Annotated in this window: 47 protein-coding genes and 1 tRNA gene (1 of these 48 cut by a window edge); 30 read left to right on the top strand and 18 right to left on the bottom strand. The window is 66.4% G+C overall.

What is annotated here, in order from left to right:
- Positions 1-12 precede the first annotated feature (12 nt).
- From flgE to ABWP84_RS03200, 9 genes are all read left to right on the top strand, one after another.
- Positions 13-1,428 carry a flagellar hook protein FlgE gene (gene flgE, locus ABWP84_RS03240; RefSeq protein ID WP_353210560.1) on the top strand — a complete coding sequence of 472 codons (1,416 nt, stop codon included), beginning with the start codon at positions 13-15 and terminating at the stop codon, positions 1,426-1,428.
- A 44-nt stretch (positions 1,429-1,472) separates the two neighbouring features.
- Entirely contained in the window at positions 1,473-3,005 is a 1,533-nt protein-coding gene (locus ABWP84_RS03235; RefSeq protein ID WP_353210557.1) for a FlgK family flagellar hook-associated protein, read from the top strand.
- A 13-nt stretch (positions 3,006-3,018) separates the two neighbouring features.
- Complete coding sequence (locus ABWP84_RS03230) at positions 3,019-4,077, top strand: flagellin (RefSeq protein WP_353210556.1); 1,059 nt, start codon at positions 3,019-3,021, stop codon at positions 4,075-4,077.
- Between the two features lie 178 nt (positions 4,078-4,255).
- Positions 4,256-4,693, top strand: a complete 438-nt coding sequence (locus ABWP84_RS03225; RefSeq protein WP_353210555.1) for a flagellar biosynthesis repressor FlbT — start codon at positions 4,256-4,258, stop codon at positions 4,691-4,693.
- A gap of 3 nt (positions 4,694-4,696) precedes the next feature.
- On the top strand, positions 4,697-5,449 hold the full coding sequence (locus ABWP84_RS03220) for a DUF1217 domain-containing protein (RefSeq protein ID WP_353210554.1): 753 nt from the start codon (positions 4,697-4,699) through the stop codon (positions 5,447-5,449).
- 55 nt (positions 5,450-5,504) lie between these two features.
- A complete protein-coding gene (locus ABWP84_RS03215) occupies positions 5,505-6,545 on the top strand; it encodes an AbrB family transcriptional regulator (protein ID WP_353210553.1) in 1,041 nt (346 codons plus the stop codon).
- A gap of 26 nt (positions 6,546-6,571) precedes the next feature.
- Positions 6,572-6,658, top strand: a tRNA-Leu gene (locus tag ABWP84_RS03210).
- A 54-nt stretch (positions 6,659-6,712) separates the two neighbouring features.
- Positions 6,713-7,588, top strand: coding sequence for an MBL fold metallo-hydrolase (locus ABWP84_RS03205; RefSeq protein WP_353210552.1), 876 nt, complete (start codon positions 6,713-6,715; stop codon positions 7,586-7,588).
- Between the two features lie 50 nt (positions 7,589-7,638).
- Positions 7,639-8,433 carry a class II aldolase/adducin family protein gene (locus ABWP84_RS03200; RefSeq protein ID WP_353210551.1) on the top strand — a complete coding sequence of 265 codons (795 nt, stop codon included), beginning with the start codon at positions 7,639-7,641 and terminating at the stop codon, positions 8,431-8,433.
- A 131-nt stretch (positions 8,434-8,564) separates the two neighbouring features.
- Here the strand turns inward: ABWP84_RS03200 and ABWP84_RS03195 are convergent, their stop codons facing one another.
- Positions 8,565-9,380, bottom strand: a complete 816-nt coding sequence (locus ABWP84_RS03195) for a TIGR00282 family metallophosphoesterase (RefSeq protein ID WP_353210550.1) — start codon at positions 9,378-9,380, stop codon at positions 8,565-8,567.
- 101 nt (positions 9,381-9,481) lie between these two features.
- Between ABWP84_RS03195 and ABWP84_RS03190 the strand changes: the two genes are divergently transcribed.
- Positions 9,482-10,435 (top strand): tripartite tricarboxylate transporter substrate-binding protein, encoded by a 954-nt coding sequence (locus tag ABWP84_RS03190; RefSeq protein ID WP_353210549.1) that lies wholly within the window; start codon positions 9,482-9,484, stop codon positions 10,433-10,435.
- On the opposite strand, the gene ABWP84_RS03185 is transcribed toward ABWP84_RS03190, so the two are convergent.
- From ABWP84_RS03185 to ABWP84_RS03125, 13 genes are all read right to left on the bottom strand, one after another.
- Positions 10,436-11,764: a TldD/PmbA family protein gene (locus ABWP84_RS03185; RefSeq protein WP_353210548.1), complete on the bottom strand. Its 1,329-nt coding sequence runs from the start codon at positions 11,762-11,764 to the stop codon at positions 10,436-10,438. It abuts the gene before it with no gap.
- Positions 11,761-13,029: a pitrilysin family protein gene (locus ABWP84_RS03180; RefSeq protein ID WP_353210547.1), complete on the bottom strand. Its 1,269-nt coding sequence runs from the start codon at positions 13,027-13,029 to the stop codon at positions 11,761-11,763. The genes ABWP84_RS03185 and ABWP84_RS03180 overlap by 4 nt, the downstream gene beginning before the upstream one ends.
- A gap of 81 nt (positions 13,030-13,110) precedes the next feature.
- Positions 13,111-13,815: a glycerophosphodiester phosphodiesterase family protein gene (locus tag ABWP84_RS03175; RefSeq protein ID WP_353210546.1), complete on the bottom strand. Its 705-nt coding sequence runs from the start codon at positions 13,813-13,815 to the stop codon at positions 13,111-13,113.
- The gene (gene thrC, locus ABWP84_RS03170; protein WP_353210545.1) at positions 13,812-15,212 is read right to left on the bottom strand and encodes a threonine synthase; all 1,401 of its coding nucleotides are present in this window, start codon (positions 15,210-15,212) and stop codon (positions 13,812-13,814) included. Before thrC ends, ABWP84_RS03175 begins: the two co-directional genes overlap by 4 nt.
- 25 nt (positions 15,213-15,237) lie before the next feature.
- Positions 15,238-16,722: a carboxypeptidase M32 gene (locus tag ABWP84_RS03165; RefSeq protein ID WP_353210544.1), complete on the bottom strand. Its 1,485-nt coding sequence runs from the start codon at positions 16,720-16,722 to the stop codon at positions 15,238-15,240.
- The gene (locus tag ABWP84_RS03160; RefSeq protein ID WP_353210543.1) at positions 16,719-17,444 is read right to left on the bottom strand and encodes an SURF1 family protein; all 726 of its coding nucleotides are present in this window, start codon (positions 17,442-17,444) and stop codon (positions 16,719-16,721) included. Before ABWP84_RS03160 ends, ABWP84_RS03165 begins: the two co-directional genes overlap by 4 nt.
- A gap of 18 nt (positions 17,445-17,462) precedes the next feature.
- Positions 17,463-18,326, bottom strand: coding sequence for a cytochrome c oxidase subunit 3 (locus tag ABWP84_RS03155; RefSeq protein ID WP_353210542.1), 864 nt, complete (start codon positions 18,324-18,326; stop codon positions 17,463-17,465).
- Positions 18,327-18,406: 80 nt separating this feature from the next.
- Positions 18,407-19,015 (bottom strand): cytochrome c oxidase assembly protein, encoded by a 609-nt coding sequence (locus tag ABWP84_RS03150; protein ID WP_353210541.1) that lies wholly within the window; start codon positions 19,013-19,015, stop codon positions 18,407-18,409.
- On the bottom strand, positions 19,008-19,145 hold the full coding sequence (locus tag ABWP84_RS03145) for a hypothetical protein (RefSeq protein ID WP_353210540.1): 138 nt from the start codon (positions 19,143-19,145) through the stop codon (positions 19,008-19,010). The genes ABWP84_RS03150 and ABWP84_RS03145 overlap by 8 nt, the downstream gene beginning before the upstream one ends.
- Positions 19,142-20,146, bottom strand: coding sequence for a heme o synthase (locus ABWP84_RS03140; protein ID WP_353210539.1), 1,005 nt, complete (start codon positions 20,144-20,146; stop codon positions 19,142-19,144). The genes ABWP84_RS03145 and ABWP84_RS03140 overlap by 4 nt, the downstream gene beginning before the upstream one ends.
- A 24-nt stretch (positions 20,147-20,170) precedes the next feature.
- A complete protein-coding gene (gene ctaD, locus ABWP84_RS03135; protein WP_353210538.1) occupies positions 20,171-21,760 on the bottom strand; it encodes a cytochrome c oxidase subunit I in 1,590 nt (529 codons plus the stop codon).
- 22 nt (positions 21,761-21,782) lie between these two features.
- Positions 21,783-22,610, bottom strand: coding sequence for a cytochrome c oxidase subunit II (gene coxB, locus ABWP84_RS03130; protein WP_353210537.1), 828 nt, complete (start codon positions 22,608-22,610; stop codon positions 21,783-21,785).
- Between the two features lie 195 nt (positions 22,611-22,805).
- Positions 22,806-23,144 (bottom strand): metalloregulator ArsR/SmtB family transcription factor, encoded by a 339-nt coding sequence (locus ABWP84_RS03125; RefSeq protein ID WP_353210536.1) that lies wholly within the window; start codon positions 23,142-23,144, stop codon positions 22,806-22,808.
- Positions 23,145-23,259: 115 nt separating this feature from the next.
- Between ABWP84_RS03125 and ABWP84_RS03120 the strand changes: the two genes are divergently transcribed.
- Genes ABWP84_RS03120 through ABWP84_RS03105 form a run of 4 tightly spaced genes read left to right on the top strand, consistent with a single transcriptional unit; the run spans position 23,260 to position 26,640 of the window.
- Complete coding sequence (locus ABWP84_RS03120; protein WP_353210535.1) at positions 23,260-24,204, top strand: metal ABC transporter solute-binding protein, Zn/Mn family; 945 nt, start codon at positions 23,260-23,262, stop codon at positions 24,202-24,204.
- Positions 24,204-24,914 (top strand): metal ABC transporter ATP-binding protein, encoded by a 711-nt coding sequence (locus ABWP84_RS03115; RefSeq protein ID WP_353210534.1) that lies wholly within the window; start codon positions 24,204-24,206, stop codon positions 24,912-24,914. The genes ABWP84_RS03120 and ABWP84_RS03115 overlap by 1 nt, the downstream gene beginning before the upstream one ends.
- Positions 24,911-25,741 carry a metal ABC transporter permease gene (locus tag ABWP84_RS03110; protein ID WP_353210533.1) on the top strand — a complete coding sequence of 277 codons (831 nt, stop codon included), beginning with the start codon at positions 24,911-24,913 and terminating at the stop codon, positions 25,739-25,741. The genes ABWP84_RS03115 and ABWP84_RS03110 overlap by 4 nt, the downstream gene beginning before the upstream one ends.
- The gene (locus ABWP84_RS03105) at positions 25,738-26,640 is read left to right on the top strand and encodes a metal ABC transporter permease (RefSeq protein ID WP_353210532.1); all 903 of its coding nucleotides are present in this window, start codon (positions 25,738-25,740) and stop codon (positions 26,638-26,640) included. Before ABWP84_RS03110 ends, ABWP84_RS03105 begins: the two co-directional genes overlap by 4 nt.
- A 222-nt stretch (positions 26,641-26,862) precedes the next feature.
- On the opposite strand, the gene ABWP84_RS03100 is transcribed toward ABWP84_RS03105, so the two are convergent.
- Together ABWP84_RS03100 and ABWP84_RS03095 are read right to left on the bottom strand one after the other, a co-directional pair.
- Complete coding sequence (locus tag ABWP84_RS03100) at positions 26,863-27,552, bottom strand: hypothetical protein (protein ID WP_353210531.1); 690 nt, start codon at positions 27,550-27,552, stop codon at positions 26,863-26,865.
- An 8-nt stretch (positions 27,553-27,560) separates the two neighbouring features.
- On the bottom strand, positions 27,561-28,190 hold the full coding sequence (locus tag ABWP84_RS03095) for an MSMEG_1061 family FMN-dependent PPOX-type flavoprotein (protein ID WP_353210530.1): 630 nt from the start codon (positions 28,188-28,190) through the stop codon (positions 27,561-27,563).
- A gap of 138 nt (positions 28,191-28,328) precedes the next feature.
- Here ABWP84_RS03095 and ABWP84_RS03090 point away from each other — a divergent pair, with 138 nt between their 5' ends.
- From ABWP84_RS03090 to tolB, 9 genes are all read left to right on the top strand, one after another.
- Complete coding sequence (locus tag ABWP84_RS03090; protein WP_353210529.1) at positions 28,329-29,072, top strand: YebC/PmpR family DNA-binding transcriptional regulator; 744 nt, start codon at positions 28,329-28,331, stop codon at positions 29,070-29,072.
- Positions 29,069-29,572: a crossover junction endodeoxyribonuclease RuvC gene (gene ruvC, locus ABWP84_RS03085; RefSeq protein WP_353210528.1), complete on the top strand. Its 504-nt coding sequence runs from the start codon at positions 29,069-29,071 to the stop codon at positions 29,570-29,572. Before ABWP84_RS03090 ends, ruvC begins: the two co-directional genes overlap by 4 nt.
- Complete coding sequence (ruvA, locus tag ABWP84_RS03080; protein ID WP_353210527.1) at positions 29,569-30,183, top strand: Holliday junction branch migration protein RuvA; 615 nt, start codon at positions 29,569-29,571, stop codon at positions 30,181-30,183. The genes ruvC and ruvA overlap by 4 nt, the downstream gene beginning before the upstream one ends.
- Positions 30,184-30,349: 166 nt before the next feature.
- The gene (gene ruvB / locus ABWP84_RS03075) at positions 30,350-31,369 is read left to right on the top strand and encodes a Holliday junction branch migration DNA helicase RuvB (RefSeq protein WP_353210526.1); all 1,020 of its coding nucleotides are present in this window, start codon (positions 30,350-30,352) and stop codon (positions 31,367-31,369) included.
- On the top strand, positions 31,362-31,811 hold the full coding sequence (locus ABWP84_RS03070) for a YbgC/FadM family acyl-CoA thioesterase (RefSeq protein ID WP_353210525.1): 450 nt from the start codon (positions 31,362-31,364) through the stop codon (positions 31,809-31,811). Before ruvB ends, ABWP84_RS03070 begins: the two co-directional genes overlap by 8 nt.
- Positions 31,799-32,542: a protein TolQ gene (gene tolQ, locus ABWP84_RS03065; protein ID WP_353210524.1), complete on the top strand. Its 744-nt coding sequence runs from the start codon at positions 31,799-31,801 to the stop codon at positions 32,540-32,542. Before ABWP84_RS03070 ends, tolQ begins: the two co-directional genes overlap by 13 nt.
- On the top strand, positions 32,543-33,076 hold the full coding sequence (gene tolR / locus ABWP84_RS03060) for a protein TolR (protein ID WP_353210523.1): 534 nt from the start codon (positions 32,543-32,545) through the stop codon (positions 33,074-33,076). It abuts the gene before it with no gap.
- A 21-nt stretch (positions 33,077-33,097) separates the two neighbouring features.
- Positions 33,098-34,225 (top strand): hypothetical protein, encoded by a 1,128-nt coding sequence (locus tag ABWP84_RS03055; RefSeq protein WP_353210522.1) that lies wholly within the window; start codon positions 33,098-33,100, stop codon positions 34,223-34,225.
- A gap of 408 nt (positions 34,226-34,633) precedes the next feature.
- Positions 34,634-35,956, top strand: coding sequence for a Tol-Pal system beta propeller repeat protein TolB (gene tolB / locus ABWP84_RS03050; protein WP_353210521.1), 1,323 nt, complete (start codon positions 34,634-34,636; stop codon positions 35,954-35,956).
- A 54-nt stretch (positions 35,957-36,010) separates the two neighbouring features.
- Here the strand turns inward: tolB and ABWP84_RS03045 are convergent, their stop codons facing one another.
- Positions 36,011-37,333, bottom strand: a complete 1,323-nt coding sequence (locus ABWP84_RS03045; protein ID WP_353210520.1) for an aspartate aminotransferase family protein — start codon at positions 37,331-37,333, stop codon at positions 36,011-36,013.
- A 59-nt stretch (positions 37,334-37,392) separates the two neighbouring features.
- Positions 37,393-38,613 (bottom strand): ABC transporter substrate-binding protein, encoded by a 1,221-nt coding sequence (locus ABWP84_RS03040; protein ID WP_353210519.1) that lies wholly within the window; start codon positions 38,611-38,613, stop codon positions 37,393-37,395.
- A gap of 63 nt (positions 38,614-38,676) precedes the next feature.
- Here ABWP84_RS03040 and ABWP84_RS03035 point away from each other — a divergent pair, with 63 nt between their 5' ends.
- From ABWP84_RS03035 to ABWP84_RS03005, 7 genes are all read left to right on the top strand, one after another.
- On the top strand, positions 38,677-40,098 hold the full coding sequence (locus ABWP84_RS03035; protein WP_353210518.1) for a LutB/LldF family L-lactate oxidation iron-sulfur protein: 1,422 nt from the start codon (positions 38,677-38,679) through the stop codon (positions 40,096-40,098).
- Entirely contained in the window at positions 40,095-40,784 is a 690-nt protein-coding gene (locus tag ABWP84_RS03030) for an LUD domain-containing protein (RefSeq protein ID WP_353210517.1), read from the top strand. The genes ABWP84_RS03035 and ABWP84_RS03030 overlap by 4 nt, the downstream gene beginning before the upstream one ends.
- Entirely contained in the window at positions 40,785-41,309 is a 525-nt protein-coding gene (locus tag ABWP84_RS03025; RefSeq protein WP_353210516.1) for a Smr/MutS family protein, read from the top strand.
- Positions 41,306-41,656 (top strand): helix-turn-helix transcriptional regulator, encoded by a 351-nt coding sequence (locus tag ABWP84_RS03020; RefSeq protein ID WP_353210515.1) that lies wholly within the window; start codon positions 41,306-41,308, stop codon positions 41,654-41,656. The genes ABWP84_RS03025 and ABWP84_RS03020 overlap by 4 nt, the downstream gene beginning before the upstream one ends.
- 63 nt (positions 41,657-41,719) lie before the next feature.
- On the top strand, positions 41,720-42,280 hold the full coding sequence (locus ABWP84_RS03015; protein ID WP_353210514.1) for a CvpA family protein: 561 nt from the start codon (positions 41,720-41,722) through the stop codon (positions 42,278-42,280).
- An 88-nt stretch (positions 42,281-42,368) separates the two neighbouring features.
- Positions 42,369-43,844: an amidophosphoribosyltransferase gene (purF, locus tag ABWP84_RS03010; protein ID WP_353210513.1), complete on the top strand. Its 1,476-nt coding sequence runs from the start codon at positions 42,369-42,371 to the stop codon at positions 43,842-43,844.
- Positions 43,841-43,935, top strand: the beginning of a protein-coding gene (locus tag ABWP84_RS03005) for an SDR family NAD(P)-dependent oxidoreductase (protein WP_353210512.1). Its footprint extends 613 nt past the window's final position; only the first 95 of its 708 coding nucleotides appear in the window; it begins with the start codon at positions 43,841-43,843; the stop codon falls past the right edge of the window. Before purF ends, ABWP84_RS03005 begins: the two co-directional genes overlap by 4 nt.

The following is a 43,935-nucleotide window of genomic DNA, read 5'->3' as shown; positions in this document are numbered from 1 at the left end:
TCCCGCCCTGGCATGAAAGCTGCGTGGCGGGGCACGGCCGCCCCCCAAAGGCGCTGCCGCCGCGCCGGGTTGCCGCCGCGGCGGCCTTCCAACCCGGTGACAGGACACGCCATGTCTCTTTTCGGTGCCATGACCACGGCTATCAGCGGCCTGAACGCCCAATCACGCGCGCTGACCAATGTCTCCAACAACCTCGCGAATAGCCAGACCGTGGGCTATAAGCGGGTGGACACCAGCTTCATCAACCTGGTGACGCAATCCTCGCGCAGCTCCAATTCATCAGACACAGTGCGGGCCCGGCCCGATTATACCAATTCGGTGCAGGGCACGGTCGAACAGTCGGATAGGCCGAGCTCCCTCGCCATCAGTGGCCAGGGTTTCTTTTCCGTCGCGGCATCGCAAGGTGAAAAGAATGGGGTGGCGGTCTTCGATGAGCGGCAATTCGTCACCCGCGCCGGCGATTTCCAGGTGAACACGAAAGGCTATCTGGTCAACAGCTCTGGCTACTATCTGCAGGGCTGGCCGCTGGGCGGCATCGGCGAGCCAGATCGCACCGCATTGGCCCCGTTGCAGATCAGCGGGCAATTGTTCAACCCGGTGGAAACCACGCTGATTGAACTGGCGGCCAATCTGCCTGCCGATGGGGTGACACCGGTGAATACCCAATTGCCGCTGTATGACGCGCTGGGCTCCTCGCATGTCGCGAACCTCACCTTCAAGCCGGTCACCACCCCCGGCCCGCCGCCGGCAGGGACGAGCCAATGGGACCTGGACATAACGCTGCCCGATGAGGCGGTGCCCACCACCCGCAGGGTGCGGTTGCATTTCGGTGCCACGGCCACACCGCCGGTGGATGCGGGCACGCTCGGCGGCTTCACCGCAGCCACCAACCTCACCGCGGGAACCACAGCGCTCGGCGATGGGGCGACGCTGGCCTTCTCCAGCGATCTGGGTGAAGGCCGACAGGATATCGTGCTCAATCTGGGCAAGATCGGATCGGCGGGCGGCCTGACGCAATTCGCCGCGCGGGAATTCTCGGTGCGCAATATCGCGCAAAACGGCGTGCCGCCAGGCTCCTATTCGGCGCTGCAGATCGCCGATAATGGCAATATCACGGTCAATTACGACAATGGCCAATCCCGTGTGGTGGGCCGCATCCCGCTCGTCACCTTCTCCGATCCCAATGCGCTGCAACGGCTCGACGGGCAGGCCTTCATGCGCACCGTTGAGAGTGGCGAGGCGCGGGTAACCGATGTGGCGACCGATGGCGCGGGGCAGTTGGTGGCGGGTTCGGTCGAGCGCAGCAATGTCGATATCGCCAGCGAATTCACCAAGCTGATCGTCGCCCAGCGCGCCTATACCGCCAACACCAAGGTGGTGACCACGACCGACGAGTTGCTGCAGGACACGATCAACATGAAGCGCTGAAGCGCTTGGCCACGATAACGCCACTGCCAGGATAACCCAACATCATGAGCCTCGACGCCGCCTTCAGCATCGCCCGATCGGGCCTGGCCGCAACCCAGCGCGCGCTCGCCCAGGCCTCGCAGAACATCGCCAATGCAGGCACCGAGGGCTACACGCGCAAAACGGTTTCGAACGTATCGGCCGATTATGCCGGCCAGCCGCTCGGCGTGCGCAGCGCCGAGGCGCGACGTGACGTGGATTTGGCGCTGCTGGCCGAGCGCGATGGCCGCGGTGCCGCCGCCGCAGCCGCCTCGGCGCGCGAGACCCTGCTGGCCGGCATTGAGGCGGTGCAGGGCCGGCCGGAGGATGCGACATCGCTGGGCAATGCCCTGGGCAGCCTGCGGGAAGCCTTCACCACCCTGCGCGCCAACCCAGCCGACCCAGAACTGGCCCGCGCGGCACTCAACGCGGCGCAGAGCGTGGCCAACCGCATGCAGGATGCCGGGCAGGCCATCCAAACCGCCCGGCAGCAGGCGCAGGATGGCATCGTCACCGAGGTGGGCCGCGCCAATGACGCGCTGCGCCAGATTGCTGAACTCACCCGCCTCATCAGCGCCAATCGCGGCGCGGGCCGCACCACGGCCGATCTGGAGGATAAGCGCGACCTTGCGATCAGCACCTTGTCTGAAACGCTGCCGGTGCGGCCACTGCGCCAGCCCGATGGCGGCCTGGTGCTGATGGGGCGCAATGGCCTGACGCTGCCGCTGCCCTCGGCGGGCGAGGACATCCTCGCCACCGATGCCGCGGTCGCGGGCCCGAGCAGCTATTATGGCACGGGTGGCAGCCTGCCCGGGGTGCGGATAGGCCCGCTCGATGTCACCCGCAGGATATTGGGCGGAAGGCTCGGCGAATATGTCGCCCTGCGCGACCAGGTGCTGCCCCGCATGCAGGCCGAGATCGACGTCTCGGCAGTCGAACTGGCGGGGCGCCTGGATGCGCAGGGGCTGCGGCTATTCACCGATGCCTCGGGCAATATACCCGACCGCACGCTCGGCTATGTCGGCGGCGGATATGCCGGTTTCGCCCAGGCCATCCGGGTGAACAGCGCGGTGGAGAACAACCCAGCAGCATTGCGCAACGGCACGCATGCGGTGGTGGCTGTGACGGGCGGCCCCAGCGCTTTTGCGCCCAATCCTGCGGGTGGTCCGGCCGGCTTCGTCACCCTGCTGGACCGGGTGCTGGACCATTCGCTGGGCAGCACGGCCGCCGATGGCAATCCCTGGCCGGGCTTTCCCAGTGCCGGGCTGGGGCCAGATGGCAGCCTGACCTCGGCCATCGCCAATGCGCGCAACCTGGAGGATTACGCCACCCAATTGGTGCGCGTGCACACCCAAGCCCGGGCCGAGGCGACGACCGCGAAGGACAACGCCACCTCGATGCAACAGGGCATCGCCGCCAGGATCAGCAAGCAATCCGGCGTGGATTCAGACGCCGAAATGGCGGCCATGGTGCAGTTGCAAAATGCCTATGCCGCCAATGCTAGGGTAATGAGCACCGCCCAGGCGATGTGGGATGCGCTGATGGGCGCGGTGCGTTGATGGAGATAAGCTGATGGATGCGCTCTCTCGCCTGAATGCCGATGCCGCGCTGCTGCGCGCAAGGATGGACATATTGAGCCGCCAGGCCTCCTCCGGCCGCAAGACGGACCGGCTGGGTGACCTGCCGCACGAGGCGCCGCAGCTGGTCAATCTGACCAATGACATGGCCCGCCGCGAGGTCTATGGCCGCGCCATCGACCAGGGCACCACCAGCATCACCGTCACCCAGGCCAGCCTGCAGCGGCTGAAGGACATCGCCAGCGCCTTCCGCAGCGAGGTGGCGATGCGCCTCGATGCGAAGGATCCGGCCGCGCTGGCCGTCTTTCAGGAACGGGCGCGGGTGGCCGCGGTGGAGGTGGGCAATCTGCTGAACACCCAGGTCTCGGGCGAATATCTGTTCGGCGGCAGCGACCTCACGCACCCGCCCGTGCCCAACCCGCAGGCCCTGATGAGCAGCGGCATGGCCACCAGCATCGCCACCGCCATCGGCGGGTTGAACAACAGCAATGCAAGCGCTGTGGCCGCGGCAACATTGACAGCCGCGCAGAATACAACGGCCGGCAACTCGCCCTTCTCCGCCTTTCTGGAAGACCCCGCCGGTGGCGCCAATGAGGCGCGGCGCAGCGTGCCGGCGGCGGATCACCAACTGGTGGCCTATGGCGTGCCCGCCAATCGCAACGCCGTGGCGCAGAGCATGGGCGAGACCACCGGCAGTTGGGCGCGCGACCTGCTGCGCGGGTTGTTCAGCGTGGCAGCGCTGGGCCCCGCCCAGGCGCAATTCGGCCAGGGCTTCGGCGATTTGGCGACCAGGCTCCGAGAAGGCTTCGCCTCGGCCGAGAGCGCGCTGTCGGAGGAGATGGGCGCGCTGGGCAATGTGGCGCGACACCTCGAGAGCACCAAAACCCGTCACCAGGACATCAGCGACATTTTGCAAAGGCAGATCACCGCCATCACCGATGTGGACATGGCCACGACCCTGACCCAGCTGCAGGGCACGCGTACGGCGCTGGAGGCGAGCTACCGCGTCACATCGAGCCTGGGCGAACTGACGCTGAGCAAATTTCTGCGCTGAGGCGATGGGTTTGCCGCGGGAATCGGGGCCGGCTTCATCGGCCGTTAACACCGCGCGGTGATGATGCACGAAGGCGGTTGCGGGCGTGATCTCATCCCGCAGCCGGCTGGTAAAAACGCCCATCATTGCGCCAGAACGGCACTTGGGGGGTTGGGCTGTCACAATGGAGGCAAAAACCTTGTCCACACTGGTCCTCGAACTCCGCCAAGGCGATTTGATGGTCGTCAATGGTGCGCCGATCCGCTTTCGCAACCGCACCCGTATTGAACTCGCCGCGCGGGCGCGTTTCCTCTTCGGCAAGCAGATCATGGCACCCGATGGCGCGAATACCCCGGCCCGGCGCATCTATTTCGCGCTGCAAACCGCCTATATCGGCGCCGATGAGGAACGCATCGCCGGGCTTACGGCGGCGCGCGGCCTGATCAGCGAATTCCAGGAGGCCACCACCTCCGCCCTCGCGCGTGACCTGCTGGCCCAGGCCCTGGCCGCCGCCAATACCGATGATGGCTATACGGCGCTGAAGCTGGCCCGCAGGGTGATGCGCCATGAGGAGGAGGTGCTCGGCATCGCCCCCCTGCCCGCGCCCCGGCGCGAGCAGCCCGGCCTGTCAGCCTGAGCCATGTCGGGCAGCGTCGGCAGCTTCGGCGCCAATCCTGTCCTGGCCTTCCGCCAGGCGAGCAAGGCTGCGCAGGAGGCGCGCGATCTTGCCCGCATCGCCAAGGAGCCTGACCTTTCCCGCACCATGGCCCAGTTCAAGCTGGCAGTGGACAAGGCGGGGGATATCAAAGCCGCCCTGCGCGACCCCCGGGTGCTGGCCGTGCTGGGCACAGCACTCGGCCTGCCAGAGGCTGCGGAGCAGGCGGGCCTCGCCCGGCAGGTCCTGCTGGCTGACCCGGCCAATACCGCAAGCCTGCCCCATCGGCTGAGCGATAAGCGCTGGCTGGCCATGGCGCAAACCCTGAACCTCGCCAAAAACGGTATTGAGGGCCTGCGTGACCCAAAGCTGCAGGCCAACCTGATGGAAGGCCTCAAGGCCGCCCGGCGGCGAGAGGAATTGGAGGCAAAGACCCCCGGCGTGGGTGATGCGCTGCTCTTCCAGCAAAAGGCCGCCGGGGCCACCAGCAACCTTGAAGTGCTGGGCAACCCGATTCTGCGCCGGGTCGTCACCCGGGCGCTGGGCATTCCACAGGAAATTGCCGTGCAATCGGTGGAGGCGCAGGTGCGCGCCCTCGATAACCGCTTCGATGTCGCCAAGCTGCAAAACCCCCGGGAGGTGCAGAAAATGGCTGAGCGCTACCTGACCAATCTCAGCCTCAGCACGGCCCCAGGCGGGGGCAGCGCCGGCCTGGCCCGCTATGGGCTCAAGGTATAGATGTTTCTTCCCCGGGGTTTGACGCCGGGCATATCGGGGCAGATGGTGCAGCGCAGTGCAGCCCACGATCACCACCCACCTCATCACGCTCATCACGGCCACCGCCGGCGGGGCGCTCTTCACCCTGGCCCATGTGCCGCTGGCCTGGATGATCGGCGCCCTCTTCGCCACCGCCGCCCTCGCCTGGTTCCGCCCCGTCGCCGTGCATGGGGTGGTGCGGCCGGTGGCGCTCATCATGCTCGGGCTGGGGCTGGGGCAAACCTTTTCCGGCCCGGTGATGGAGGCGGTGGCGGGCGCCATGCCGGTGCTGGTGCTCGCGGCCTTGCTCTCCATCCTCGCCGGCCTGGCCGTCGTGCCCTTCTTCACCCGGATGACCGGGATGGACAGCCGCACCGGCTATTTCGCCTCCGTCCCCGGCGGCGTGGTGGTGATGGCGGTGCTCGCCCAGCGCGAGGGTGTGGCCATGGCGCCAGTCACCCTCGCCCAGACGATTCGCGTGCTCGTCGTCGTGCTCACCTTTCCGCTGGTTCTGGGGTTTTTCGCCCATCACGCCGATGACGCGGCGTTTTCCACCGCCAGGCTGCCGGTGCAGCCGCTCTGGCTGGGGGTGATGATGCTGGGCGCGCTGGCGGCGGCACTGCTGATGCGCCGCACCGGGGTGGCCAATCCATGGATGTTGGGGCCCTTTGGCCTCACCATCGCGCTGGCCGCCACCGAAAACCTGCCCTCGGGCGTGCCCAACATCATGGTCAATATGGCGCAGATCGGCATGGGCACCGCGCTGGGGCAGCGGCTGACGCGCGATTTCCTGCTGCGCTCGCACCGGCTGGCCTGGGCCTCGGTGCTCTCCTCGCTGGCGCTATCGCTGCTCTGCTCGATTTTGGGCCTGGCGCTCGGATGGGCAACCGGCCTGCCGCAGGCCGCCGTGGTGCTGGGCATGGCGCCGGGCGGCATGCCGGAAATGGCACTCACCGCCAAAGCGCTCGACCTTGCCGTGCCGCTGGTGCTGGGCTTTCACCTGACACGGACGGTGCTGTGCAATTTCCTCGTCGGCCCCGTCTATCGCGCGGCAAAAGCTTTGCGGCTTCTCGCCTGAGCCCAGGCAGGCCATAAGGGCGATGTGCGGGCGTGCCGGAATGGTAGACGGATGAGACTTAAAATCTCCCGGCCCCTGGGGCCGTGCGGGTTCGAGTCCCGCCGCCCGCACCACCTTGCGCGTCTCGGTGTCAGGATTAGGCTGGGCCTCCACGCGGAGGAACAGCCATGAATCGCCTTAAAGTCGGTGACGTCACCATTTCCAGCATCATCGAGCGCGACGGGCCCTGGCGCGTGGCGGAAACCATGTTCCCCTCCGCCCCCCCCGGCGCCGCCCATGCCCTGCTGCGCGAGATGGACCCGCGCACCTATGAGGCAGCGACCAATAAGATGGTCATCACCTACCAAAGCTTCGTCATCCGCACGCCGCACCATGTCATCCTGGTGGATACCTGCACTGGCGAGGATAAGGGCTATCCGGCGCCGATGGATTTCCCAAAGCAGCCCTGGCTGGATGGGCTGGCGGCGGAGGGGCTGACGGTCGATGATGTCGATTACGTTTTCTGCACCCATCTGCATATCGACCATTGCGGCTGGAACACCGTGCTGCGCGACGGGCGCTGGGTGCCCACCTTCCCGCGCGCCAAATACATCTTCCACAAGACCGAATATGCCTTCTGGGAGGCAGCGGCCAAGCAGGGCCCGGTGGGCAACCACAAGCCCGATGTCTTCCTGATGAATTGCCTGCCGATCATGGAGGCCGGCCAGGCCGTGCTGGTCGATGATGATTTCAGCCCCGATGACTGCATCACCATCATCCCCACCCCCGGCCATTCACCCTGCCATTGCTGCGTGAATATTTCTTCCAAGGGCGAGCGCGCGGTCATCACCGGCGATCTGATGCACCATCAGCTGCAGGTGAACCAACCCAGCTGGTCCACCATCTTCTGCGCCGACCCCGAGGCCGCCACCCAATCGCGGCTGAAAATCTTCGAAACCACCGCCAATACCCCCGCCATGCTGCTGCCGGTGCATTTCCCCAGCCCCACCGCGGGGCGGCTGAAACACACCGCCGATGGTTACCGTTGGATCTTTGTGGATTGAACCGCGGCGCCAGGCCGCACCAAGCTTTTGCCAATAGAGGGAATTGAAACATGCTCGACCAGCCCAAACAGACGCTGCGCATCGAATCCATGCGCGACAAAGTCTCGCCCGCCGAATGGCAGGCGCGGGTGGATACCGCCGCCTGCTACCGCCTCGTCGCGCTCTACGGCATGGATGATATCGGCGCCAACCACATCTCCATGCGGGTGCCGGGGGAGGATAACAACTTCCTCATCAACCCCTATGGCATGATGTATGACGAGATCACCGCCTCCTCGCTCATCAAGATCGATATCGAGGGCAATGTCGTCGGCAAGACCAGCTATGGCGATTTCGATTTCGGCATCAACCGCGCCGGCTTCGTCATCCATGCCGCCGTGCATAAGCATCGCCATGACGCCAATTGCGTCATCCACACCCATACCTGGCCGGGCATGGCCATCTCCTCGCTGGAATGCGGCCTGATGCCGCTGACCCAGACGGCGATGCGCTTCACCCATATTTCCTACCATGACTACAATGGCGTGGTGCTGAACGAGTCTGAGCAAGACCGTCTGGTGCGCGATTTGGGCGCCAACAACGCCATGATCCTGCGCAATCACGGGCTGCTGACCACCGGCAATACCATCGGCGAGGCGTTCAACACGCTGCACCGGCTGGAAAAAAGCTGCATGGCGCAGCTGGCGGCCATGGCCTGCAACACCCCCTTCGCCAAGGTACCGCAGGCGGTGCTGGATGAGACCTATATGAATTATCAGCCGGGCACCCGTAGGCCCTATGGGTTGATGGAATGGCCGGCCATGCTGCGGCAATTGGACCGGCGCAACCCTGGTTATGACGTCTGATCAAAGGCCTGGGGCGGCTTAGAGCGGTTTCACCGAAAGCGAAGCCGGTGAATCCGCTCTAGCTTCTGCCGTTACGCATTTCCCGAGTCGCCTTGCGAAGCCGCAAGGCTTGAAAATGCTGTAATGCCGCCTCAAAACCCCGGCATCAGCTGCGACAGGCGCCCACCCACCCGCAACGCGCCCACCTGCTTGGCCAGGCCCGTCGCGTCATCGGTTTCAACGAATACCCCGCACAGCGTGGCCTCGCCCTCGGCGGGGGCGAGTTTTTCGCCCGGCACTTTCTTCCAAAACCGCAGCGCCGCCGCACCCTTCTGCATGCCGATAATGCTGTCGTAATCGCCGCACATCCCCGCATCCGTCATATAGGCGGTGCCGCCGGCCAGAATCTGATGGTCAGCCGTGGGCGCATGGGTATGGGTGCCCACAATCAGCGATGCCAGCCCGTCAAAACTATGGCCCATCGCCTGTTTCTCGCTGCTCGCCTCGGCATGCACATCCACCACCGCCGCCTGCACCGCCCGGCCCAGCGGGTGTTTTTGCAACTCCGCCTGCACGGCGCGGAAGGGGTCATCCAGCGCATCCATGAACAACCGCCCCATCACATTGATGACCAGCGCCTTGCGGCCATCATCGAGCACCGCCACAAAGGACCCGCGCCCTGGGGTGCCAGGCGGGAAATTGATCGGCCGCACTACCCGATGCTCGACCTCCAGATAGGGGATGATCTCCTTACGGTCCCAGGCATGGTTGCCCAGGGTGATCACATCGGTGCCGGCCAGGAAGAAGGCGCGCGCCATCTCCGGCGCCAAGCCAAAGCCATGGCTGGCATTCTCGCCATTGACCACCACGAGATCGGCGCGAAGGGCGGCGCGAAGGCCAGGGAGCTTGTCGGTCAGGGCATCGCGGCCGCTGCGGCCCACGATATCGCCCAGGAAGAGGATGCGCATGCCCCGCCATAGCGCCCCCGCGCCCGGCGGCAAAGCCAGCCTATGCTTGACGCTGCCCCGCGCCCCCCGCAGCCTTGCGGCAAAACAGGAAATGCCCGCCCATGCGCCTCACCCGCCGCGCCAGTATTCTCGCCACCCTCGCCACACCGGCCCTGGCGCAAACCTATCCCGAGCGCGCTATCCGGCTGATCATTCCCTATAGCGCCGGCGGCGTGGCGGATACCATCGCCCGCACCATCCAGCCGAAAATGGCCGAGCATCTGGGCCAATCCCTGGTGGTGGAAAACCGCACCGGCGCCTCGGGCGCCATCGCCGCCGCCGCCCTCGCCCAATCCGCCCCGGATGGCCACACCTTCATGCTGGAGGGCGCGACCTTCGCCACCCTGCCCCTGGTCAGCCGCCCACTCCCGGTGGATTACGAAACCGCCTTCACCCCAGTCGCCCAGGTCACCTCCCAGCCCTATTATCTGGCCGTGCATCAGAATTTCCCGGCCGAGGATTTTCAGGGATTTCTCGCCGCCGCCCGCGCCCGGCCAGGGCAGATCACCTATGGCACGCCCGGCCACGCCCATATCGGCCATTTCATGGGGGAATTGATTCAACTCCGCGCCGGCGTGCGGCTGGAACACATCCCCTATCGCGGTGGCGCCGATGCGTCGCGCGAGGTGGGCACGGGGCGGATCGATGCCGCCATCATCAGCCATTCCAGCCTCATCCCGGCCCTACAGGCCAATCGCGCCCGGCTCATCGCCGTCACCAGCGCCGAGCGACGGCCCCTCACCCCGCAAACCCCGGCGATCAGCGAAATTCTCCCCGGCTATGATCTGGTCTCCTGGACTGGGTTTTTCGCCCCCAGCGGCAGCCCGCCCGCAGCATTGGCGCGCTTCACCCAGGCCCTGCACCACGCAATCCAGGACCCCGCCACGCGCGAGCGGCTTATCGCCGGCGGCAATGACCCCATCCTCTCCGATGGCCCCGCCTATGCCGCGCTCATCAACCGGGACCGCGCGGTGGCACGCGACATCCTGGCCAATGCGCCCGGCCTGCGCGGCTGATCAGGCCCCGGCCAGGGTCATCCCTTCCACCCGCAGCGTCGGCGCATCCGTGCCGCGCTTGAAAATGAGGTCCGAGGCCGGACACATGTTCAGGAACATCTCCTGCAATTTGCCCGCAACGGTCATCTCGCTCACCGCCTCGGCCAATTGGCCATTGCGGATCATGAAACCCGAGGCGCCACGGCTGTAATCGCCGGTCACCGCATTCACGCTCATGCCGATCATCTCGGTGATGTAGAGGCCCTCGCGGATATCGGCGATCAGCTCAGCCGGCGTGGCGCTGCCCGGGGCGAGCCAAAGATTGGTCGCCGAAGGCGAAGGCGGGCCGCCCGTGCCACGGCTGGCATGGCCGGTGCTGGTCAGATTGAGCTGCCGGGCGCTGCGCCCATCCAGCAGCCAGCTCAGCAGCACGCCATCCTCCACCAAGGCGAGCGGCGCGCAGGGCGTGCCCTCGGCATCGAAGGGGCGTGAGCGGGCCCCGCGCGGCCGGGTGGGGTCATCCATCACCCGCAACCCGGCAGCCAGCACCCGCTTTCCCATGCTGTCCTTGAGGAAGGAGGTGCCGCGCGCCACGGCGGCGCCATTGATCGCACTCGACAAATGCCCAATCAGGCTGCCCGAGACCCGCGGCGCATAAACCACGGGCAAGCGCGCCGTGGCCGGCCGGCGCGGGTTGAGGCGGCTGACCGCCTGCTCCCCAGCCCGGCGGCCAATCAGCCCCGCATCCTCCAAATCGGCCAAATGCACGGCGGAGGAATAATCATAATCCCGCTCCATCGCCGTGCCGCTGCCGGCCAGCGCGGTGGCCGAGATGGAATGGCCGGTGCGGGCATATTCGCCGGCAAAACCGGCCGAGGTGACCATGGCGATGCGCAGCCGGCTCCAACCCGCCTCCGCCCCCTCGCTATTGGTCACGCCAGCCACGGCCAGCGCCGCCTCCTCGGCGATGGCCGCGCGTTCGATCAGCGCCTCGGCGCTGGGCTCGCTCGGGTCATGCAGGTCGAGCGGCGTGGCATCGGGTGCCGCACGGGGCTCCAGCAGGCCACAAAACGGGTCCGCCGGCACCACCCGGGCCATGGCCACCGCCTGTTCGGCCAGGCGGGCGAAGCCTGCAGGGTCGGTATCACTGCTGCTGATGATGGCCTGGCGGAGGCCAATGAAAACCCGCAGGCCAATATCCAGCCCCTCGGCGCGCTCCAGATGCTCGAGCTTGCCCAGGCGGCGCTGCACCGAGAGGCTGGCATTTTCCACCAGCAGCGCATCGGCGGAATCGGCCCCGGCCTGGCGCGCGGCGGTGATGAGGGCGGCAAGCCGGTCCAGGCGATTCATGCCGAGAGGCTTTCGCTGATCTGCGCCAGCCCCGGCACTTTCCCCGCCGGGCCCAGCGCTGCCAGGGTGGGTTTGCCGCGAAAAATCTTCGCCGCCACCGCCTGAATATCGGCCACCGTCACGGCGGCAATTTTCTGTTTGGTTTCCTCGGTTGGGATGATGCGGCCATGCACCTGCCATTGCCGGGCGAGTTGCTCGCAGCGGCTGCCGGTGCTCTCCAGGCTCATCAGCAGCGAGGCGCGAAGCTGTGCCTTGGCGCGGTTCAACTCATCCTCGGTCACATCATGCTGCACCCGGCGCAATTCCTCGAGGGTGACGGGGATAAGCTCCGCCGCCTCCTTCTCGCCAGTACCGGCATAGATGGCGAAAAGCCCGCTATCATCGAAGGGCTGAGTATAGCTGTAAATGGAATAGACCAGTCCGCGCTTCTCGCGGATTTCCTGGAATAGCCGCGAGGACATGCCACCGCCCAATAGGGTGGAAAGCAGCATGGCGGCATGGCTCTCCTGGGCGCGATAGGCCAGGCTCTCGAAGCCGAGAACGACATGCACCTGGTCGAGATCACGCTCCTCGCGGAATTCGCCGCCGGTGTAGCGGGCGGCCTCGGCAGCCGGTGCGGGCTGCTGCGGCAGGCCGGCGAAATGGCTGCGCGCAAGGTCGAGCACGGCAGCGTGTTCCACCGCCCCGGCCGCGGCCACCACCATGTTTTTCGGGCCGTAATGCGCCTGCATATAGCCGGTCAGCGCGCCGCGCTGCATCTGCTTGATGATAGCCTCATCGCCCAAGGTGGGGCGGCCCATCGCCTGGTCGGCATAGGCGGTGTTTTGGAAATGGTCGAAGATGATGTCGTCCGGCGTGTCATTCGCCTGGCCGATCTCTTGCAGAATCACGCCGCGCTCGCGCTCCAACTCCTCAGGCACAAAGGCGGAATTGGTCAGGATATCGCCAATGATATCAGCGGCGAGCGCCACATCCTCCTTCAACACCTTGCAGTAATAGGCGGTGTTTTCGCGGGCGGTATAGGCGTTGATTTGGCCCCCGACATTCTCAATCTCACGCGCAATGGCCGCCGCATCCCGGCGCGCAGTGCCCTTGAAGGCCATGTGTTCGAGGAAATGCGAGGCGCCATTCACCGCCGCATCCTCATGGCGGGTGCCGGCGGCGACATAGGCGCCGAAGGAGACGGTCTCCACCCGCGGCATGGTCTCGGTGACGATGGTGAGGCCGCTGGGCAGGGTGGTGACCTGGATGGCATCGCTGGGCAAGGTTGGGTTCCTGAGGGAATATTTGCTGGGTATTTTGGCGGCAAAACCGCCCCCACGCCATATGGGGGCCAGTGCAGGGATTCAGCCGCCGCGCAGCGCCAGCGCCCGCACCGGGTCATCGGTGGTGATGGAATGCGGCGCCAGAGCGAAAGCCTGCGCCAAAGCCTCGGCCGTATCGGCCCGCCAGATATTGGTGGTGCCGGTGATGCCGGGCAGAACCCGCGGCAATTCAGCGGTTTCAAAGCCAAAGCCCAGGCCATTGCAGCCCAAACCCGCCGCATAGGCATTGAGCGAGGCCGCGCTGTGCCAGGCCATATCCGAGGGGCGGATCAGCAAATCCATATCGGCCATCGCCGCCTCGGCCAGACAGGCGGGAAGGAAGGACATCAGCCGGATGCGGGCGGGAATGCGGGCCAGATCAACCCGCACCGCCGCCAACAGGGCGGGAACATGGTGGTTCTGATGATCCGCCTTGATTTCCAGCCGCAGCAATTTGCCGCTGGCCGCCACCAATTCGAGCAAGTCGGCCAGGCGTGGCAGCCCTTCATTCAGCCCGCGCAGCCGCGTTGCCGACAATTCGGCGGCCGTCCGATGCGCCACAGGCCCCGAACCCTCGGTGGTACGCTCCAGCGTCGCATCATGATGCACCATGGCCACGCCATCGGCCGAGAGATGGACATCGCATTCCACCTCCTCAATCGGCAGTGCGAGGGCGTGGCGAAAGGCGGTGAGCGAGTTTTCCGGCCAAAGCAGCGCGCCGCCGCGATGGGCGCAAATGCTGCTCATGCGTTGCGCCGGGCATGGGCCCGCACAAAATTCTCAAGCCCCTCCAGCGCATTGGGCAGCACGGTGAAGCGCTCCTCCCGCTCATAAAGATCCGCCAGATGCGGCGGCAGCGCCGGCGCCTCGCCCAGTGCCGCGCGCACGGCATCGGGGAATTTCGCCGGATGGGCGGTGGCGGCGATGATCACCGGCACATCCGCAGGGCCCGGATGGGCGCGCGCCGCAGCCGTCCCCACCGCCGTATGCGGGTCGGCCACATAGCCACTCTCACGCTTCAACCGGCGCATTTCTTCGAGCGTTCCGGCGTCATCCAGCGCAAAGCCATGGAAGCGGGCGGTCGCGGCCCGCCAAGCGGCATCGGGCACCGGCATCCGCCCCTCGGCGCGGAAGCGCGTCATTTGCTCGGCCGTGGCGGCAGCATCGCGCCCCAGCAATTCGAACAGCAACCGCTCGAAATTCGACGAGACCTGAATATCCATGCTCGGCGAGAGGCTGGGCTCCACCGGCCGCGCCGACATGTCATTGCCGGCGAGAAACCGCGCCAGAATATCATTGCGATTGGAACCGATAATGAAGCGCTCAATCGGCAGCCCCATGCGCATGGCGGCATAGGCGGCCATCACATTGCCGAAATTGCCAGTGGGCACGCAAACCGTCACCGGCCGATCCGGCGCGCCCAGCGCCAACGCCGCAGCGGCGTAATATGGAATTTGCGCCGCAATCCGCGCCCAATTGATGCTGTTCACCGCCGCGAGTTTCATCTCGGTGCGGAAGGGCGCGTCATTGAACATTGCCTTCACCGCATCCTGGCAATCATCAAAGCTGCCCTGCACCGCGATATTGGCCACATTGGGAGAGAGCACACTGGTCATCTGCCGCCGCTGCACCTCGGAGGTGCGGTTCTCCGGGTGGAGGATGACAATATCAATTGCCGCACGGTCCCGGCAGGCCTCGATGGCGGCCGAACCGGTATCGCCGCTGGTGGCGCCCACAATGGTGATGCGCTCGCCACGCCGCGCCAGAACATGGTCAAACAGCCGGCCCAGCAATTGCAGCGCCACATCCTTGAAGGCCAGGGTGGGGCCATGGAACAATTCCAGCGCGAAATGCCGCTCATCCAGCTGCACCAGCGGCACCACCGCAGCATGGGCGAAGCTGCCATAGGATTCCTGGCACATCCGCCGCAAATCAGCCTCGGCAATCGCCTCGCCCATAAAGGGCAGCAGCAGCCGGGTGGCCAATTCGGCATAGGGCAGGCCGCGCAGCGCGCGCCATTCATCGGGCGAGAGGCTCGGCCAGGTCTGCGGCATGAACAGCCCGCCATCCTCGGCGAGACCGGCCAGCAGAACACCTTCAAAGCCGCGGGGCGCGGCCTGGCCGCGGGTGGAAATATAGCGCATGGCCGGGCTTATAACCCGGCTGCGGTCAATCAGTCAGGTAGCGCCGGGTCAAATGCGCGGTGAAATCGGCAGGGTCGAGCGCTTTGCCGGTGGCAGAGCGCAGCAAATCCTGAAACCCCAGCCGGCTGCCCTGGGCATGCAGATTGACCCGCAGCCAACCCAACAGCGGGCTAGCGTCACCCTGCGCCAAGGCGGCATCCAGCCCCGGCGTGGCGGCCCGCGCCGCCCCCATCAACTGGGCGGCGGCCATGGCACCCAAGGTATAGCTGGGGAAATAGCCAAAGGCGCCATCATGCCAATGGATATCCTGCAGGCAGCCCTGCGCGTCATCCGGCGGCGTGATGCCGAGCAGTTGCTGCAGCCCCTCCCCCCAGGCCTGCGGCAGATCAGCCACCGCCAGATCGCCCGAAATCAGCGCCCGCTCCAGCCGGAACCGCAAAATGACATGCGCCGGATAGGTGATTTCATCGGCATCAACGCGAATGAAACCCGGCCGCACATGGCGCCAGAGCTTGGCCAGATTCGCCCCATCATAAGCCGCCGCATCGCCGCCATAAGCCGCCTGCAACTCCCGGCCGAGAAAGCCCAAAAACGCATCGCCACGGCAGGCCTGCATTTCAATGATGAGCGACTGGCTCTCATGCGCCGCCATGCCGGCCGCCTCGCCCACCGGCTGGCGGCGATAGGCCTCGGGCAATCCGCGCTCATACAGCGCATGGCCGGTTTCATGCAGCACCCCCAGCAGCGCCTGGGCGACATCGCCCTCATGGTATCGCGTGGTGATGCGCACATCGCTCGGCGTGCCGCCACAGAATGGATGGGTGCTCTCATCCAGCCTGGCATGGCTGTATTCGAGGCCCATGCGCGCGCTCATCGCCTGCGCCATCGCCTTCTGCGTGGCGACGGGAAATGGCCCCTGAAGCGGGATGGCCGGCCCCCGCCTCGCCTGAATCTCGAGGGCACGCGGCAGCGCCTCGGCCAAAAAACCCTCATAGGTGGCGAAGATCGGCTCGACCTCGGCAGCGGTCACACCGCGCTGAAAACCATCCATCAGCGCGTCATAAGGGCTGAGATTAAGCGCAGCGGCGAGCGCCTGGGCGGTCTGACGCTGCAGGCGCACCACCTCCTCCAAAGCCGGGCGAACCAGGGCGAAATCGGCGCTCTTGCGCGCCTCACGCCAGATTTTCTCGCAGCGGCTATTGGCCAGCGAGACGGCCTCCACCAGCGCGGTGTCCAAGGCGGTGGCGCGGATATGGCCGTGGCGCATCAGCGCCAGATTGGCCTCTTCCCATTCGCCCTTGGCCTCGGCTGCGGCGAGATCCTCGGCCACCTCCGGGGCAATGGCCAATTCATGCATCATGCCGGCCAGCAAGGCGAGTTGGTCGCCACGCGCCGCGCCGCCGCCCTGGGGCATCATCGCCGAGGCATCCCAACCCAGCATCGCCGAGGCCTCGCCCAGGGTGGCGATGCGGGCATGGCGGGTTTTCAGGCGTTGATAGGCGGCATTCATGGCGTGCTGATCCGTCTGCTGGCCCAGAGGGCGAAAATCGCGGTCCAGGCCAGGGCCAGGCCGAACCAGGTGATGGCATAGCCCAAATGCGGGTTGCTGGGTGCCGGGAACCCCGTGGCCGGGCTGGGCACGCCGCCCTGATTGGGTGCCGGCGTGCTGCCCAGCCCACCATCCGGCCGGGCGCGGCCAGGCACCACAACCGCCAGGCCAAAAGACGCCACCGGCAGGCCAATCGCCGCACCCATCGCCGGAATGTCGAAATTATGAAAGCGCCGGGCGGCGGGGCTATCAGCGGCCGAGAGCAGCCCAGGCCGCTCGGCGGGCCGCATATAGCCTTGCACCGTCACCACCCCTTCAGGCCGGCTCACGCCGGCACGGTCCAGCGGCACCCAGCCGCGCTCCACCAGCAGGGCGGGCGCGCCGTCACGCTCGAGCGGGGTGATCAGGGCAGCGCCGAGGGTGGTGCCGCGCACCTCACTGCCCAGCAGCAATTCCAGATCATGCCGAAACCGGCCACTTGCCATGATATGAGCAAAAGGCGCCGGATTGGCCGCACTCACCGGCGGCCCGGCCTGGGCCGCGGCCAGCTCCTGCAACAGGGCGGATTTCCACCCCATCCGCTGCACCTGCCAAATGCCCAGGGCCAACATGGCCGCCAGCATCGGCAAGGCCAAAAAACTCGGCAGCACAATGCGCTGCCAGCGCAATGGGGGCTGAGACACCCCGCCCCCGCTCACCGGTTAATGACCAGAGCTACCGGCACCGAGCACATAGATTGCCACAAAGAGGAAGAGCCACACCACGTCCACGAAATGCCAGTACCAGGCCGCAGCCTCAAAGCCGAAATGCCGCTCAGCGGTGAATTGCCCGGCCATGGCGCGGAACAGGCACACGGCGAGGAAGATTGTGCCCACCATCACGTGGAAACCGTGGAAGCCAGTGGCGAGGAAGAAGGTCGAGGAGTAAATGCCGCCGCCAGCAAAGGCGAAGGGTGCCTCCATATATTCCAGCACCTGCAGGCCAGTGAAGCTCAGCCCCAACAGCACAGTCAGCGCCAAGCCCTGGATCAGCGCCTTGCGGTCATTATGGATCACGCCGTGATGCGCCCAGGTCACCGTGCAGCCCGAGAGCAGCAAAATCATGGTGTTGAGCAGCGGCAGATGGAACGGATCGAAGGTCTTAATACCAGCCGGGGGCCAGACCGCATGCTCGGCACCCAGCACATTCTCGGGGAAGATGGCGTAGTGGAAATAGGCCCAGAAGAAGGCCACGAAGAACATCACCTCGGAAGCGATGAACAGCATCATGCCGTAACGCAGGCCCAGACGCACGATAGGGGTATGCACGCCAGGTTGGCGGCTTTCCTTCAGCACATCGCGCCACCACATGAACATGGTGAAGAGCAGGCCGGCGAGGCCGGCGAGAAACATCCAGCGATTGCCCTCATGCGAATTCAGCACAATGCCAAACAGCATGGCGCCGCCCGAAAAGGCGCCAACCAGCGGCCAGGGTGAGGGATCGACCAGGTGATAGGGGTGCTTATGCGGCGGTGCGGGCTCCTGGCCGGCGGCAGTGGCGGGAGCGGCGTGGGCGGAACTGGCCATTCTCAATCCTGATTCCCGGGCTTCGAGAGCCCTTTGTTCTGCGCCGCAACATCGCGGCAAATGCGGCTTTGATCAACCCGTCAGCGGGTGGTTCCAGCGCCGATATGCACCCCCGCACTGGCCAGGGCGCCGGCGCGCTCGGCATCGGCCAGGCTGCGGAAGAAAGTGTAGCTGACGGTGATGTTGCGCACGGCCCGCGCCTGCGCGTCGTCAAGGATTTTCGGGTCCACCCAAAAGGCGAGCGGCATATCCACGCTTTGCCCCGGCTGCAGGGTCTGCTCGGTGAAGCAAAAACAGGCGGTCTTGTGGAAATACCGGCCGACAATGTCGGGGGTGACATTATAGGTGGAAATGCCGGTCACCGGCGCGGCACTGTCATTGCGGGCGGTGTAGAAGGCCACCCCCTCCTCACCCAATGCGAGAGGCATCGAAACCTGCTGCGGCACGAAATGCCAGGGCAGCCCAGGGCTGGTGGAGGCGACAAAGCGGATATTGATGGTGGTATTGGCCATGGCACCCGGCGCGGCGCTGCCCAGCATGGGCGTGCCGCCGTAACCCGTGGCGCGGCAAAACAGGTCATAAAGCGGCACGGCGGCAAAGGAGACGCCGACCATAAAGGCCACAAACCCCATGGCGCCGAACAGCGTCCGCCGGTTGCGCCGCGCGAGGGTTGCCGCTGCCTCAGCCACGCAGCAACCGCGCCACGGAGATGAAGTAGAACAGCACCACAAGCCCGATCAGCGCCCCCAGAATGGCCCAGTTGCGCTGGCGCCGGCGGCGGTGGAACTCCGCCGCCTCCTTGTCGAAATCAGCGGTCATGTCAGCACCAGATGATCCACCACCAGCATACCCAACAGGATGAAGAGGTAGCTGATGGAGTATTTGAAGCATTTTTTCGCCGGCAGGTCATTGGTCAGGCTGCGCCCGGCCTCATCCTGTTCGTCGGTCCATACCGCCCAGGCATGCTTGAGGAACCAAAGCCCCAGGAGCAATGCCGAAGCGCCATAAATCCAGCCGGAAAACCCCATGATCCAGGGCGAAAGCGCCACCGGCAGCAGCGCCACCGTATAGACCAGCACCTGCTTGCGGGTCTCCCGCGCGCCCGCCACCACCGGCAGCATGGGCACGCCGGCCCGGGCGTAATCGGCATGGGCGAAAAGCGACAGCGCCCAAAAATGCGGCGGCGTCCAAAAGAAGATGATGGCAAAAAGCAGCAGCGGCTCGGCGCTGATCGAACCCGTCATCGCCACCCAGCCAATGAGCGGCGGAAAGGCGCCGGCCGCACCGCCGATGACGATGTTCTGCGGCGTGCGGCGCTTGAGCCACACGGTATAGATGAAGACGTAGAAGAGAATGGACGCAGCCAGCACAATGGCCGCCAGCCAATTGGTGGCCAGCCCCATCAGCGCCACCGAAAATACCGCCAGCCCCACGCCATAGGCCAGCGCCGAATCGGGCGCGATTCGCCCAGCCGGAATCGGCCGGTTCACCGTGCGGCGCATCACCGCATCAATGTCGCGGTCATACCACATATTGATGGCGCCCGCCGCACCGGCGGCGATGGTGATGCACAATATGGCGGTGATGGCGAGGATGGGATGCATATGCCCCGGCGCCACCAGCAGCCCCGCCACGCCGGAATAGACCACGAGCGAGAGCACCCGCGGCTTGAGCAGGGTGATCCAGTCCCGCACCTCGGAACCGGCCGCGAGGTCCGATCGCGACTGGCCAGTTCCGGCCAGCGCGTGAATCGGCCCGGACAATGCATCAAGGGGGGCCGAAGCCCCCCCCACGCGGTCATTGATGGCCGTATCGCTCATCGTATTGTTACCCCAGGCAGCGCATTAGCGAATGCGCGGCAGTTCCTCAAAGGTGTGGAAGGCGGGCGGGCTGGGCACTTGCCACTCCAGCGTGGTCGCACCTTCACCCCAGGGATTGGCGGCCGCCACCGCACCGCGGCGGAAGGTCACCCACATCACGAAGAAGAAGAAGACGAAGCTGGCGATGGAGAGATAAGCACCCAGCGAGGCGATCAAATTCCAACCGGCATGCGCATCGGCATAATCCGGGTAGCGGCGCGGCATGCCCTGATTGCCCAGGAAGTGCATCGGGAAGAAGGTCAGGTTCACGCCGATGAAGGTCATCCAGAAATGAATCTTGCCGAGCATTTCCGGATATTGCCGGCCGCTCATCTTGCCGATCCAGTAATAGATGCCGCAGTAAATCCCGAACACCGCACCCAGCGATAGCACATAGTGGAAATGCGCCACCACATAATAGGTGTTGTGCAGGATCTGGGTGATCGAGGCATTGGCCAGCACCACGCCGGTCACGCCACCCACGGTGAAGAGGAAGATGAAGCCGATGGCGAAGAGCATCGGCGTGTCATAGCGCATGGAACCGCCCCACATGGTGGCGATCCAGGAGAAGATTTTTACGCCTGTGGGAACGGCGATCACCATGGTCGCGGCCATGAAATAGGCCCGCGTGTCCACATCCATGCCCGACTGATACATATGGTGGGCCCAGACCACGAAGCCGACCACGCCGATGGCCACCATCGCATAAGCCATGCCGAGATAGCCGAACACCGGCTTCTTCGAGAAGGTCGAGACCACATGGCTGACAATGCCGAAGGCCGGCAGGATCATGATGTACACTTCAGGATGGCCGAAGAACCAGAACAGATGCTGGAACAGCACCGGATCACCACCGCCCTCGGGGCGGAAGAAGGCCGTGCCGAAATTGCGGTCGGTGATCAACATGGTGATAGCACCACCCAGCACCGGCACCGCCAGCAGCAGCAGGAAGGCGGTGACCAGCATCGACCAGACAAAGAGTGGCATCTTGTGCAGCGTCATGCCCGGGGCGCGCATATTCAGGATGGTGGTGATGAAATTCGCCGCACCCAGGATGGAGGAGGCACCGGCCAGGTGCAGCGCGAACAGCGCCATATCCATCGACATGCCCGGCTGATACTGGCTATCCGACAGCGGCGGATAAATCGTCCAGCCCGCGCCCGCGCCCTGGCCGACAAACATCGAGCCACCCAGCAGCAGGAAGGCCGGCACCAGCAGCCAGAAGGAGATGTTGTTCAACCGCGGAAACGCCATATCCGGCGCGCCGATCATGATCGGCACAAACCAATTGCCAAAGCCGCCAATCAGCGCCGGCATGATCACGAAGAACACCATGATCAGGCCATGCGCCGAGACCATGGCATTCCAGGACTGGCCATCGGCGAAGATCTGCATGCCAGGCTGCTGCAGCTCAATGCGCATCAGCAGCGAAATGCCAATGCCGATGATCCCCGCGAAGAGCGAGAACAGGATATACAGCGTGCCAATGTCTTTATGATTGGTGCTGTACAACCAGCGCGACACAAAGCCAGGGGCGTGGTCGTGATGGTCGTCATGCGCGTGGGCGGTCGCCATGGGTCTTGCCTCTTCGTTCTGATTAGCGCGCAAGCGGTGCGGCTATGGCCGCCAGGGAGATGGGTGCTTCAGCCACGGCTGCAACTGCCGGCGTGGCAGAAGCCGGCATGGTCGCCGCGAAGCGGGTCCGGGCCGAGGCCACCCAGGCGTCAAATTCGGCGGCCGGAATGGCGCGCACCTCAATGGGCATGAACCAATGATTCGTGCCGCAAATCTGATTGCACTGGCCAAAATAGGAGCCGGGGCTATCGGCGCGGAACCATGTCTCGATCGAGCGGCCCGGAATGGAATAGCGCTGCACCCCCAGCGAGGGCACGAAGAAGGAATGGATCACATCCACGCCCGTGCTGATCACGCGGATATTGCGCCCCGCCGGCACCACCAGCGGCTCATCCACCGCCAGGTTGCGCAGCTGGCCCGGCTTCAGGTCTTCCGTCGGAATCGGCCGGCTGTCGAAGTTGAAGCCACCATGATCAGGATAGGCGTAGTTCCAATACCACTGCCGGCCCTGGACGTTGATCGTCATATCGGCCTCCTGCGTCCGGTCCTGATAATAGATCAGGCGGAAGGAGGGGATGGCGATCACAATCAGGATCAGCACCGGAATCACCGTCCAGGCGATTTCGAGGCCCGTGTGGTGGCTGGTCTGGCTCGCCACCGGGTTGCGCTTCGCCGAGTAGCGAAACATCACCCAGGCCAGCAGCACGCCCACAAAAATCGTGATGGCGACGATGATCCAGAAGACCATCTCGTTGAAATCATGGATGGCGGTCTTGATCGGCCCACCAGAGGCCTGCAGCCCCGTGCCCCATGGCACCGGCACGCCCAGCGTCGTGGTCTCCGAAGCCATACCGGCCCCCATGATCGCCCACGTCATCGCAAGGGCGGCCAGCGCCCCAAGCCCGTTTTTCACAAGGCGCATGCCCATTCGCATCCCAGCTGTGCTTCCCAACAATGGTGACGCTTTTCATATGCGCCACCCTTTGATCCAGTTCGGCCGGACCATAATCGCAGTGCAGCATAGGGACAAGACAGGCGGAGGCGGTTAACCGCCGCCGCCAGGGTCGGTTTCCACCTCGGCATCACCCTCGGCCACATGATCCACCATGTCGGAGAGCATGGAGCGGATATGCGGGTCACCCACCACATAAAACACCTGCCGGCCGCGCCTATCCGCCTGCAAAAGCCGCGCCGCGCGCAGCAGCCGCAGATGATGCGACACCAGGCTGGCCGAGATCGCCAGCCTATCCGCCATCTCCCCCACCGCCGCCGGGTCATCGAGGCAAGCCAGGATGATCTTCAACCGAGTCGGGTCGCTCATCAGGCGGAACATCTCCGCCAATTCGACAACTTGATCCTCAGGAATGCGTGGGCGTAGGGCCATGCGCGCCAGCATTGCGGCTGGATGAAAGCGGCGCAAGGGCCCAGGGCTTGCCATCTCTGCCCCTCAGGGCCACATAAGCCATGCAACACTCTGAAATCTCTGAATCATTGAAGACGTGAATAGCTGTTCAAGCATCCCCCGGCGCTCCCTGCCCGCGCTCCTGCTCCCAGCACCAGCGCTGGCACAGGCCCGGCTGCCCGCCATCATCACCACCACCGCCATGCTGGCGGATGCCGTACGCGCCCTGGCCGGCCCCGCCGCGCGGGTGGAAAGCCTGATGGGTGAGGGGGTGGACCCCCACCTCTTCCGCCCCACCCGGGCCGATACCGCCAAACTCCTCGCCGCAGATCTGGTGGTGCTGAACGGCCATCGGCTGGAAGGGCGCATGGAAGAGGTGCTGGCCCGCCTCGCCGCTGCCGGCCGCCGCGTTCTGGCCATGGCCGAGGCCCTGCCCCGCGCCGAACTCCGCACCCACCCCGAATACCCCGATGCCGCCGACCCGCATATCTGGATGGACCCGCTGCTCTGGGCCGAGGCCGCCGGCACCCTGCCCGAGGCGCTCGCCCCCCTGCTGCCCCGCGCGAAGCTGGCCGAAAACCTGGCCGCCTACCGCGCCCGCCTCCGCCGCCTGCATGACTATGCCGCCGCAGCGCTGGGCGGCATCCCCAACCCCCAGCGCGTGCTGGTCACCGCGCATGACGCCTTCGGCTATTTCGCCCGGCGTTACGACCTGGCCATCGACAGCATTCAGGGCCTCTCGACCGAGGCCGAGGCCTCGCTCATCCGCATCGAGGCCATTGTCGCCATGCTGGTCACCCGCCGCGTCCCCGCCGTCTTCGCCGAGACCTCGGTGCCCGACCGCGCGGTGCGCGCGCTGATCGAGGGCGCGGCCGCCCGCGGCCATGTCGTGCGCCTGGGCGGCAATCTGTTTTCCGATTCGATGGGCCGGGCCGGCACCTATACCGGCACGCTGGAGGGCATGCTGGACCATAATATCACCACCATCGCCCGCGCCTTGGGCGGCACAGCGCCCGCCGCCGGGCTGAATGGCCGGCTGTGATGGCGCCGCTCAGCATCAACCATCTCAATGTCTTCTATGGCGAGACCCCGGCGCTTGCCGATATTTGCTGGGATGTGGCCCCGGGGCTCACCGCCATTATCGGCCCCAATGGCGCCGGCAAATCCACCCTGCTCAAGGCCGCACTCGGCCTCATCCCCAGCACCGGCGCGGTGCGCTTCTTCGGCACTACCCTCGATGCCGCCCGCGCCCGCATCGGCTACCTGCCGCAGCGCGCCAGCGTGGATTGGGATTTCCCCGCCTCGGCCCTCGATGTGGTGGCCATGGCCCGCACGCCCCGCACCCGCTGGTGGGGCGCCCTGCCCCGGCGCGAGCGCGAGGCCGCCCGCGCCGCCCTCGCCGAGGTCGGCATGGCAGCCCTGGCCGAACGTCCCATCGGCCAGCTTTCCGGCGGCCAGCAGCAGCGCGTCTTCCTCGCCCGCTGCCTGGCGCAGGAGGCGGATCTGCTGCTGATGGACGAGCCCCTCGCCGCAGTCGATGCCGCCACCGAGCGGGACATCATCAAAACCCTGCAAAAACTCGCCACCACCGGCCGCAGCGTGGTGGCGGTGCATCATGATCTCGCCTCGGTGCCGGATATTTTCGAACATGCGCTGATGCTCAATGGCCGCGTGGTGGCGGCGGGCCGGGTGGCCGATGTGTTCACCCCGGCCATGATCACCACCACCTATGGCGCGGGTCTGGCGGCGTGATCACCCATAACACCTTGGTGGTGGTGCTGGGCTGCGCCGCACTCGGCGTGGCGGCGGGGGCGGTGGGCTGCTTTGCCCTGCTGCGCGGCCGCGCCCTGCTGGCCGATGCCATGGGCCATGCCGCCCTGCCCGGCGTGGTGGCCGCAGCCCTGCTCGGCGCCTGGTGGGGCACCGACCCGCGCGCCCTGCCGCCCTTGCTGATCGGCGGCGCAATCGCCGGCGCACTGGGCCTATGGGCAGTGCAGGCGCTCTCCGCCACCGGCCGCATCCGGCAAGACGCCGCCATCGCCGTGGTGCTGGCCAGTTTTTATGCGCTCGGCGTGGTCGGCCTCTCCGTGGTGCAAGCCATGCCGGCGGGGGCGCAGGCCGGGCTGTCGCATTTCATCCTGGGCCAGGCGGCGACGATGCGCGCCGAGGATGCCTGGGCGGCGGGGCTGCTCGCACTGTTCTGCCTGGCCAGCACGGTGGCGCTCTTCCCCCGCCTGCGCGCGCTGTGCTTTGACGCCGAATTCGCCGCCCTGCAGGGCCTCAACATCCGCCGCACCGATGCGGCACTCATGGGCCTCATCCTGCTGGTCTGCATCGCCGGCCTGCCGGCGGTGGGGCTGGTGCTGGTGGTGGCGTTGCTGGTGCTGCCGGCGGCCACGGCCCGCATGCTCAACCAGCGCCTGCCCGGCATGTTCATGGCCAGCGCGGCTTTGGGCGGTATCTCCGGCGTGCTGGGGGCGCTGCTCTCCGCCGGCCATGCTGGCTGGCCCACCGGGGCGGCGGTGGTGCTGGTGGGCACGGCGTTTTTTGTCGCCTCCCTCATGCTGCGCCGCGCATGACAGCGTTTCTGCAACTCGATTTCGCCCCGCTGCTTGCCGCCATGCTGGCCGGCGCCACCTGCGGGCTGCTGGGCAGTTTTCTGGTGCTGCGGCGCGAATCGCTGCTGGGTGACGCCATCACCCATGCCGTGCTGCCAGGCATTGTGCTGGGGTTTTTCGTCACCGGCGCGCGCAGCGGGTTGCCGGTGCTGCTGGGCGCAGCAGTGGCGGCGCTGCTCGCGGCGGCGGCCATCACCCATTTACGCCGAATGACCCGGCTGGAGGGCGGTGCTGCCACCGGCATTGTCTTCACCGGGTTTTTCGCCGCGGGGCTGGTGCTGCTCGATGTCACCGGCGCGCACAGCGTGGATCTCGACGTGGATTGCGTGCTGTTCGGCCAAATGGAAACCCTGCTCTGGCCACAGGCCGAGGGTCTGGCCTCGCTCTTCGACGCCACCGCCCTGGCCAGCCTGCCACACGCGGTCTTCATGCTGGCGGGCGTGGGCCTGGCCGTGGCGGCAGCGGTGGCAGCACTCTGGCGCCCCCTGAAATTACTATGTTTTGACGCCGCCTATGCCCAAAGCATTGGCCTGCCAGTGCGGCTATTGGACATCGCACTGAATCTCATGCTGGCCGCCGCCGCCGTGGCCGCCTTCGAGGCCGTGGGCTCCATTCTGGTGGTGGCGCTGCTGGTCGCACCGGCGGCGGCCATGCGGCTGATCACCAACCGCTATAACAGCCAATTGCTCGGCGGTGCGGGGCTGGGCGCGGGCGTGGCCGCACTGGGCTACGCCCTGGCCGGGCCGCTGCCAGCGGCACTCGGCAGCGCCCATGCGGTCAATGCCGCGGGGGCCATCGGCGTGCTGGCGGGGCTCATGGTCGCCGCCGCCGCCCTGGCCGGGCGCTGGCGGCGCGCCTGACGGGCTGGTGAAAAAAGAGCGAAAGGGCTTTGCCCTAGCGCGCTCACCCACCAGGGTCGACATGTATGTGGACGATTTTCCTCGACCTTTGATTAATAAGAAAATCAATAACCTAACGAAGGTGCAGGAAACTCGTCGACATACATGTCGACCCTGCTGGGGTGCTCGAGGGGCAAAGCCCCTCGATCTTATTGTCGCTCGCCCTCCGTTTTCCCCCACCAGCTAACGCCCCAGCGCCTCCCGTGCGCTGGCAATATGCGGCAGGGTTTCGCCGTCACTCACCGTCAAAACCTCAAAGCCGCGGCGCAGATGGGCGATGGACCAGCGCAGCCGGCGCAGTTCTTCGTCCATCTCGTCACCCCGGCGCAGTTCCAGCCATTCCAGTGCCACAGCCTGGATTTCCAGTTGTTGGCGGAGCTGCCAGCCATGGCTCGCCATCTCATAGGCCAGGGCAGGGCGCAGCCCCACCGGCCCATCCATGGTCCGAACCGGCTCCAGGAAAGCCGCCGCGATGGGGATTTCGGACTGCAGGCTTTCGCCCAGGGCAATGGCCTGTCCGCGCGCGGCCGCCAGCGCCTCCATGGCTGGGCTGGCGTCAAAGCGCGTGCCCAGAATGGCCAGGGCCGCGGCATATTCCGCCAGGGCCTGGGCATGGCGGCTGAGAAGGGTGGTCACGGCCATGCGCCGCTCCACCGCGCAGCGCGCGCGCTGGCCGGGCGCGAGTTCGGCCATGTTCCGGCAATCGGGCGCGGCCACCGCCGCATCAGGGCGGGCCGGCCATGGCAGCAGGCGCACCCGCTCAGCCTCCCGCGCCACGCCTGCCGCATGCGCGGCCATGCCGCCGGCAAAGGCGTCATATCGCGCGGGTGGGGTGGCGCAGGCCGTCAGGGCCAGGGCGGCCCCGAAACACATCAGGAATTTCAATACATCGTGCTCCGCATCCGCTCGGCATAGCCGCCATCCACCACCGCCGCCTCCACCCGCCCGGGCGCCTGGCTCGCCAGCAATTCGCCCATGCTGGGCAGCCCCTCCGGACGGCCACGGCCATCCCATAGCCGCGAGCGCATCAGCGCCTTGGCGCATTGCGTGAACAATTCCCGCACCGTGACCACCAGAAGCGACACCGGCTCCTTGCCCTGGGCCACATGCCGCGCGCGCAGCGCAGGGTCGGTGGTGATGCGGGCATGGCCATGCACGCGCAGGGTTTCGCCCGCGCCTGGCACCAGAAACAGCAGCGAAACCCTGTCATCCTCCAGAATATCCTGCAAGGCATCCAGCCGATTATTGCCCCGCCGGTCCGGCAAAATCAGGGTATTTTCGTCCAGCACCTCGACAAAGCCAGGCGCATCGCCGCGCGGCGTGATATGAATGCCCCGCGCGCCGGAGGTCCCCAGCAGCAAAAAGGGCGAGGCGGCAATAAAGCGCTGCGTCGCCGCATCCATCCGCTGCGTCGCCTTGTTTTTCACCAATTCCGAAGGTGCGTCATACAGCGCGCGCAGCGCCTCCAGACTGGTGACGGCGAAAGGGTCGGCGGGTGAGGGGAGGTCCATGGCCGCCAATCTGCCCAGCAAAATAAAATGTGACCAGATGTATCGAAGACACTCAGCCCCCAGAAGGATGGTGGCGAAGCGGCGAATAGCGGGCTATATCCAACGGCATTCAACCAGAATCTGAGGTTCGGGACGGTCATGGCCGGCCATTCGCAATTCAAGAATATCATGCACCGCAAGGGCGGGCAGGACGCCAAGCGCGCCCGCGCCTTCGCCAAAATCGGCCGCGAGATCACGGTGGCGGTGAAGCTCGGCTCACCCGACCCGGCGCATAACCCCCGGCTGCGCTCGGCCATGATCGCCGCCCGCCTGGCCAATATGACCAAGGATGTCGTTGATCGCGCCATCAAAAAGGGCCAGGGCGTGGGTGCGGGCGATGATTATGCCGAGGTGCGCTACGAAGGCCGTGGCCCGGCATGCGTTTCCATCATCGTCGAGGCGCTGACGGATAACCGCAACCGCACCTCATCGGATTTGCGCAGCATGTTCTCCAAACATGGCGGCGCCTTTGGTGAGACGGTGGCCTTTCAGTTCGACCGCTTGGGCGTGGTGCGCTACCCCCCCGCCGCCACCGATGCCGATACCATGCTCGAAGCCGCCATCGAGGCCGGCGCCGATGACGTGGCAAGCAGCGATGCCGGCCACGAGATCATCACCGCCGCCGATGCCCTCGGCGCCGTGCAGGCCGCGCTGGAAACCCGCTTCGGCGAGGCTGAATCCGCCAAGCTGGAATGGCGCCCCAATATGACCGTGCCGCTCGATGAGGATGGCGCCCGCGCCGTGCTCAAACTGATCGACCTGCTGGACGATCATGATGATGTGCAAACCGTCACCGCCAATTTCGAGGTGGATGAGGCGGTGCTGGAAAAGCTCTCGGCTTGACCAGAATTCTCGGCATCGACCCCGGGCTGACCCATACCGGCTGGGGCCTGATCGAGAGTGCGGGCTCGCGCCTGGTGCATATCGCCGACGGCGCGATCTCCACCAAGGCCGATACCCCTCTGCCCGAGCGGCTGGCCTTCATCTTCCGTGGCCTGGGCGCGCTGCTGCGCGAATGGCAGCCGGCCGAAGCCGCCATCGAACACACCTATGTCAACAAAAACCCCGCCGCAGCGCTGAAACTCGGCCAGGCGCGCGGCGTGGCACTCCTCGCGCCCGCCATGGCCGGCATTCTGGTCGCCGAATACCAGGCCATGGAGGTCAAACGCGCCGTGGTCGGCACCGGCCATGCCGATAAAATCCAGGTCGCCGACATGGTCCGCCGCCTGCTCCCAGGCGCCCGCCTCGCCCGCGCCGATGCCGCCGATGCCCTGGCCATTGCCATCTGCCACGCCCATCACCGCGGCACCCGGGCCATGCTGGCCCGCATGGTGGTGGCATGATCGGCTCCCTCAAAGGCTTCGTGGAAAGCCTGCACGAGACCGGCTGCGTGCTGGATGTGAACGGCGTGGGCTACCTCATCTCCTGCTCGCGCAAGACGCTGGACCGGCTGACCGCCCGCGAGGGCGTGCAAAAACTGCTGATCGAAACCCGGGTGAGCCAGGATGCCATCACCCTTTTCGGATTTTTCGACGCCCCCGAGCGCGAGGCATTCCGCGCCCTCATCGAGGTCAAAACCGTCGGCCCGCAAAAGGCCCTACTGGTGCTGGGCGGCCTAGACCCCAATGGCCTGGCCCGGGCCATCGCCGCCAAGGAGCGCAAACGCCTTGCCGAGGTCAAAGGCCTCGGCGCCGCCACAGCCAACCGCATCATCGACGAACCGGCCATGCAAAAATGGGCCGTCGGCCGCGCCACGCCCGAGGAGGACGGCCTGGGCGCCGCCGCCCCCCTGCCCGCAGGCAGCATCGAAAGCGACGCCGTCTCCGCCCTGGTCAATCTCGGCATCAAATGCCCCGAGGCCCAGGGCGCCATCTCCCGCGCCGCCAAACGCCTCGGCGATGCCGCCACGCTGGACGCGCTGATCCGCGACGGCTTGCGGGAGTTCGCCCGGTGATTGCGCGCATGAACCAGGGAAGGCTCTGCCTTCCCCGGCCCCCATCCGCCAGGCCCGAGCCGGGCCTGGACCGTCATCTGTGGGTTCCTCCAACAGAACACGGTCCAGGGGCGGGTCGCCCCTGGCGGAGGGGTCCGGGGAGGCAGAGCCTCCCCGGTAACACCCCATGAGCATCACCGACCCCACCCGCCAAGAGGACGACACCGGCGAAGGCGCCCTCCGCCCGCAAACCCTCGCCGATTTCACCGGCCAGCGCGCGCTGTGCGAAAACCTCTCCATCTTCATCCAGGCCGCCGGTGCGCGCGGCGAGGCGCTGGACCATGTCCTCCTCCACGGCCCCCCCGGCCTGGGCAAAACCACCCTGGCCCAGATCGTCGCCCGCGAAATGGGTGTGGGCTTCCGCGCCACCTCCGGCCCCGTCCTGCAACGCGCCGGTGACCTCGCGGCCATCCTCACCAATCTGCAGCCGCGCGACGTGCTCTTCGTCGACGAAATCCACCGCCTGCAGCCCGCCATCGAGGAAACCCTCTACCCCGCGATGGAGGATTTCCAACTCGACCTCATCATCGGCGAGGGCCCGGCCGCGCGCACCGTGCGCATCGACCTCCCCCCCTTCACCCTGGTCGGTGCCACCACCCGCTCCGGCCTTTTGGCGCAGCCCCTGCGCGACCGTTTCGGCATCCCGCTCCGCCTCGTCCTCTACACACCGGAGGAACTCTTCGGCATCGTCCGCCGCGGCGCGATGAAACTCGGCTTCGCGCTCGCCGATGAGGGCGCGCTGGAAATCGCCAAACGCTCCCGCGGCACGCCCCGAATCGCCGGCCGCCTGTTGCGCCGCATTCGCGACTTCGCCCTGGTCGCCGGCAAACTCGCCGACCGCGCCATGGTCGATGCCTCCCTCGCCCGGCTGGAGGTCGATGCAAAGGGCCTCGACGCCATGGACCGCCGCTATCTCCGCCGCATCGCCGAGCACCATAATGGCGGGCCGGTCGGCGTCGAAACCCTCGCCGCCGCACTCGCCGAGTCGCGCGATACGCTCGAAGACGTGATCGAGCCCTTCCTCATCCAGGAAGGCTTCGTGCTCCGCACCCAGCGCGGCCGCATGCTGGGCGAGCCTGGCTGGCGCCATCTGGGCCTGACACCCCCCGCCGGTTTCGCCATCCAGCCGGACCTGCTCGATGGTTGAGCCGCACCGCTTCCCCATCCGGGTCTATTACGAGGACACCGATGCCGGCGGCATCGCCTATCACGCCACCTATCTGCGCTGGGCCGAGCGCGCCCGCACCGAAGCCCTGCGCGATATGGGCCTGCCCCATGCCGATATGGCATCCCGCCACGGTGCCTTCCTGGTGGTGAAGCGCATCGAGGTGGAGTATTCGAGCCCCGCCCGGCTCGATGATCTGGTCACCATTCGCACCCAGATTCGCCGTGTGAGCGCCATATTGGACCTCGATCAGGATGTGATGCTGGGTGATGAGATCTTGGCCGCCCTCAAAGTGCGGCTGGTATGTGTGGGCGAGCAGGGGCTGCGGCCCCGCGCCGTGCCCGAACCCTGGCGCTCCGCGCTGCGTGCGCGCATCGCCACTGTTGAGAATACCCTTTCGGAGAAGACCGCATGGACCGCGTGACCAGTTCCCCACTTGCCGCCGCCGCGCATGACCTGTCGCTCTGGGGCCTGTTCATGCAGGCCGATTGGGTGGTGAAGGGCGTGATGGTCGCCCTCATCCTGGCCTCCATCTATGTCTGGGCCATTGTGTTCGAGAAGCTCTCGGCGCTCAGCCGCGCAAGGCGCGAGGCCGATGCGCTGGAAGATGCATTCTGGTCCGGCGGCAGCCTTGATGAATTATACCGCAAACAGGGCGATGTGCCGCGCCACCCGCTGGCCGCCATCTTCGTCTCCGGCATGCGCGAATGGCGCCGCAGCACCGAGGGGGCGACCAATTCCTTCATCATCGCCGGCACCAAGGAGCGGGTGGAGCGCGCCATGGCGGTCACCATCCAGCGCGAGATGGAGCGGCTGGAAAAGCGGATGACCTTCCTGGCCAATACCGGCTCGGCCGCGCCCTTTATCGGCCTTTTCGGCACGGTTTGGGGCATCATGAACTCCTTTGCCGCCATCGCCGGCATGCAGAACACCTCCCTCGCCGTGGTGGCGCCAGGCATTGCCGAGGCGCTTTTCGCCACCGCCATCGGCCTGGTGGCCGCCATCCCTGCCGTGCTGGCCTATAACACCCTGGCCTCGCAGCTGGCGAAATTCGCCTCCCGGCTGGAGGGCTTCGCCGCCGAATTCAGCGCCATCCTCTCGCGCCAGACCGAAGCCGCCGCAGGCCAGCCCCGCGCCTCCTCCGAGGCGCTGTAAATGGCCGGCCCCCTGATGAGCCGCGGTGGCGGCGGCCGCCGCTACAAGGCGATGAGCGAGATCAACGTCACCCCCTTCGTGGATGTGATGCTGGTGCTGCTCATCATCTTCATGGTGGCAGCCCCCATGATGACCTCCGGCGTGCCGGTGGATTTGCCCCGCACCAATGCCACGCCGCTCAATCAGGAGCAGGAGCCCATCACCATCAGCGTCAACCCGGAGGGAAAAATCTTTATCCAGGAGACTGAGGTGCAGATGGAAGAGCTGGTCCCCCGTCTGCGCGCCATCGCCGAGGCGCAAACCCAGGCCCCGGGCGAGCCGCAGCGCCGCATTTTCGTCCGCGGTGACCGCGCCATCACCTATGGCCGCGTCATGGAGGTGATGGGCAATATCGCGGCCGGCGGCTTCTCCCGCGTGGCCCTGCTGGCCGAACAACCCCCAGGCCGCGCCCCCGCGCCGGTCTCCGCCCCCGCCGCCCCCCTCTCCGGGCCACGCGCCCAACCCCAAGCCCCCCGACAAAACGCACCGAGGTAGTCCATGTCGGCCTTTCGGGGCATGCGGTTCTGGGTGGGGCTTTCGGTGGCGCTGCATCTCGCGGCGCTGCTCTTCCTCATCCTCGACTTTCTGCCCAGGCGAATTCCCGAACCCGAGGAAATCGCCATCCCTGTCGAGCTGATCGCCCCCGTGCCGCCGCAGCAGGCGCAGGGTGACGTGGCGGCCCCGCGCCCAGCGCCCAGCCAGGTGCCGGCACCGCCCACCCCCGATCAGGCCTCAGAGCCGCAGCGCCCGCAGCCGGTGGCCCCGCCGCCGCCGCCTCCCCCGCCGCCGCCCGCCCCGACCCAGGCGGCCGCACCGCCGCAACCGCAAAGCCCCACGCCGCCCGCCGCCACGCCGGCCGCGCCGAGCCTGCCCTTGCCCACCCCGCCCACGCCACCTGCCGCGCAAACCCCGCCCCCGCCGGTGACCACGCCGCCCGCGCCGAGCCAGGCGGCCCTGCCGCCGCCACCGCCGCCGCGCCCCACACCGCCCACCCCCACGCCGCCCACGCCCCCGCAGACGGCAACCCCGCCCAAGCCGGCCGCGCCGCAGGTGGCGCAGGCCCCGCCCGCGCCCACCCCCAGCCCGCCGCGCCCCAGCCCAGCACCGCCGCTGCCCCTGCCGCCCAGCCCCACCCCGCCACCGCCTGAGCCGCGGCAGGAGCCCGGCACCGGCCAAACGCCCGCAGTGCAACGCCCGCAGGAGCGCAGCCAAAGCGTGCTGAACACGCTCGAGCGCCTGCGTGCCGCCCAGCAGCAGCAACAGCCGCCCACCGCCCGGGCCAACCCCGCCGGCGCGCCCGCCCAGGGCGGCGGCGCGCCACAAGGCACGGACAATCTCACCGCGGCCGAGCGCAGCGGCCTCGCCGAGCGCATCGGCGAATGCTGGTCGATCGATGCCGGTGCGCCCGGGGTGCAGAACATCGTGGTGGAATTGCGGGTGGAGGTGGATGCCGGCGGCACCGTGCGCGCGGTGCGGCCCAATGGCGCGGTGCCCACCGAACCGCGCGCCCGCATGGTCTATGAAGCCGCACGGCGCGCCCTGCTCAGCCCGCGCTGCAACCCGCTGCCGCTGCCGCCCGCCCGGCTCGCGGCGCTGCGTGATACGGTGTTCCGCTTCAACCCGCGCGATCTGGGGCTGCGGTGAAACAATGCCGAGCCCCGGGCGTGGATTTAGGTTTATTATCCTTGACTTTCTCCCCCCGATGCGGCTACCCCTATGGCTTTACCCAACCGGAAGGCTGGCCTCTCCCCCAACCAGGGCAGGCGCCGGCCATGACACCTCGCGCGCGGTCCCGGCCGCGCCTGGCGGCCGATCAACATCCTGTGCCCCACCCCCGCCGCCACACCAGCCATGGTATTTGTCCGAATACGATATTTTCCGGCGCATCGAACCCGCAAAACAACATTTTGTGCTCAAAAACCACCCGCACACCATATGTGGTATTTGTCCGTAAACATCACTTTTCATCGCCCACCTAGGCACCATCCGCCCTTGCATTGACCACGCAGCCTGCGGCACCAAGCCACCCATCACGCCCGGGAGTTCTCGCCCATGACCATCATCACCCGCCGCACCGCGCTCCTCGCCCCCTTTGCGGCAACTCAGGCCCTCGCCCAAGGCAGCGTGGTGGACATCACCCGCGCCCGCACCGAGCCAGTGCCCATCGCCGTGCCCGACATGGCCGGCACCACGCCGGACGGCCAGCGCCTGGGCCGCGACATGGCCCGCGTCATCCTCAACAATCTGCGCAATTCCGGCCTGTTCCGACCGGTGGACCGCGCCGCCTTCATCCAAACCCCTGAGGCCGCTGCCGCCACGCCGCGCTTCCAGGATTGGCGGGTGATCGGCACCACCTTCCTCACCACCGGCCGCGTCTCCACCTCGGGCGACCAGTTGCGGGTGGAATTCCGCCTCTGGGACGTGCTGCCCGAGCAACAGGCACTCGGCACCGCCTATAACGCCGCCATCTCCAACTGGCGGCAGATCGCCCACATCATCTCCGACGATATCTACCAGCGCGCCCTGGGCGAGCAGGGCTATTTCAACACCCGCGTCGCCTTCATCGCCGAAAATGGCCCGCGTGACCGCCGCTCCCGCCGCCTGGCCATCATGGACCAGGATGGCGAGAATTTTCGCTACCTCACCGATGGCGCCGTGCAGGCCCTCACGCCGCGCTTTCACCCCAACGCCCAACAAATCGCCTTCATGAGCTACGCCAATAACCAGCCGCGCGTCTTCCTGTTCAACGTGCAAACGGGGCGGCAGGAGGTTCTGGGCAATTTCGGCGGCATGACCCTCAGCCCGCGCTTCTCGCCCGATGGCCGCTCGGTGGTGCTCTCAGCGGTGCGCGGCGGCGATGCCAATATCTACGTTATCGATGTCGGCTCGCGGCGGGAGCGGCAATTGACCTCGGGCGGCGGGCTCGATGTCTCCCCCTGCTTCTCGCCCGATGGTTCGCAAATTGTCTTCAACTCCGATCGCGGCGGCGACCAGCAGCTTTACGTGATGGCTTCGGGCGGCGGCGGGCCGCGGCGGATTTCCTTCGGCCAGGGCCGCTACGCCACCCCCGTATGGTCGCCGCGCGGTGACCTCATCGCCTTCACCCGCATCGGGCGCGGCGGCTTCGCCATCGGCGTGATGCGCCCCGATGGCTCGGGCGAGCGCATCCTCTCCGAAGGCTGGGGCATGGAAGGACCAACCTTCGCCCCCAATGGGCGGGTGCTGATGTTCTACCGCGAAAGCCCGGCGCGGGATGCGCGCGGCAATGGGTATTCGGCGCGGATTTCCAGCATTGATATTGCTGGGTTCAATGAGCGGCAGATTGTGACGCCGACGGATGCTTCGGATCCGTCTTGGAGTGCGCTGCTCAGCTAACAAGCGCCGGGGGAAGGAATTCCCCCGGGCCCCCTTCTTTTGTTTTTCTCGGTTTTAGGCGGCTTCGGCGCGGATGGCTTCGCCCAGCGTGTTGAAGATGCGGTCTACGTGGTTTTTCTCGATGATCAGGGGGGGGGAGAGGGCTATGATGTCGCCCGTCACCCGGATCAGCAGGCCGTCATCGAAGCAGCGGCGGAAGATATCCATGGCGCGCTGCGTCGGCTTGCCGGGCCTCGGCGCCAATTCAATCCCGGCAATCATGCCGAAATTGCGGATATCGATCACATTGGGCAGGCCACGCAGGCTATGCGCGCCATCGGCAAAGTAATCCTCGATGGCGAGTGCGCGGCCCGGCAGATCCTCATTGCGATGGATATTCATGCTGGCAATCGCCGCCGCTGCCGCCAGCGGATGACCGGAATAGGTATAGCCATGGAACAGCTCGATGCCGTTCTCCACACCATTCACGATGGCGTCGTAGATGTCGTTGTGGACGGCAACCGCGCCCATCGGCACGGCGGCATTGGTCAGGCCCTTGGCCATGGTCATGATATCGGCCTGCACGCCCAGGCGCTCGGTGCCGAAATCCTTGCCGATGCGGCCGAAGCCGGTGATGACCTCATCATAAATCAGCAGGATGCCGTGCTTGGTGCACAATTCGCGCAGCCGTTCCAGATAGCCGGCCGGGGGCACCAGCACGCCGGTGGAGCCGGCGATGGGCTCGACCATCACGGCGGCGATGGTGTCGCCATGCAGGGCGACCAGGTTCTCCAACTGGTTCGCCAACTCAGCCCCATGCGCGGGCGTGCCGCGGGAAAAGGCGTTGGCGGCGAGGTCATGGGTGTGCGGCAGATGGTCAACATAGGGCAGCATGGCGCCGAATTGCTTGCGGTTGCCGCCGATGCCGCCCACCGACATGCCGCCAAAGCCCACGCCGTGATAGCCGCGCTCACGCCCCACCAGCCGCACCCGCTGCGCCTGGCCGCGGGCCTTCTGGTAGGCCAGCGCGATCTTGATCGCGGTATCGGCGCTTTCGCTGCCGGAATTGGTGAAGAAGACGCGGTCCATCCCCGGCGGCGTGATCTCGGCCAGGCGGGCGGCGCATTCGAAAGCGATGGGGTGGCCGAGTTGGAAGGTCGGCGCGAAGTCGAGGATCTCAGCCTGTTTCTGGATCGCCTCGATGATCTCGCGCCTTCCGTGGCCGGCATTGGAGCACCACAGGCCCGCCGTGCCATCGAGGATCGGTTTATCCTCCGGCGTGTAGTAATGCATGCCCTCGGCGCGGGCGAGCATCCGCGGCGTGTCCTTGAAGTACTTATTGTCGGAATAGGGCATCCAGAACGCTTCGAGGTTGTTCGGACGCGGAATATGGTTCATGGCGGCTGGCCCCGGGGTGAGGGGGGCATAAAAACCCCTCACTCCCTTTGGCGCAAGTCTTAGCGCGCCAGAGCGCAGCCGCCCTCGGCCATGGGGCGGAAGCTTTGGCCCGCCGGAAGGCTGCGCAGCAGTTTGAAATAATCCCAGGGGCCGCGGCTCTCGCCCGGGCTTTTCACCAAAAAGAGGTGCATGGGATGGATTTTTCGGCCATCGGCCCGCACCTGGCCGGGGCCGAAGAGCGGGTCATTGGTGGGTATTTCCTTCATCCGGCGGATGGCGGCGGCGCCATCGGCGCGGGCGGCTGCCACGCCGAGCGAGGCCGCGGCTTTGAGGTAATGCATCGCCGCCGAATAGCCGCCGGCATGGATCATGCCTGGGTGCTGGCCGCGCATTTCGCGGGCGAAGCGGGCGGCGAAGGCGCGGGTGCCATCATTCATGTCCCAGTAAAAACTCTCGGTGAGCAGCAGATTCTGCCCCGCCTGCAGGCCCAGCGCATGCACGTCATTGATCTGGGTGAGCATGGCGGCAATGCGCATGGCACCGGGGCGGGTGAGGCCAAACTCGGCGGCCTGTTTGATGCTGTTCACCGCATCCGTGCCCGCATTGGCCAGGCCCAGCACCTTGGCCCGCGAGGCCTGGGCCTGCAGCAGGAAGGAGGAGAAATCGGTGGTGCCGGGGAAGGGATGCCGCGCCGAGCCCAGCACGCGGCCGCCGGCTGCGGTCACAAACGCGCCGGTATCACGCTCAATGGCATGGCCGAAGGCGTAGTCGGCGGTGAGGAAATACCAGGTGTCGCCGCCCTCCTGCACCGTGGCGGTGCCCACGGTATGGGCCATGGCCCAGGTGTCATAGACCCAATGCACATGGTTGGGCGAACAGGCGCGGCCCGAAAGGTCTGAGGCGGCGGCGGCGGTGATCAGCGCCACCTTGTTCTTCTCCTTCACGATATCGACGAGGCCGAGCGCGATGGCGGAGGTGGGCACATCGATAATGGCATCCACCCCCTCACGGTCGAACCATGAGCGGGCGATCTGCAGGCCGGTATCGACGCGGTTCTGCGGGTCCGCCACCACCATTTCCACCCGGATGCCGGGGTTTTCGCGCATGAAATCCTCGATGGCGAGGCGCACGCCCATCACGCTGCCCGGGCCGGTATTGCCGGCATAGGGGCCGGACATATCGGTCAGCACGCCCAGCCGGATGGGGGGCGTCTGCGCCCGAGCAGGGATGGTTGCGGCAAGCGTGGCCGCGGCCAGCGCGTTACGGCGGGAAAATTCCATGGTTGCGTTTCCTCTTTGTGGGAACGCTACCCGTGCCGAAGCCAGCGCGCTAGATTGTTCGTCATGCAGATCCATTCCCCCCAATTCAAACAACGCGCGGCCGAGGCGCTGGTCGATCCCGGGCTGCAAAAGGCGCTCGGCCGGGCCAAGCAGGGCTTTCAGGTCAAGCGCGCCGCCGCCGTGGCCGGGCTGCCGGAATTCGAGGCGCTGCGCGATGTCGGCCGCGACATCAAGAACCACACCTTGGCCAATCTGGATTTCTACCTGGAGGAATTCGCCGCCCGGGTGGAGAAGGCTGGTGGCCATGTCCATTGGTGCTCCACCGCCGATGAGGCCCGCGCGGCGGTGCTGGCGATTTGCCAGAAGGCGGGGGCGAAGACCGTCACCAAGGGCAAGTCGATGATCAGCGAGGAGCTGGGCGTCAACGAACACCTGGAAAAGCACGGCATCACCCCGGTTGAGACCGATCTGGGCGAATATATCCTGCAAATCCGCGATGAGGGGCCAAGCCATATCATCGCCCCTGCCTTCCATCTCAACCGCGAGGATTGGGAGGAGACGTTCCGCCGGGTCCATACTGACCTGCCGGCTGATCGGGTGTTTTCCGAACGGCGCGACATCATGACCGAGGCGCGGGCGCGGCTGCGGCAGAAATTCCTCACCGCCGATGTGGGCATCACCGGCGCCAATTTCCTCATCGCTGAGACCGGCTCCTCCGTCATCGTCACCAATGAGGGCAATGGCGACCTGACGCAGACCCTGCCCAAGGTGCATATCGCGCTCGCCAGCATCGAGAAAATGGTGCCGACGCTGGAGGATGCGACATCGCTGCTGCGGCTGCTGGCGCGCTCGGCCACGGGGCAGGATTTTTCGGTCTATACCACCTTCTCCACCGGGGCGCGGCGGGCGGCGGAGTTGGACGGGCCGCAGGAATATCATGTGGTGCTGCTCGATGGCGGGCGGTCGAATATGCTGGGCACCGAGTATCAGGAAATGCTGCGCTGCATCCGCTGCGCGGCCTGCATGAATCATTGCCCGGTTTATGGCGCGGTTGGTGGGCATTCCTATGGCTGGGTGTATCCGGGGCCGATGGGCTCGGTGCTGACGCCCACGCTGGTGGGGGTGGACAAGGCCGGGCATTTGCCCAATGCCAGCACGTTTTGTGGCCGCTGCGAGAGTGTTTGCCCGGTGAAAATCCCCCTGCCCAAAATGATGCGACATTGGCGCGAGCGGGAGTTTGAACGCCACCTCTCGCCGGCTGCCACCCGCAGCGCCATGGGGCTCTGGGCCTGGCTGGCGAAGCGGCCGGAGGTGTATCGCGCCGCCACCGGGCTTGCGGTGCGCGCCTTGAAGCTGCTGGGGCGCAAGACGGGTTCTTTCTCCGCCCTGCCGCTGGCCGGGGGCTGGACTGCGGGGCGGGACCTGCCGGTGCCCCAGGCGGGCGGCACGTTTATGGCGCAATATGCCAAGAGCAAGCGGCAATGAGCCGCGACGCCATTCTGGCCGGCATTCGCCGTGGCCTGCGCCGGGGCGAATTGCCCGAGGACCAGAAAGCCATGCTGCGCACCCGCATGGCCCGCCCGCCGCGCCACCTCATGCCCGCCCGCTCGCGCCTGGCGCATGCGGGGCAGGTGGCGCTGTTCGTGGCCAATCTGGAGAAGGAATTCGCCACCGTCACCCGGCTGACGGCGCTGTCGGAGGTGCCGGGGGCGGTTGCGGAATTTTTGGCCGCCCAGAACCTGCCGCCGCAGCTCGCCATCGCGCCGCATCCCGAACTCACCGGCCTCGCCTGGGAAGAGCGGCCAATGCTGCGCATCGAGGCACGACCCGGGCAGGCGCAGGATTTCGCCTCATTGCAGCATGGCTTTGCCGGCATTGCCGAGACCGGCACGCTGATGCTGCCCAGCCACCCCACCCGCCCCACCACGCTGAACCTGCTGCCCGACACGGCCATGGTGCTGCTGCGCACCAGCCGCGTGGTTGGCGCCTATGAGGAGGCTTGGGACCTGTTGCGGGCGGAGAATAGCGACAGCCGCACCGGCGGCTTCATGCCACGCAATGTGATGCTGGTGACCGGGCCGAGCCGCAGCGCCGATATCGAGCAGACGCTGGAACTGGGCGCGCATGGCCCGCGCCGGCTGCATGTCTTCCTGCTGGATGACACGCAATAGGTGCGACGCAGCCGCCCCCTTTCCGAACAGGATCGCAGCCTCTGGGCCGCCTTCGCGCGGCATATCAAGCCGCTGCCGGGGCGTGCCATGCCGGTTGCACCACTTGCGCCCACCATCACGCCGCCGCCGGCCCCGGTGGTGGTGGCGGCGCCTATGCCGCCCAGCCGCCCGGCCCCACCCGCGCCGGTCGCCATCGGCGCGCAGCCAGCGGGGCTCGATGCGCGGCGGTGGAAGGAGTTGCGCCGCGGCCGGCTGCGGCCGGAACGCACGCTCGACCTGCATGGCCGCTTTGCCCAGGAGGCGCATGGCGCCTTTCACGCCTTCATGGCCGGGGCCATGGCCGATGGGCTGCGCTGCGTGTGCATCATCACCGGCAAGGGCAGCGGCGAGGGCGGCGTGCTGCGGCGTGAATTGCCGCATTGGCTGAATGGCCCCGGGCTGCGCGGCCATGTGCTGGCGGTGGCGCATCCGCACCGGGCCAATACGGGTTCGGTGCATATCCTGCTGCGAAGGGTGCGGGTGTGACGCCCTTTGGCGCCAGGCTGCGGGCGCTGCGCCAGGCCCGGGGCGTGACCCTGGGGGCCATGGCGGAGGCGATGCAACTGTCCTCGGCCTATCTTTCGGCGCTGGAGAATGGCCATCGCGGGAGGCCCTCGGCGGGGTTGATTCATCAGGTCTGCGAATTTTTCGGCCTGATCTGGGATGAGGCGGATGAGCTTTCGCGGCTGGCGCAGCTTTCTCACCCACGGGTGGTGATCGATACGGCCGGGCTCGCGCCCGAGGCGACGGAATTGGCCAATCGTCTGGCGCTGCGGATTGGCGAGCTGCCGCCGGAGCGGCTTTCGGCCATGTTGGGGCTGTTGAGGGGCTGAACGCGCCTTCCCGCCCCGGCCCGCCCGGGCTATAGCGGCGCGCCGTAGCGGGGGCAGTTTAGGATGACTTGGGTGGATGGGGCGGCCTTGGCCGTTCTGGTGGCCTCGGGGCTGATGGCGTTCTGGCGTGGGTTTGTGCGTGAGGTTCTGGGGATCGCCGCCTGGATTGGCGCGGTGGTTGCGGCCTTTGCGTTTCGCCCGGTCGCCAAGCCATTTTTTGAAGGCTTTGTTGAACCGCCCTGGCTGGCCGATGGGCTGGCGGTGGGCGGCGTGTTTCTGGCCGTGCTGGTGGTGCTCACGCTGGTGGTCAATCTGGTGGCCAATCGGGTGGCGGATAGCGCGCTGGGTGGGGTGGACCGCTCGCTCGGCGCCCTGTTCGGCCTGGTGCGCGGGGCGTTTTTGGTGGTGCTGGCCTATATTATCGGCGGGCTGTTCCTGCCCGCCACCGAGCGTTGGCCGGAGCCGGTGCTGCAGGCGCGGTTTCTGCCCAATGTCGTGGCTGGGGCGCAATCTGTGGCGGCGCTCTTGCCGCCGGAATACCGCCCACGCATAGCAACCCCTCCCGCACCACGGGTGCCGACGCAGGAAGAGCTGTTGCGTCCGCGCGTTGGCAGTCGCACATAGGGGGCGCATCGCCCCCCGTGAAAAATATCCGCGCCGGTGCTATGCGACATCTGGATGACATGGCCATGCCAATGGCCTGAAGGATCGCATGACCATCAGCACCAATCCCCATGACGACGACAAATTCCACGAGGAATGCGGTGTCTTCGGCGTATGGAACCATGCCGATGCTGCGGCGCTGGTGGCACTGGGCCTGCATGCCTTGCAGCATCGCGGGCAGGAGGCTTCGGGCATCGTCTCGCTCTCGGAGGGGGGGGTGTTCCACACCCATCGCGGCCTGGGGCTGGTGGGGGATATTTTTGGCGATGCCAAGGTCATGGCCGGGCTGAAGGGGCGTGCGGCCTGTGGCCATAATCGCTATGCCACCACGGGTGAGACGGCGCTGCGAAATGTGCAGCCGCTTTATGCCGATTTCGAGTTTGGTGGCTTCGCGGTGGGCCATAATGGCAATCTCACCAATGCGCAGGGGCTGCGCCGGGCGCTGGTCAAGCGCGGTTGCCTGTTTCAGTCGAGCACCGATTCGGAGGTGTTTATCCACCTCATCGCCATCAGCCTTTACACCAATGTGATCGACCGGCTGATCGACGCCCTGAAGCAGGTGCAGGGCGCCTATTCGCTGGTGGCGCTGCATGATGGCGCGCTGATCGGCGCGCGTGACCCCTTGGGGGTGCGGCCGCTGGTTCTGGGCTCCATGCCCAATCTGGGCGGCCAGCCGAGCTGGATTTTGGCCAGCGAGACCTGCGCGCTGGACATTGTCGGCGCTGAATTCGTCCGCGATATCGAGCCGGGCGAATTGGTGTTGATCGATGCGACCGGGCTGAAATCCATCAAGCCCTTCGCCCAGACGGCGAGCCGGTTTTGCATCTTCGAATACATCTATTTTGCCCGGCCCGATTCGGTGGTTGAGGGCACCGGCGTTTATGAAAGCCGCAAGCTGATCGGCGCTGAATTGGCGCGCGAGAGCCATGTGGCCGCCGATGTGGTGGTGCCGGTGCCCGATAGCGGCGTGCCGGCCGCTATGGGCTATGCCCGCGAATGCGGTGTGCCCTTCGAGTTGGGCATTATCCGCAATCATTATGTCGGGCGCACTTTTATCGAGCCCACGGACCAGATCCGTCACCTTGGCGTCAAACTCAAGCACAGCGCCAATCGCGCCATGCTGGAGGGCAAGCGGGTGGTGCTGGTGGATGACAGCATTGTGCGCGGCACCACCTCGAAGAAGATCGTCGAGATGGTCCGGCAGGCCGGTGCGGCGGAGGTGCATATGCGCATCTCCTCGCCGCCCACCACCCATAGCTGCTTTTATGGCATCGATACGCCCTCGCGCCGGCAATTGATCGCCGCGCAGCACAGTATCGAGGAGATGGCCAAGCTGATCGGCGTGGACAGCTTGGCTTTCATCTCGCTGGAAGGCCTGTATCGTGCGTTGGGGCAGAACGGCCGCAACCCCGATAAGCCGCAATTCTGTGATGCCTGCTTCACCGGCGATTATGCCATTCCGTTGACCGATTGGCCGGCCGAACAGGCGCATGCCGCCACGCCGGAGCTGCTGCCCGGCCAATGAACGCTCTGACAGGTTGCGTGGCGCTGGTGACCGGCGCCTCACGCGGGATAGGCGCTGCGGTGGCGGTGGAATTGGCGCGGATGGGGGCGCA

The sequence above is a fragment of the Rhodovarius sp. genome, assembly GCF_040399605.1.
GTDB classification, from domain to species: domain Bacteria; phylum Pseudomonadota; class Alphaproteobacteria; order Acetobacterales; family Acetobacteraceae; genus Rhodovarius; species Rhodovarius crocodyli_A.
This window is presented reverse-complemented; position numbering and strand designations above follow the sequence as displayed.

What these genes read in the sequence shown, in the direction of transcription:
- ABWP84_RS03185 (WP_353210548.1), bottom strand. Translation starts at nt 11,764, where the DNA reads ATGAATCGCCTGGACCGGCTTGCCGCCCTCATCACCGCCGCGCGCCAG.
- ABWP84_RS03100 (WP_353210531.1), bottom strand. Translation starts at nt 27,552, where the DNA reads ATGTGTTTCGGGGCCGCCCTGGCCCTGACGGCCTGCGCCACCCCACCC.
- ctaD (WP_353210538.1), bottom strand. Translation starts at nt 21,760, where the DNA reads ATGGCGACCGCCCACGCGCATGACGACCATCACGACCACGCCCCTGGC.
- ruvB (WP_353210526.1), top strand. Translation starts at nt 30,350, where the DNA reads ATGAGCATCACCGACCCCACCCGCCAAGAGGACGACACCGGCGAAGGC.
- ABWP84_RS03115 (WP_353210534.1), top strand. Translation starts at nt 24,204, where the DNA reads ATGGCGCCGCTCAGCATCAACCATCTCAATGTCTTCTATGGCGAGACC.
- ABWP84_RS03220 (WP_353210554.1), top strand. Translation starts at nt 4,697, where the DNA reads ATGTCGGGCAGCGTCGGCAGCTTCGGCGCCAATCCTGTCCTGGCCTTC.
- ABWP84_RS03190 (WP_353210549.1), top strand. Translation starts at nt 9,482, where the DNA reads ATGCGCCTCACCCGCCGCGCCAGTATTCTCGCCACCCTCGCCACACCG.
- ABWP84_RS03045 (WP_353210520.1), bottom strand. Translation starts at nt 37,333, where the DNA reads ATGAACCATATTCCGCGTCCGAACAACCTCGAAGCGTTCTGGATGCCC.
- ABWP84_RS03105 (WP_353210532.1), top strand. Translation starts at nt 25,738, where the DNA reads ATGACAGCGTTTCTGCAACTCGATTTCGCCCCGCTGCTTGCCGCCATG.
- ABWP84_RS03070 (WP_353210525.1), top strand. Translation starts at nt 31,362, where the DNA reads ATGGTTGAGCCGCACCGCTTCCCCATCCGGGTCTATTACGAGGACACC.
- ABWP84_RS03165 (WP_353210544.1), bottom strand. Translation starts at nt 16,722, where the DNA reads ATGAATGCCGCCTATCAACGCCTGAAAACCCGCCATGCCCGCATCGCC.
- ABWP84_RS03095 (WP_353210530.1), bottom strand. Translation starts at nt 28,190, where the DNA reads ATGGACCTCCCCTCACCCGCCGACCCTTTCGCCGTCACCAGTCTGGAG.
- ABWP84_RS03200 (WP_353210551.1), top strand. Translation starts at nt 7,639, where the DNA reads ATGCTCGACCAGCCCAAACAGACGCTGCGCATCGAATCCATGCGCGAC.
- ABWP84_RS03030 (WP_353210517.1), top strand. Translation starts at nt 40,095, where the DNA reads ATGAGCCGCGACGCCATTCTGGCCGGCATTCGCCGTGGCCTGCGCCGG.
- ABWP84_RS03145 (WP_353210540.1), bottom strand. Translation starts at nt 19,145, where the DNA reads ATGACCGCTGATTTCGACAAGGAGGCGGCGGAGTTCCACCGCCGCCGG.
- flgE (WP_353210560.1), top strand. Translation starts at nt 13, where the DNA reads ATGAAAGCTGCGTGGCGGGGCACGGCCGCCCCCCAAAGGCGCTGCCGC.
- ABWP84_RS03035 (WP_353210518.1), top strand. Translation starts at nt 38,677, where the DNA reads ATGCAGATCCATTCCCCCCAATTCAAACAACGCGCGGCCGAGGCGCTG.
- ABWP84_RS03090 (WP_353210529.1), top strand. Translation starts at nt 28,329, where the DNA reads ATGGCCGGCCATTCGCAATTCAAGAATATCATGCACCGCAAGGGCGGG.
- tolR (WP_353210523.1), top strand. Translation starts at nt 32,543, where the DNA reads ATGGCCGGCCCCCTGATGAGCCGCGGTGGCGGCGGCCGCCGCTACAAG.
- ABWP84_RS03015 (WP_353210514.1), top strand. Translation starts at nt 41,720, where the DNA reads ATGACTTGGGTGGATGGGGCGGCCTTGGCCGTTCTGGTGGCCTCGGGG.
- tolQ (WP_353210524.1), top strand. Translation starts at nt 31,799, where the DNA reads ATGGACCGCGTGACCAGTTCCCCACTTGCCGCCGCCGCGCATGACCTG.
- coxB (WP_353210537.1), bottom strand. Translation starts at nt 22,610, where the DNA reads ATGGCTTCGGAGACCACGACGCTGGGCGTGCCGGTGCCATGGGGCACG.
- ABWP84_RS03175 (WP_353210546.1), bottom strand. Translation starts at nt 13,815, where the DNA reads ATGAGCAGCATTTGCGCCCATCGCGGCGGCGCGCTGCTTTGGCCGGAA.
- ABWP84_RS03235 (WP_353210557.1), top strand. Translation starts at nt 1,473, where the DNA reads ATGAGCCTCGACGCCGCCTTCAGCATCGCCCGATCGGGCCTGGCCGCA.
- ABWP84_RS03195 (WP_353210550.1), bottom strand. Translation starts at nt 9,380, where the DNA reads ATGCGCATCCTCTTCCTGGGCGATATCGTGGGCCGCAGCGGCCGCGAT.
- ruvA (WP_353210527.1), top strand. Translation starts at nt 29,569, where the DNA reads ATGATCGGCTCCCTCAAAGGCTTCGTGGAAAGCCTGCACGAGACCGGC.
- ABWP84_RS03140 (WP_353210539.1), bottom strand. Translation starts at nt 20,146, where the DNA reads ATGAGCGATACGGCCATCAATGACCGCGTGGGGGGGGCTTCGGCCCCC.
- purF (WP_353210513.1), top strand. Translation starts at nt 42,369, where the DNA reads ATGACCATCAGCACCAATCCCCATGACGACGACAAATTCCACGAGGAA.
- ABWP84_RS03040 (WP_353210519.1), bottom strand. Translation starts at nt 38,613, where the DNA reads ATGGAATTTTCCCGCCGTAACGCGCTGGCCGCGGCCACGCTTGCCGCA.
- ABWP84_RS03055 (WP_353210522.1), top strand. Translation starts at nt 33,098, where the DNA reads ATGCGGTTCTGGGTGGGGCTTTCGGTGGCGCTGCATCTCGCGGCGCTG.
- tolB (WP_353210521.1), top strand. Translation starts at nt 34,634, where the DNA reads ATGACCATCATCACCCGCCGCACCGCGCTCCTCGCCCCCTTTGCGGCA.
- ABWP84_RS03230 (WP_353210556.1), top strand. Translation starts at nt 3,019, where the DNA reads ATGGATGCGCTCTCTCGCCTGAATGCCGATGCCGCGCTGCTGCGCGCA.
- thrC (WP_353210545.1), bottom strand. Translation starts at nt 15,212, where the DNA reads ATGCGCTATATTTCCACCCGCGGCCAGGCCGCGCCCCGCGGCTTTGAA.
- ABWP84_RS03205 (WP_353210552.1), top strand. Translation starts at nt 6,713, where the DNA reads ATGAATCGCCTTAAAGTCGGTGACGTCACCATTTCCAGCATCATCGAG.
- ABWP84_RS03155 (WP_353210542.1), bottom strand. Translation starts at nt 18,326, where the DNA reads ATGGCCAGTTCCGCCCACGCCGCTCCCGCCACTGCCGCCGGCCAGGAG.
- ABWP84_RS03125 (WP_353210536.1), bottom strand. Translation starts at nt 23,144, where the DNA reads ATGGCCCTACGCCCACGCATTCCTGAGGATCAAGTTGTCGAATTGGCG.